General features: G+C 63.9%; 48 protein-coding genes and 8 pseudogenes (2 of these 56 only partly in view). 35 read left to right on the top strand and 21 right to left on the bottom strand.

Translation table 11 applies throughout. The features are described from left to right. From Q9235_RS26380 to Q9235_RS26370, 3 genes are all read right to left on the bottom strand, one after another. Positions 1-1223 carry the 5' portion of a thiolase family protein gene (locus Q9235_RS26380; protein WP_306224681.1) on the bottom strand. It extends 82 nt beyond the left edge of the window, so the window shows 1223 of its 1305 coding nt (coding positions 1-1223); the start codon lies at positions 1221-1223; its stop codon lies beyond the left edge, outside the window. 40 nt (positions 1224-1263) lie between these two features. Next, positions 1264-2292 (bottom strand): NAD-dependent epimerase, encoded by a 1029-nt coding sequence (locus Q9235_RS26375; RefSeq protein ID WP_306224680.1) that lies wholly within the window; start codon positions 2290-2292, stop codon positions 1264-1266. A gap of 104 nt (positions 2293-2396) precedes the next feature. Continuing rightward, positions 2397-3815, bottom strand: a complete 1419-nt coding sequence (locus Q9235_RS26370; RefSeq protein WP_306224679.1) for a phosphomannomutase — start codon at positions 3813-3815, stop codon at positions 2397-2399. Between the two features lie 202 nt (positions 3816-4017). On the opposite strand from Q9235_RS26370, the gene Q9235_RS26365 reads away from it, so the two are divergent. Beyond that, on the top strand, positions 4018-4665 hold the full coding sequence (locus Q9235_RS26365; protein WP_306224678.1) for a thermonuclease family protein: 648 nt from the start codon (positions 4018-4020) through the stop codon (positions 4663-4665). 79 nt (positions 4666-4744) lie between these two features. Here the strand turns inward: Q9235_RS26365 and Q9235_RS26360 are convergent. Further along, positions 4745-4954: pseudogene (locus Q9235_RS26360) on the bottom strand (UDP binding domain-containing protein); the annotation flags it as partial. A gap of 319 nt (positions 4955-5273) precedes the next feature. On the opposite strand from Q9235_RS26360, the gene Q9235_RS26355 reads away from it, so the two are divergent. Together Q9235_RS26355 and Q9235_RS26350 are read left to right on the top strand one after the other, a co-directional pair. Further along, on the top strand, positions 5274-6767 hold the full coding sequence (locus tag Q9235_RS26355) for an amidohydrolase family protein (RefSeq protein WP_306224677.1): 1494 nt from the start codon (positions 5274-5276) through the stop codon (positions 6765-6767). A 3-nt stretch (positions 6768-6770) separates the two neighbouring features. Further along, complete coding sequence (locus tag Q9235_RS26350) at positions 6771-7697, top strand: CobW family GTP-binding protein (RefSeq protein WP_306224676.1); 927 nt, start codon at positions 6771-6773, stop codon at positions 7695-7697. Positions 7698-7842: 145 nt separating this feature from the next. On the opposite strand, the gene mdtI is transcribed toward Q9235_RS26350, so the two are convergent. Then, positions 7843-8172: a multidrug/spermidine efflux SMR transporter subunit MdtI gene (gene mdtI, locus Q9235_RS26345; protein WP_306224675.1), complete on the bottom strand. Its 330-nt coding sequence runs from the start codon at positions 8170-8172 to the stop codon at positions 7843-7845. A gap of 2 nt (positions 8173-8174) precedes the next feature. Next, positions 8175-8513 carry a DMT family transporter gene (locus Q9235_RS26340; protein ID WP_306224674.1) on the bottom strand — a complete coding sequence of 113 codons (339 nt, stop codon included), beginning with the start codon at positions 8511-8513 and terminating at the stop codon, positions 8175-8177. 97 nt (positions 8514-8610) lie between these two features. Here Q9235_RS26340 and Q9235_RS26335 point away from each other — a divergent pair, with 97 nt between their 5' ends. The 10 genes and pseudogenes from Q9235_RS26335 (at position 8611) to Q9235_RS26290 (ending at position 18819) form a co-directional block, all read left to right on the top strand. Next, positions 8611-9498: a LysR family transcriptional regulator gene (locus Q9235_RS26335; RefSeq protein WP_306224673.1), complete on the top strand. Its 888-nt coding sequence runs from the start codon at positions 8611-8613 to the stop codon at positions 9496-9498. Further along, positions 9476-10516, top strand: coding sequence for a GntR family transcriptional regulator (locus Q9235_RS26330; protein ID WP_306224672.1), 1041 nt, complete (start codon positions 9476-9478; stop codon positions 10514-10516). The genes Q9235_RS26335 and Q9235_RS26330 overlap by 23 nt, the downstream gene beginning before the upstream one ends. Before the next feature lie 166 nt (positions 10517-10682). Beyond that, positions 10683-11963 (top strand): omega-aminotransferase AptA, encoded by a 1281-nt coding sequence (gene aptA, locus Q9235_RS26325; RefSeq protein ID WP_306228457.1) that lies wholly within the window; start codon positions 10683-10685, stop codon positions 11961-11963. Positions 11964-12031: 68 nt separating this feature from the next. Further along, positions 12032-12874 carry an alpha/beta hydrolase gene (locus Q9235_RS26320; RefSeq protein WP_306224671.1) on the top strand — a complete coding sequence of 281 codons (843 nt, stop codon included), beginning with the start codon at positions 12032-12034 and terminating at the stop codon, positions 12872-12874. Between the two features lie 141 nt (positions 12875-13015). Continuing rightward, positions 13016-14131, top strand: coding sequence for a C45 family autoproteolytic acyltransferase/hydolase (locus Q9235_RS26315; RefSeq protein ID WP_306224670.1), 1116 nt, complete (start codon positions 13016-13018; stop codon positions 14129-14131). 52 nt (positions 14132-14183) lie between these two features. Next, positions 14184-15833, top strand: coding sequence for an ABC transporter substrate-binding protein (locus Q9235_RS26310; protein ID WP_306224669.1), 1650 nt, complete (start codon positions 14184-14186; stop codon positions 15831-15833). Positions 15834-15967: 134 nt separating this feature from the next. Next, positions 15968-17035 (top strand): MFS transporter, encoded by a 1068-nt coding sequence (locus Q9235_RS26305; protein WP_306224668.1) that lies wholly within the window; start codon positions 15968-15970, stop codon positions 17033-17035. 115 nt (positions 17036-17150) lie between these two features. After that, positions 17151-17873 (top strand): annotated as a pseudogene (locus tag Q9235_RS26300) (ferritin family protein); the annotation flags it as partial. Between the two features lie 18 nt (positions 17874-17891). Next, positions 17892-18266 (top strand): annotated as a pseudogene (locus Q9235_RS26295) (VIT1/CCC1 transporter family protein); the annotation flags it as partial. 19 nt (positions 18267-18285) lie between these two features. Then, complete coding sequence (locus Q9235_RS26290) at positions 18286-18819, top strand: cytochrome b (protein WP_306224667.1); 534 nt, start codon at positions 18286-18288, stop codon at positions 18817-18819. 316 nt (positions 18820-19135) lie between these two features. On the opposite strand, the pseudogene Q9235_RS26285 reads toward Q9235_RS26290, so the two are convergent. The 5 genes and pseudogenes from Q9235_RS26285 to blh all read right to left on the bottom strand — a co-directional run bounded on the left by Q9235_RS26285 (position 19136) and on the right by blh (position 22344). Beyond that, a pseudogene (locus Q9235_RS26285) lies at positions 19136-19861 on the bottom strand (sulfite exporter TauE/SafE family protein). Further along, complete coding sequence (locus Q9235_RS26280; RefSeq protein WP_306224666.1) at positions 19858-20301, bottom strand: YeeE/YedE family protein; 444 nt, start codon at positions 20299-20301, stop codon at positions 19858-19860. The pseudogene Q9235_RS26285 and the gene Q9235_RS26280 overlap by 4 nt, the downstream one beginning before the upstream one ends. Continuing rightward, a complete protein-coding gene (locus Q9235_RS26275) occupies positions 20298-20705 on the bottom strand; it encodes a YeeE/YedE family protein (RefSeq protein WP_306224665.1) in 408 nt (135 codons plus the stop codon). Before Q9235_RS26275 ends, Q9235_RS26280 begins: the two co-directional genes overlap by 4 nt. Further along, positions 20702-21049, bottom strand: coding sequence for a sulfite-sensing transcriptional repressor BigR (gene bigR / locus Q9235_RS26270; RefSeq protein WP_306224664.1), 348 nt, complete (start codon positions 21047-21049; stop codon positions 20702-20704). Before bigR ends, Q9235_RS26275 begins: the two co-directional genes overlap by 4 nt. Beyond that, entirely contained in the window at positions 21049-22344 is a 1296-nt protein-coding gene (blh, locus tag Q9235_RS26265) for a bifunctional sulfur transferase/dioxygenase Blh (protein WP_306224663.1), read from the bottom strand. Before blh ends, bigR begins: the two co-directional genes overlap by 1 nt. 348 nt (positions 22345-22692) lie before the next feature. On the opposite strand from blh, the gene Q9235_RS26260 reads away from it, so the two are divergent. From Q9235_RS26260 to Q9235_RS26250, 3 genes are all read left to right on the top strand, one after another. Then, entirely contained in the window at positions 22693-24615 is a 1923-nt protein-coding gene (locus Q9235_RS26260; protein WP_306224662.1) for a heavy metal translocating P-type ATPase, read from the top strand. A gap of 436 nt (positions 24616-25051) precedes the next feature. Beyond that, positions 25052-25510, top strand: a complete 459-nt coding sequence (locus Q9235_RS26255; RefSeq protein ID WP_306224661.1) for a hypothetical protein — start codon at positions 25052-25054, stop codon at positions 25508-25510. A 12-nt stretch (positions 25511-25522) separates the two neighbouring features. Next, complete coding sequence (locus Q9235_RS26250; protein ID WP_306224660.1) at positions 25523-26929, top strand: exonuclease domain-containing protein; 1407 nt, start codon at positions 25523-25525, stop codon at positions 26927-26929. 834 nt (positions 26930-27763) lie between these two features. Here the strand turns inward: Q9235_RS26250 and Q9235_RS26245 are convergent. Next, a pseudogene (locus Q9235_RS26245) lies at positions 27764-28018 on the bottom strand (FecR domain-containing protein); the annotation flags it as partial. Between the two features lie 331 nt (positions 28019-28349). Between Q9235_RS26245 and Q9235_RS26240 the strand changes: the two are divergent. The 3 genes from Q9235_RS26240 to Q9235_RS26230 all read left to right on the top strand — a co-directional run bounded on the left by Q9235_RS26240 (position 28350) and on the right by Q9235_RS26230 (position 32247). Beyond that, on the top strand, positions 28350-30110 hold the full coding sequence (locus Q9235_RS26240) for a ShlB/FhaC/HecB family hemolysin secretion/activation protein (RefSeq protein WP_306224659.1): 1761 nt from the start codon (positions 28350-28352) through the stop codon (positions 30108-30110). A 524-nt stretch (positions 30111-30634) separates the two neighbouring features. Then, positions 30635-31408, top strand: a complete 774-nt coding sequence (locus tag Q9235_RS26235; protein WP_306224658.1) for a hypothetical protein — start codon at positions 30635-30637, stop codon at positions 31406-31408. Between the two features lie 59 nt (positions 31409-31467). Beyond that, positions 31468-32247, top strand: coding sequence for a hypothetical protein (locus Q9235_RS26230; protein WP_306224657.1), 780 nt, complete (start codon positions 31468-31470; stop codon positions 32245-32247). Between the two features lie 682 nt (positions 32248-32929). Here the strand turns inward: Q9235_RS26230 and Q9235_RS26225 are convergent. Beyond that, positions 32930-33958, bottom strand: a complete 1029-nt coding sequence (locus Q9235_RS26225) for a hypothetical protein (protein WP_306224656.1) — start codon at positions 33956-33958, stop codon at positions 32930-32932. After that, positions 33955-34311 carry a hypothetical protein gene (locus tag Q9235_RS26220; protein ID WP_306224655.1) on the bottom strand — a complete coding sequence of 119 codons (357 nt, stop codon included), beginning with the start codon at positions 34309-34311 and terminating at the stop codon, positions 33955-33957. The genes Q9235_RS26225 and Q9235_RS26220 overlap by 4 nt, the downstream gene beginning before the upstream one ends. A 39-nt stretch (positions 34312-34350) precedes the next feature. Here Q9235_RS26220 and Q9235_RS26215 point away from each other — a divergent pair, with 39 nt between their 5' ends. From Q9235_RS26215 to Q9235_RS26205, 3 genes are all read left to right on the top strand, one after another. Next, positions 34351-34590: a hypothetical protein gene (locus tag Q9235_RS26215; RefSeq protein ID WP_306224654.1), complete on the top strand. Its 240-nt coding sequence runs from the start codon at positions 34351-34353 to the stop codon at positions 34588-34590. A gap of 64 nt (positions 34591-34654) precedes the next feature. Next, positions 34655-34945, top strand: a complete 291-nt coding sequence (locus Q9235_RS26210) for a hypothetical protein (RefSeq protein WP_306224653.1) — start codon at positions 34655-34657, stop codon at positions 34943-34945. A gap of 349 nt (positions 34946-35294) precedes the next feature. Continuing rightward, on the top strand, positions 35295-35702 hold the full coding sequence (locus tag Q9235_RS26205; protein ID WP_306224652.1) for a hypothetical protein: 408 nt from the start codon (positions 35295-35297) through the stop codon (positions 35700-35702). Between the two features lie 471 nt (positions 35703-36173). Here the strand turns inward: Q9235_RS26205 and Q9235_RS26200 are convergent, their stop codons facing one another. Further along, on the bottom strand, positions 36174-36410 hold the full coding sequence (locus Q9235_RS26200; RefSeq protein WP_306224651.1) for a hypothetical protein: 237 nt from the start codon (positions 36408-36410) through the stop codon (positions 36174-36176). 241 nt (positions 36411-36651) lie between these two features. On the opposite strand from Q9235_RS26200, the gene Q9235_RS26195 reads away from it, so the two are divergent. The 7 genes and pseudogenes from Q9235_RS26195 (at position 36652) to Q9235_RS26160 (ending at position 43003) form a co-directional block, all read left to right on the top strand. After that, a complete protein-coding gene (locus tag Q9235_RS26195) occupies positions 36652-36906 on the top strand; it encodes a hypothetical protein (RefSeq protein WP_306224650.1) in 255 nt (84 codons plus the stop codon). A gap of 4 nt (positions 36907-36910) precedes the next feature. Beyond that, complete coding sequence (locus Q9235_RS26190) at positions 36911-37237, top strand: S24/S26 family peptidase (protein WP_306224649.1); 327 nt, start codon at positions 36911-36913, stop codon at positions 37235-37237. Beyond that, positions 37120-37419 (top strand): annotated as a pseudogene (locus tag Q9235_RS26185) (SDR family oxidoreductase); the annotation flags it as partial. The gene Q9235_RS26190 and the pseudogene Q9235_RS26185, both read left to right, overlap by 118 nt. A gap of 55 nt (positions 37420-37474) precedes the next feature. Next, positions 37475-37861 (top strand): GMC oxidoreductase, encoded by a 387-nt coding sequence (locus tag Q9235_RS26180; RefSeq protein WP_422678245.1) that lies wholly within the window; start codon positions 37475-37477, stop codon positions 37859-37861. A 361-nt stretch (positions 37862-38222) separates the two neighbouring features. Next, positions 38223-38930, top strand: a pseudogene (locus Q9235_RS26170) (DUF6504 family protein); the annotation flags it as partial. Further along, entirely contained in the window at positions 38927-42187 is a 3261-nt protein-coding gene (locus tag Q9235_RS26165; RefSeq protein WP_306224647.1) for an error-prone DNA polymerase, read from the top strand. The pseudogene Q9235_RS26170 and the gene Q9235_RS26165, both read left to right, overlap by 4 nt. A gap of 69 nt (positions 42188-42256) precedes the next feature. After that, entirely contained in the window at positions 42257-43003 is a 747-nt protein-coding gene (locus Q9235_RS26160; RefSeq protein ID WP_306224646.1) for an exonuclease domain-containing protein, read from the top strand. 55 nt (positions 43004-43058) lie between these two features. Here the strand turns inward: Q9235_RS26160 and Q9235_RS26155 are convergent, their stop codons facing one another. Beyond that, complete coding sequence (locus Q9235_RS26155) at positions 43059-43346, bottom strand: hypothetical protein (protein WP_306224645.1); 288 nt, start codon at positions 43344-43346, stop codon at positions 43059-43061. Between the two features lie 271 nt (positions 43347-43617). Next, the gene (locus Q9235_RS26150) at positions 43618-44373 is read right to left on the bottom strand and encodes a Crp/Fnr family transcriptional regulator (protein ID WP_306224644.1); all 756 of its coding nucleotides are present in this window, start codon (positions 44371-44373) and stop codon (positions 43618-43620) included. A gap of 1523 nt (positions 44374-45896) precedes the next feature. Between Q9235_RS26150 and Q9235_RS26145 the strand changes: the two genes are divergently transcribed. Next, entirely contained in the window at positions 45897-46394 is a 498-nt protein-coding gene (locus Q9235_RS26145) for a YciE/YciF ferroxidase family protein (RefSeq protein ID WP_306224643.1), read from the top strand. 66 nt (positions 46395-46460) lie between these two features. Continuing rightward, the gene (gene katE / locus Q9235_RS26140; RefSeq protein ID WP_306224642.1) at positions 46461-48647 is read left to right on the top strand and encodes a catalase; all 2187 of its coding nucleotides are present in this window, start codon (positions 46461-46463) and stop codon (positions 48645-48647) included. Positions 48648-48862: 215 nt separating this feature from the next. On the opposite strand, the gene Q9235_RS26135 is transcribed toward katE, so the two are convergent. Beyond that, positions 48863-49177, bottom strand: a complete 315-nt coding sequence (locus Q9235_RS26135; protein WP_306224641.1) for a hypothetical protein — start codon at positions 49175-49177, stop codon at positions 48863-48865. 482 nt (positions 49178-49659) lie between these two features. Here Q9235_RS26135 and ligD point away from each other — a divergent pair, with 482 nt between their 5' ends. Beyond that, positions 49660-52284 (top strand): DNA ligase D, encoded by a 2625-nt coding sequence (gene ligD, locus Q9235_RS26130; RefSeq protein WP_306224640.1) that lies wholly within the window; start codon positions 49660-49662, stop codon positions 52282-52284. Between the two features lie 15 nt (positions 52285-52299). Here the strand turns inward: ligD and ku (Q9235_RS26125) are convergent, their stop codons facing one another. The 3 genes from ku (Q9235_RS26125) to Q9235_RS26115 all read right to left on the bottom strand — a co-directional run bounded on the left by ku (Q9235_RS26125) (position 52300) and on the right by Q9235_RS26115 (position 54520). Next, positions 52300-53112 (bottom strand): non-homologous end joining protein Ku, encoded by an 813-nt coding sequence (ku, locus tag Q9235_RS26125; protein WP_306224639.1) that lies wholly within the window; start codon positions 53110-53112, stop codon positions 52300-52302. 11 nt (positions 53113-53123) lie between these two features. Further along, entirely contained in the window at positions 53124-54008 is an 885-nt protein-coding gene (ku, locus tag Q9235_RS26120; protein ID WP_306224638.1) for a non-homologous end joining protein Ku, read from the bottom strand. A 149-nt stretch (positions 54009-54157) separates the two neighbouring features. Continuing rightward, positions 54158-54520, bottom strand: a complete 363-nt coding sequence (locus tag Q9235_RS26115) for a hypothetical protein (protein WP_306224637.1) — start codon at positions 54518-54520, stop codon at positions 54158-54160. Between the two features lie 734 nt (positions 54521-55254). Here Q9235_RS26115 and Q9235_RS26110 point away from each other — a divergent pair. From Q9235_RS26110 to Q9235_RS26100, 3 genes and pseudogenes are all read left to right on the top strand, one after another. After that, positions 55255-56136: an alpha/beta fold hydrolase gene (locus tag Q9235_RS26110; RefSeq protein ID WP_306224636.1), complete on the top strand. Its 882-nt coding sequence runs from the start codon at positions 55255-55257 to the stop codon at positions 56134-56136. Positions 56137-56805: 669 nt separating this feature from the next. Continuing rightward, positions 56806-56889, top strand: a pseudogene (locus tag Q9235_RS26105) (EF-Tu C-terminal domain-related protein); the annotation flags it as partial. Positions 56890-57079: 190 nt separating this feature from the next. After that, a protein-coding gene (locus tag Q9235_RS26100) for a dihydrodipicolinate synthase family protein (RefSeq protein WP_306224635.1) crosses the window boundary here: on the top strand, positions 57080-57671 show its 5' portion. It continues 308 nt past the right edge of the window; the window shows 592 of its 900 coding nt (coding positions 1-592); its start codon is at positions 57080-57082; its stop codon lies beyond the right edge, outside the window.

Genomic DNA, 57671 nt, shown 5'->3' with positions numbered 1-57671 from the left:
GCGAGTTCGAGCGCCGCCGTGCCGGTGATGCGGGCGCCGGACATGCCGAGCGGATGGCCGAGCGCGATCGCGCCGCCATTCGGGTTAACATGCGCGCCGTCCTCGGCGATGCCAAGTTCGCGCAGCACGGCGATGCCCTGCGAGGCGAAGGCCTCGTTCAGCTCGACCACGTCGAAATCGGTGGGCTTGAGGCCGAGGCGCTCGCAGAGCTTGCGCGTCGCCGGGATCGGTCCGAGACCCATGACGCGCGGAGCGATGCCGCCGGTCGCGCCGCCGAGCACACGCGCGATCGGCGTCAGCCCGTATTTCGCAGCCGTCTTCTCGGAGGCGATGATCAGCGCCGCCGCGCCGTCATTCACACCCGAGGCGTTGCCGGCGGTGACGGTGCCGCCTTCCTTGCGGAACGGCGTGCCGAGCTTGGCGAGCTTCTCCAGCGTGGTGTCGCCGCGCGGATGCTCGTCGCTCTCGACGCGGATGGGATCGCCCTTCCGCTGCGGGATCAGGACGGGAACGATCTCCTTGCCGAGCCGGCCATTCTGCTGTGCGGCGACGGCCTTCAATTGCGAGCGCAGCGCGAAGGCGTCCTGGTCGGCGCGGCTGATCTTGCAGTCGGCGGCAACGTTCTCGCCGGTCTCCGGCATGGAATCGATGCCGTATTGCGCNCGCAGCGCGAAGGCGTCCTGGTCGGCGCGGCTGATCTTGCAGTCGGCGGCAACGTTCTCGCCGGTCTCCGGCATGGAATCGATGCCGTATTGCGCCTTCATCAGCGGATTGACGAAGCGCCAGCCGATCGTGGTGTCGTGGATCTCGGCATGGCGCGAGAAGGCGCTGTCGGCCTTGGGCAGGACGAAGGGCGCGCGCGACATGCTCTCGACGCCGCCGGCGATCATCAATTCGGCCTCGCCGGCCTTGATCGCGCGCGCCGCGGCGATGACGGCGTCCATGCCGGAACCGCAGAGCCGGTTGATGGTCGTGCCCGGCACCTCCTTGGGCAGACCGGCGAGCAGCAGCGACATGCGCGCGACATTGCGGTTGTCCTCGCCCGCCTGATTGGCGCAGCCGAAGATCACGTCGTCCACCGCGCCGAAATCCACGCCTGGATTGCGCTCGACCAGCGCCTTCAGCGGCACGGCGCCAAGGTCGTCCGCCCGGACGGAGGAGAGCGAGCCGCCGAAGCGCCCGATCGGCGTGCGGACATAGGCGCAGATGAAGGCTTCGGTCATGTCGTTGGGTCCTGCTGTCTCGAAGGCGGTGCTGATCGGCTCAGATACGATAGAATTCCCGATACCAGGCGACGAAGCGAGCGATTCCTGTCTCGATCGGCGTGTCCGGCCGGAAATCGACGCGCGCGGCCAGGTCCGCCACGTCGGCATAGGTGGCCTGGACGTCGCCGGGCTGAGCGGGCAGGTGTCGCTTGATCGCCTTGCGGCCACAGGCGGCCTCGATCGTCGCGATGAAATGATCGAGGCGCACGGGCGTATGGTTGCCGATATTGTAGAGGCGCCAGGGCGCGGCAGCCGTGGCCGGATCCGCCTCTGCCTTGGCAGCATCCGGATTCGCCCGCGGCGGCAGGCCCGCCAGCCGCACGATCGCTTCGCGGATATCATCGACATAGGTGAAGTCGCGGCTCATCGCGGCCTCGTCATAGACGTCGATGGGCCGGCCTTCGAGAATCGCCTTGGTGAACTTGAAATAGGCCATGTCCGGCCTGCCCCAGGGGCCGTAGACCGTGAAGAAGCGCAGGCCCGTCGTCGGGATGCCGTAGAGATGGGCATAGGAATGCGCCATCAGCTCGTTGGCGCGCTTGGTCGCCGCATAGAGCGAGATCGGGTGATCGGCACCGTCATGCTCGCTGAACGGCACCTTGGCATTGGCGCCGTAGACGGAGCTCGACGAGGCATAGACCAGATGGTCGACGGGGTTGTGCCGGCAGGCTTCGAGCACGGACAGGAAGCCGTCGAGATTGGAGGCGGCGTAGGCGCGCGGGTTCTCGAGCGAGTAGCGCACGCCGGCCTGCGCCGCGAGATGGATCACCACCTGCGGCCGGAAGGCGGCGAAGGCGGCGAGCACGGCGTCGTAATCGGCAATGTCGATCCGCTCGAAGGAGAAGCCGTTGCGCGCGAGGAGCCGGTCGAGCCGGGCCTGCTTGAGAGCGGGATCGTAATAGGGCGCGAGGTTGTCGATGCCGAGGACCTCGACACCCCGATCGAGCAGGGCCTCGGCGACATGGAAGCCGACAAAGCCGGCCGCACCGGTCAGCAACACGCGTTCGAACGAAGGGGCCTGGTCCAACTGGTCTTCCCGTAGAGCGGTTGCGGGCCTGTCGCGCCGCATCCCGTGCGATGGTTCTTTGCCGGCTGTTCTGCCCGGCATGCGATCCTGTCGTCCCGCGCAGCCTAACGTGTCTGTGCCGCAGCGAAGGCGAGGTTTTCGGCGAGCAGCGCTTCGGCCGCGTCCGGTGTCGGCGCCTCGACATAGACGCGCAGCTCAGGAGCGTTTCCGGAGGCCCGGAAATGCACCGTCGCGCCGTTGCCCAGCGTCAATCGCAGGCCGTCCCGGCGGTCACGCGCCGCGACCGCGCCATGGGCGGCGAAAGCCGCATCCCGAAAGCCGGCATCCTCCGTGTCCAGCCTGGCGATCAGGGCCGCCGTCCGGTCCTGTGGCACCTCCTGCAGCCGGTTCGACAGGGCGATGGCGAAGCGGGCCTGCGCCGCGATGGCGCTCAACGGCTGCTGCGCGGCGCGGGCCAGCGCCAGCGTCGCCACGATCGGCAGCAGGGCGTCGCGGGTCGGCAGGGCGGCGAGGCGGCGGCCGTCGCGCGCGACATCCGAACCCAGCAGGACCCCGCCATTGGCCTCGAACCCGACGATGATCCCGGCGCCTTCGGTTCGCGCTTGCTCCATGCCGGCGATGACATAGGGCGAACCGACGCGCGTGCGCAGGACCTTCGCGAAGGCCCCCGGGCGGTCGAGTGCCGAATTCGAGGTCACCGGCGTCACGATCGCATCCGCCCCGAGGAAGCGTGCGGTGAGGGCGCCGACGAGGTCGCCGCGCAGGAAGCGGCCGGTTTCATCGGCGACCAGCGGACGATCCGCATCCCCGTCGGTCGAGACGATCGCATCGAGTCTGCGCTCGCCGGCCCAGAGCCGCGCCAGGTCCTCGTCCTCGGGACGGAGCGCTTCGGTATCGACCGGGATGAAGCTCTCGCTGCGGCCCAGCGCGACCGGCGTCGCACCGAGTCCGGTCAGCGCGTCGCAGATGACGTCGCGGCCGACGGAGGAATGCTGATAGACGCCGACGACCAGCCCCTCGAGCGCACGCCCGAAGAAGTCGGCATAGCGGGCGCTGTATCGGGAGAGCACGTCGCGCGACGCGGGCGCGACCGAGATGGCCGGGACGGTGGTCAGTGCGAGCGCGCCATGCGCCGCAAGGATGCGCGCTTCGTCGGCTTTGTCGATCTCGCCGCCGGCACGGTAGAATTTCAGGCCGTTCCGATCGTCGGGGATATGGCTGCCCGTCACCATAACGGCCGGGCTGCCGGCGGTCATGGCGGCCAGCGCCAGAGCCGGTGTCGGCACGGCCCCGCAATCGACGGGCGCGAGCCCGGCATCGGCGATCGCTTGCGCGCATTGCATCGCGATGAGCGGGCTGGAGGAACGCAGGTCGCGCCCGATCAGCACCTCGCCGCGCGGTCCGGCGGCCCCGTCCTCCTGCAGCATGGCGCAGAAGGCACGGACATGGGCATAGGTCGGCAGGCCGACCAGCTCGGTCACGAGGCCGCGCAGGCCGGAGGTTCCGAATTTCAGGCTGGTCATGCCTCGAATGTTCCTCGACACGTCGCTCGGGCGCATACCTAGCCCGGCGAAGCCGCGCAAGTCACGCCATCCGGGTCAAAACCACCGCAGGTCACGCGATCCGGCCCGTCTCCATTGTCTTGGGAGGCGATTGCCTTAGATTGTCGCGGCAATCGGCCATGAATGATTCAGCGCCCGGTCGGACCGTATGACAGATCGCAGCTTGGCGACACGTTTGGCTCTGGTGCTCGTTGCTGCGGTTGCCGCTGCCGCCGTCGTTACGCAATTTGCGCCTGATGACGGCCAGGCCGAGGTCGCCGCTGTGAACTATGTGCCTGTGACGCCGGTCAAGGTCGCGCCACCCAAGCCGCCGCCGAAAGAACCCGACTCGGTGCTGACGCCCTCCCGCCGCGCTGCGCGCCTGGGGATGACGCTGGTGATCGACGGACAGATCGATCCGCTGGAGGCGACGGTGTTTCGCAACGCGCAGACCGTGATCCACCTGCGCCATCTCGCCGGGCTGGCGCGCGACGCAGTCTGCCATGGTCAGGATGGCTTGCCTTGGAATTGCGGCCTGCAGGCCAGGTCCGCGCTGATCACGGCCCTGCGCTCGGATCGCGTCCGCTGCCAGCCTGCCCTCGACGCGCCGGGCGAGAAGGACAGTTTCCAGTGCTGGGTCGGCGGGCAGGATCTGTCGCGATTGCTGATCCGCGGCGGCTGGGCGCGCCCCTTGCGATTGCACGCCGCGACCTATGCCGCCGAGCTCGATGCCGCCATGGCGGCGAAATCGGGCCTATGGCGGGGGACCTGGCCGCGCGGTGAGGGAGCGCCAACCCCGGTGGGGAGCGGTACTGCCAGCGCCGGTCCGTGAGCCGGCAATGGCATCGAATCAAAAAGTGGAATCCACTTTTCCGACAAATCTGATTCGATGATCCAGTAGGCTTCCCGGCTCAGGCGGCCGCGTCGATGCCGGCCTGTTCCACGGCCGACATGTCGCCCCTTCCGACATCGGCATATGAGAAGCCCTTGGCGCGGACCTGGTCGGCGCGGTAGACGTTGCGCAGATCGACGAGGACGGGGGCCGCCATGGCGGCCTTGACGCGGTCGAGATCGAGCGCGCGGAAGATGTTCCACTCGGTCACGATCACCGCGGCATCCGCAACGACGCGGGGCTTCGTCGTTCCCACGAAGCAATGGCCAATGGAACAAGCCGGGTCTCAAGCTGGGCTGAAGTCGGCCAGTGTTCCCCAGCGCGGCCCTGCGAGTTCATCGCGCTACGGCTCCGACGGGCCTGAAATCACCTCGACGCACCGATGCTGATGACAAGGTTGCACAGCCTGGGTGCATGCTTGGCCCGCATGATCGACCGAAGCGGTGCGCCGGACGGGGCCCTTGCCTCTGCAAATCCGGATCGGCGAACATCGGGTTCCTTTCGGCTCGCCATGGCGGGCCGGCCAAGAGAACGAGAGGCGAGGGCAGATGAGCGGATTCTTGATCGCGGGCGGCCGTGTCGTCGATCCGGAAAGCGGGCATGACGGCATCGCCGACGTCGCCATCGCCGACGGAAAGATCGTTGCGATCGGTTCCGGCCTCGGCACTGCCGAGCGCGTGATCGATGCGCGTGGGCTGATCGTCGCGCCCGGCTTCATCGACCTTCATGCCCATGGCCAGTCGATCCCGGCCGACCGGATGCAGGCTTTCGACGGCGTCACCACGACATTGGACCTCGAAGCCGGGGTGCTGCCGGTCGCCTCCTGGTATCGCCGGCAGGCGGAGCAGGGCCGTATCCTGAATTACGGCGCCGCCACGAACTGGGCCTTCGCCCGGATCGGCGCGATGATCGGGATCAACGAGGAATCCTCTCTGGAGGCGTTCGGGCGCGCCATGCGCGATCCGCGCTGGATGGACAATATCTCCTCGCCTTCCGAGCAGCAGAACATCCTCGACCGTATCGCGGCAGGACTCGACGAAGGCGGCATCGGCATCGGCATCCTGAACGCCTACGCGCCCGGCGCGGGCGTGCAGGAACTGACGGCGCTCTGCCAGCTCGCGGCCGAGCGCGGCGTGCCGACCTTCACCCATATCGCCTATATGGCGAACACCGATCCCAAGAGCGCCGCGGAGGCTTATGTGCGCCTGATCGGCTATGCCGGCGCGACCGGCGCGCATATGCACATCTGCCACTTCAACAGCTCCAGCAAGACCGATATCGAGCGCTGTGCGCGGTTGATCAGGAAAGCGCAGGAACAGGGGCTGCCGATTACGGTGGAAGCCTATCCCTATGGCACGGGCTCGACCGTGATCGCCGCCGCGTTCTTCAGCGACCCGGAGTTCGAAAGCCGCAACGACACGCGCTACCAGCAGATCCAGCTCGTCACGAGCGGGCGCCGGATCCAGGACCGCGAGGACCTGCTCTCGACCCAATCCGAGGATCCTTCGCAGCTTGTCCTCTGGCATGTGCTCGATACCGAGAACAACGCCCGCCATCGCGACATGCTCGATCTTTCGGTGCTGTATCCCGGCGGCGCGATCGCATCGGATGCCATGCCCTGGTCGATGCCGGACGGGTCGAGCTATACCGGCGATGCCTGGCCGCTGCCCGAGGAGGCGACCTCGCATCCGCGCTCGTCGGGCACCTTCACGCGCTTCCTGCGCCACTGGGTGCGCGAGCGGCAGGCGATCGGGCTCAGCGAGGGCATCGCGAAATGCACGCTGATCCCGGCCGAAATCCTGGCCGCGAGCACGCCTGCGATGCGGGAGAAGGGCCGGCTGAAGGCGGGAGCCGATGCCGATGTCGTCGTCTTCGACCTGGACAAGCTGACCGACCGCGCCGAGTTCTCAGCGATGAACCGCCCGGCCGAAGGCGTCCGGCACCTTGTCGTCAGCGGAGAGCCTGTCATCACGGACGGGCTGATGAATGTCGCTGCCAGGCCGGGCCAGCCGGTGCGCCGCCCCTTCGGCAGGGCAGCCTGAAGCATGTCGGTTCCGGTTCTGCTGGTCACGGGCTTTCTCGGGGCCGGCAAGACGACGCTGGTCAACCGTCTCCTGCAGCAGGCGGACGGCCGCCGGATCGCGGCCGTCGTCAATGATTTCGGCGCGATCAACATCGATGCCGAGCTGATCGCCGGCGCCGAGGACGGGGTCGTCAGCCTCGCCAATGGCTGCATCTGCTGCTCGCTGGAGGGCGACCTGCTTCGGACGCTCGCCAATCTGCTGCGGCGAAGCCCGCGTCCCGAGGCCATCGTGATCGAGACCAGCGGCGTTGCCGATCCCGAGGATATCATCCGTAATCTGATGGATCCGGTGATCTGGCGCGAAGCCCCGCTGGAGACGGTGCTGTGCGTTGCCGATGCGGCATCGCCGGAGGCGGATCTGAGCGACCCCTTGCTCCTGAGCCAGTTGCGAGCCGCCGATCTCGTCGCTCTCAGCAAGGGAGATCTCGTCGACAGGGCAGCTCTCGACGCGCGCCGCCTTGCATTGTCGCAGGTCAATCGCAGGGCCACCCTCGTCGAGGCGACGGGCGGTGATATTCCGCTCGATCTCGTCTTTCCCGAGGTCGGGACTGCGCGCGAGCGGACGACGCGCCCGAAACGACCTAGCATCGACCGTTTCGAGAGCTTTAGCTGGACGTCCAGTGAGCCGATTTCGCTGGCCGGTTTCCAGCAGGCGATCGGCCAGCTTGCGCCGCGGCTCGTCCGCGCGAAAGGGCTCTTCGAAACGGTGGAGCAGCCGGATCGCCGCTATCTCTTCCAGCTCGCGGGCGGGAAGGCCACGCTGGCGCCGCTCGATCGGGACGATCCGGGGCAGGGCGGCACGCGCATCGTCTTCATCGCGGAGATCGACAAGACCGCTCAAGCGGAGATCGACGAGGCGATGAGCCGGGCTGGGCGAAGGTCCGGATAAGCATCTCCGGAGGGCCCGGTCGGGCTGTCGGGTTCAGTGCTGCAATCTGCCGAGAGTGGCAGAGTGCGGTCTCGAAGCAGGTTCCAGCACGCGTCGGCCGACTGATCTTGATCGCAGGTGCAACGGATGACGGCAGGGAGGTGCGTCAGGCCAGCTTCAGCAGCCCAATACCTGCGACCACAAAGCCGACACCGATCCATCCCGCACTCGTCAGCCTCTGCCGGAAGAGCACGAACGCCGCCAGGGCCGTGAGGATGATGCCGGCTCCACCCCACAGCGCGTAGGCGATCGACAGGTCGATCCCGCGGATCGCCTGAGAGAGCGCCGTCACGGACAGCAGGATGCACGCGATTCCGAGGAGCCCGACAGTCAGCCGCCGGAAGCCGTCGGACAGCTTGATGAAGACGTTGGCCGCGACCTCCAGCCCGATGGCGCCGAGCATCCAGAGGATATGGGCAAGCTGGGTGTTCTGCATCGTCACGCTTCCTCTTCCGGCGCGCCGGCATTGACCAGCACGACACCGAGGACCAGCAATCCGATCCCTCCCAGCTTCGGCCAGCTCAAGGTCTCGCCGAAAAACCGGTAGCTGATGGCCGTAACCGCGATCAGGCCAACGGTTTCCCAGGTGGCGTAGGCGATGGCGATGGGAAGGACCTTCACGGCGAGGGACAGGAAGAAGAAGCTCGCTGCCATCGAGACATAGACAAGAGCGATCGCATAAGGCCCGCTCCCCTCTGCCATCACCTTCATCATCGTGACGCCGATCAGCTCGGTGCCGACCGCTGCAAAAAGGAATAGCCACGGACGCCAGCCCATCGAATTGCCCTACGAAATTGCACGCGGGGCGCTTGAAGCACCAATTCAGTCGATTGAAAAAGATGGAATGCATCTTGAATATCGATAGGTTGGCCGCATGGAATGGTCCCTGGATCAACTGCGGCAATTCGTGACGGCGGCGGAATGCGGCTCGTTCAGCGCTGCCGCGCGCAAGCTCGGCCGGGCGCAATCGGCAGTCAGCACCGCGATCGCGCTGTTCGAGATCGACCTGGGCGTGGAGCTGTTCGATCGGTCCCGGCGCAATGCCCTGCTGACCGGTGCCGGCCGGCTGCTGCTGCTCGAAGCGAAGGAGGTCCTGCGCCAGGCCGAGGAGCTGGGCCAGCGCGCCCATTTCCTGGCCCATGGCGATGATGCGAAAGTCGCCCTGGCGCTGGACGAGGCCTTGCCTCGCCCTGCCGTGAACAGGCTGATCCTGGAGCTGTCGACACGCTACCCGATGATGGAGCTGACGCTGCTCAACGGCACGCCGGCAGAGGTCACGGATTACGTCGACCAGGAGCGCGCCGAGCTTGCCATCCATTTCGACCGAGGGCCGTTGCGCGCCGGGTTCGACGGGCGTCATATCGGCACCGTCGCGCAGGGCGTTTTTGTCGCTGCCGGGCACGCGCTGCTCGGTCGGCAACCGGTCGCGCGCCGGGACCTGGCGCGCTATCGCCAGCTCCTGATCCATGCCGACGACGTCGAGCCGGTCGCGTACAGCCCCAGGGTGTGGCGCTCGGACAGCTTCTACAATATCGCCGAGATGGTGGCGGACGATCTGGGCTGGGCAATCCTGCCGACCAATATCGCGGCGGCAGCGAATGGCTCCAGGCCGCTTCGTTCGGTGCATTGCCCTTTCCTGGCCCTGCCGCCGCTCTCGGTGCGGATGCTCTGGCGCCAGGGACGGCCACTGCGTCCCTCGGAGACATGGGTGGAACAGCGCTTCAGCGAATTGCTTCGCGATGATGCGGAACGGTCGACGTGATCTGCGCGCCCGGCCTTGTCCCAAGCGCGCCGCCGCTCTGGAGCGCCATTGCAGCTTCGGGGCAAGTCGATGTACAGAAAAGCGTAATAGTACAAAAAACTCTACCATCGCGACAGGACCCTCGATGAGCCTCGGCGAACTCGGCAGGAAGCGCAGCAGTCTCCACCTTTCCCTGGCAAGACGGATCGTCGCCCTTGCCGCTGAGCAGGGGTGGCCGGCCGGATACCATCTGCGAGAGACGGAGATCGCGCGCGCTTTCGAGGTGTCCCGCACTCCGGCGCGGGCTGCCCTTCGCCTGCTGGCCGAGCAGGGCGTCGTCGAGGCGCGCGCCAATCAGGGCTTCTTTCTGGTCAGCGAGAATGCCGAGCTCGCCGCGGCCGAGCAGTCTCTTCCGGCGGCGCGCGAGGAGAACGTCATCCACGCCATCCTGCGCGATCGTGAGGCAGGTCGTCTTCCCGAGCATCTCATCGAGACGGAGCTTCAGGAGGCGTACCGGATCGGCCCGAGCGCCCTCAGGAAGGTTCTGCTCCAGCTCGCGGAAGACGGCCTGATCAAGCGCCGCAAGGGGCATGGCTGGAGCTTCGTGCCCTCGCTTTCGTCGAATCAGGCGCGCGAGGAAAGCTACCGCTTTCGCATGATCATCGAGTGCATGGGCCTGCTGGAGCCCAGCTTTCGGGTCGATCAGGTCCAATTCGACCGCTGCCGCGCCGCCCACGAGGCCTTCATCGCGGATATCGCCCGCCCCCCGGCTGCCGAGCGCTTCTTCGAGATCAATGCCGGCTTCCATGCCATGCTCGCGGCCTGCTCGGGCAATCGCTTCCTGCAGCAGGCCATGGAGAACCAGAACGCCCTGCGGCGCCTGACCGAATATGCCGATTACGGCGCGCTCGACGCGGATGCCCTGCTGAAGTCCTGCCAGGAGCACCTGGCGATCCTCGACGCTCTGGAGCATGGCGACCCAAATTGGGCGGCCATCCTGATGCGTCAGCACCTGACCCGCCCGATGCGCCCGCGATAGCGGGCGCGCCATCCGCCGCTCTCGGCGCTGCACGGCCGGTGCCCAGGTCGACACGGCCTCTTGACATTGTACTTTTAATGAAAATGATACATCTCAAGATTGGTCAATCCTGAGGTCCACCGTGTCCGCCATTGTCGCCCGCCCCAATGATCTCGACGCGCATTGGATGCCCTTCACCGCGAACCGCCGCTTCAAGAGCGCGCCGCGGCTCTTCGTCGGGGCGGAAGGCAATTACTATCTCTCTTCGGACGGGCGCCGCATCCTCGACGGCATGGCCGGACTGTGGTGCGTCAATGCCGGCCATGGCCACCCGCGCATCCGCGAGGCGATCAAGGCCCAGGCCGACGGGCTCGACTATGTCTCCTGTTTCCAGATGGGACATCCTGAGGCCTTCACGCTGGCGAACCGCATGGTCGGCATGCTGCCCGATGGGCTCGACCACGTGCTGTTCTCGAATTCCGGGTCGGAAGCCGTCGACACCGCGCTGAAAGTCGCGCTCGCCTATCATCGCCAGCGCGGCGAGGGCGGCCGCTACCGCCTGATCGGCCGCGCGCGCGGCTATCACGGCATGGGCTTCGGCGGCCTGTCGGTCGCCGGCATCAGCCGCCACCGCCGCGATTTCGGCCCGCTGTTGCCCGGTACCGCACATTTGCCGCATACGCTCGACCTCGCGCGCAATGCCTTCTCGCGCGGCGAGCCGGAGCATGGCGTCGAACTCGCCGACGATCTGGAGCGGCTCGTCCAGATCCACGACGCCTCGACCATCGCCGCCGTGATCGTCGAACCCGTCGCTGGCTCGACCGGCGTGTTGCCGCCGCCGAAAGGCTATCTCAAGCGCCTGCGCGAAATCTGCGACAAGCACGGCATCCTCTTGATCTTCGACGAAGTGATCTCCGGCTTCGGGCGGCTCGGTGCCTCCTGCGCGGCCGAGGCCTTTGGCGTGACGCCGGACATGATCACCTGCGCCAAGGGCCTGACCAACGGCGCCGTTCCGATGGGCGCGACCGTCGTCGGCAAGCATATCTACGACGCCTTCATGACCGGGCCGGAAGCCGCGATCGAACTGTTCCACGGCTATACCTATTCCGGCCATCCGCTGGCCTGCGCCGCCGGGCTGGCCACGCTGCAGGTCTATGAAGAGGAAGGCCTCTTCGAGCGGACCCGGAAGATTGCCGAACATTGGGAGCAGGCGGCACATGCGCTGAAGGGCGCACCGCATGTCGTCGACATCCGCAATATCGGCCTCGTCGCCGCGATCGAGTTCGCGCCCCGGCCCGGCAGTCCCGGCCAGCGCAGCGCCGAATGTGCCGAGGCCTGCTATCAGGACGGCGTGCTCGTCCGGGCCGGCGCCGATCTCATCGTGCTCTCGCCGCCGCTGACCATCGAGCCCGACGAGATCGATCGGATCTTCGCCAGCATCCGCAAGGCGCTCGACGCCATCGCCTGAATCCCCGGGCCGGACGGCGGCAATGCCGTCGTCTCCCAGGCCGACTGACACGCGAAGGAAAGCCGGACATGCGCAAGGGCCACGGAAAGAATATCTCTTATTACCTGCTCGGCCGCACGGCGCTTGCCGCCTGCCAGGTCGACCAGCGTTTCTCCTATTGCTGCTATCTGCCCGAGAGCTACGAGGAGACCGGCACGCGGCGCTATCCGCTCGCGGTGCTCGTCCATGGCAGCGGTCGCAATGCCGATATCCTGCGCGATCAGTTCATCGATTTCGCCGAGGCCAACCAGTGCGCGCTCCTGGCCCCGCTGTTTCCCTGCGGAATCGAGGAACCCGGCGACACCCATAACTACAAGCGCATCCTCTATCGTGGCATCCGCTACGACCAGATCCTGCTGTCGATGATCGAGGAAGTGGCCGGCATCTACCGGCTCGAGACCGATAAACTCCTGATGCACGGCTTCTCGGGCGGCGGCCAGTTCGCGCACCGCTTCTTCTACCTCTATCCCGAGCGGCTTTCCGCCGTGTCGATCGGTGCGCCGGGCGTGGTGACCTTGCCGGACCCGGACAAGCCGTGGTGGCGCGGCACCAGCGGCATGAAGGAGATTTTCGGGCGCGAGCCCGATCTCGCCGCCATGCGCAAGGTCGCGGTGCAGATGGTCGTCGGCGGCGACGATATCGAGACCTGGGACGTGACGGTGGCGCCAGGCTCCCCCAACTGGGTAGAGGGGATCAACGAAACCGGGCAGACGCGCGTCGAGCGCCTGCGCTCGCTCGAAAAGGCGTTCCAGAATCTGGAGATACCGGTGCGCTTCGATGTCGTGCCCGGCGTCGAGCATACCGGACATCTGGTTCATCCGCCGGTGAAGGACTTCTTCACCGAAGCATTGCGCAACCAGTCGCCGACATAAGCGGCCTCCGCCATCGCCGCCCGACCACAGGCCGGGCGGTTGCCTGAACGACGACAAGCATGACGCCCGGATGGCTCGCTGCCGCCGCCGTGCGCGCTTGTCCAAAGCCGACCGCTGCAACCCGGAACGAAGCCTGACGCGATGACCCACACTCCCTTTCCTCTCGTCTCGATCTCCGGCACGCCGCGCGAGCGCGGACGCCAATATGGCGAGATCGCCCGCGATCGCGTCAGGCGCAGCATCGCGCTCTATGGCGGCCAGCTCGGCGAATTCGGCTGCTCGGCTGCGGAGCAGGCCGATCTCATCATGCCTTTCGCCAATGAGATCGAGGCCTTCGGCGCCCATTACATCGAGGAGATGCGCGGCATCGCGGAAGGAGCAGGCGTCTCGCTGCAGGACGTCGTTCTCGTCAATGCGCGTACTGAAGTGATCGCCCGGGCAAGACTGGACAAGAACCGCCCGCGCCGCGAGCTCGACGAGGCGGATGATGGCTGTACCGGCCTGATCGTCATGCCCGAGCGCAGTGCGACGGGCGAGCTCGTCCATGCCCAGAACTGGGATTGGCGCGCCGATTGTGCCGAGACCGGCATCGTGCTCCGCGTGCAGCAGCCGGACGGCCCGGATTTCCTAACCTTCGTCGAGGCCGGCGGTCTGGCGCGCTCGGGTCTCAACGCGGCGGGCATCGCCATCACCGCCAATTATCTCGACAGCGAGCGCGACTACCGCCAGTTCGGCGTGCCGCTCAGCCTGATCCGCCGGAAGGTGCTCGAACAGAACCATCTCGCTTTCGCGATCAAGGCCGTCGCGGCGACGCCGAAAACCTGCTCGAACAACATGATGCTATCGGTTGCCACCGGCTTCGCGATCAATTTCGAGTGCGCGCCGGACGAGGCCTTCTCGCTTTACCCCGCGGACGGTTTGATCGTTCACGCGAACCATTGGGTCAGCCCGATCGCGCTGGCAAAGCTTCGGGAAACCGGACTCGCGAATGTCCCGGAGAGCGTCTACCGCGACTGGCGCGTCAAGAGACTGCTCGACCAGACAGGCAGCAGCCTGACGGTGGCGGACGTCAAATCGGCTCTCTTCGACGATTTCGGCACGCCCTACAGTGTCTGCCGTCCACCTCGCCCCGGCCTGCGCGACGCCAACCTGTCCGCCACGGTCGCGATGGTGGTGATGCAGCCGGCTGCGGGGATCATGGAAGTGGCTCCCCTGCCGGCGCTCAATCGGGAGTTCACACGCTACAGCCTGGCATAAGAGCCGAAAGAGCTTTCGCCTGGACGAGAAACACATCCTGGGAGGGAAACTGATGAACAAGCGAACCACCGCTCTTCTGCTGGCGCTCGCCGCCGGCTTTGCTGCGTCCGAGGCTGCGGCCGATACGCTCCGCAGCCGGCTCAACACCGATATCCGCAGCATCAATCCCGGCGTGAACCGGGACGATTCGACGGATGGCGTCGTCCTGCACATGGTGGAGGGGCTGGTGGCCAACTCCGCGAACGGCACGCCGAAGCCGCTTCTGGCGGAGACGATCGACACCTCGCCGGACGGTCTGACCTACACATTCAAGCTGCGAAAGGGCGTCAAGTTTCACGACGGCTCGACGTTGACCGCCGAGGACGTGGTCTGGAACTGGCGCCGCTATATGGACCCGAAGACCGGCTGGCTCTGCACTGGCGAATATAACGGCGCCAACGGTCTTAAGGCCGAAATCGCGGCGCCCGACGCGGACACGGTGGTCTTCACCCTGAACCAGCCGAGCTCCGTATTCCTGGCGGGGATCGCGCGCAGCCAATGCGGCCAGACCGCCATCATCGCGCGCTCCTCGGTCAATCCTGACGGCTCGTTCAAGACACCAGTCGGCACAGGGCCGTTCAAGTTCGGCGAATGGCGCCGCGGCGAGTATATCCGGCTCGATCGCTTCGCCGATTACACGGATCGCGGCGGCCCGGCCGACGGCTATGTCGGCGGGAAGAAGCCTCTGGTCGATGCGGTTCAGTTCGTGGTCGTTCCAGACGATGCGACGGCAAAGGCCGCGCTGATGAGCGGCAAGATCGACATCCTCGCATCGGTCAGTGCTCCCGATGTGCCCGAGCTGAAGGCCAAGCCCGATCTCGTGGTGACCACGGCTCCGACGATGATGTTCAGCACGATCCTGCTGCAGACGCGCGATCCGCTCCTGTCCAACGTCAAGATGCGCCAGGCGATCGCCGCCGCTCTCGATTTCCGCCAGATCGCGCAATCCGTGACGGACGGGCTCGTTCCCGCGAACGCCTCCATCGTTGCGACCGCATCGCGCTACTATTCGAGCACCCAGCAACGCGGCTTTGCCTACGATCCGGCCAAGGCCGCCCGCCTGCTCAAGGAAGCCGGCTATGCCGGCCAGCGCATCGTGCTGATGGCGAACAAGAACGAGCGCGACACCTACGAGACGGCCGTGATCGCCCAGTCGATGCTGCAGGCCGCAGGCCTGAATGTGGACCTCGAGATCGTCNTGCTGATGGCGAACAAGAACGAGCGCGACACCTACGAGACGGCCGTGATCGCCCAGTCGATGCTGCAGGCCGCAGGCCTGAATGTGGACCTCGAGATCGTCGAATGGGCGACGCAGCTCGACCGCTACAGCAAGGGCAACTACCAGATGCAGTCCTTCTCCTATTCGGCGCGCTACGACCCCGCTTTGGCCTACTCGGCCGTGATCGGCTCGAAGGATGTGCGCCCCAACCGCATCTGGGACGATGCCCAAGCGGAAGACCTGCTGCGCAAGATCGTCGCCACGACCAAGGAAGACGAGCGGCAGGCGCTGTTCGACAAGCTCCACGGACTCTTCCTCGAACAGGCGCCCTTCCTGATGCTGTTCAACGGCGTCGAGGTCTCCGCAGCCTCGAAGCGCGTCAGGGGCTTCGCCGCCTCGACCATGCCGAAGCCACGCCTCTGGGAAGTCAGCGTCTCCAGGTGAGGCGACCGACTGATCCCGGCTCCGCCTCTCCGTTGAGGCGGAGCCGGGTTTTGTCCTGAGGCTTGGGAGGGCCTTTGATGTTTCGATTTGCGCTGATTCTCGCGGCCCCCATCGCTGCCGATACGGGATGGCCGTTGCCCTGGATCGTCGGCGCGCTTTCGGTCGGCCTGCTAACGGCGGGCGCCGTTGCGCCCTATGTCGGCCGCGCCATCGGCGAGACGGGCGGGCGACCGGTTCTGGCGGCGGCGGCAATCCTCCTGGCCGCCGGGCAATTCACCCTGGGCATCGCCCCGAATCTGCCGGTATTCGTGTTCGGCTGGATCGTTCTCGGGGCGGGGATGGCCGCAGGTCTGTACGATGCGGCGTTCTCGACGCTTGGGCGTCTTTACGGCGGCGCTGCGCGGTCGGCGATCACGATGCTGACCCTATGGGGCGGATTCGCCAGCACCGTGTGCTGGCCGTTGTCGGCCTACCTCGTTGCGCATCTCGGATGGCGAGGAACCTGCTTCGTCTATGCAGCCATCCAGCTTCTGATCTCGCTTCCGCTCATGTTGACGATCCTGCCGCGCGTCCCGCCGGAGCTGCCAACGCTGACGACGGGGACTTCCGGGGCGGCATCGAACCTGCTCCCGGCGGAGCGTCGCGCTTTCCAACTTCTCTCCGGCATCGTCGTCATCGGTGGTGCGATCGGCGCCATCGTCGGCGTTCACCTGCTGACGTTGCTCCAAGGACAAGGAAATGGTCTCGCGGCGGCCGTGGCTCTGGGCGCACTTGTCGGTCCCGCGCAGGTCGGCGGACGGGTGATCGAGATGGCTGGCGGAGGCCGGCATCATCCGCTCTGGACCATGCGTGCCGCGCTTGGGCTGATTGCCCTCGGATTGGGACTGATGGCACTCGATGTCGGCCCGATCGGGCTTGCGATCATCCTCTGCGGGGCAGGCAACGGCGTTTTCTCGATTGCTAAGGGTACGCTCCCGCTGGCCCAGTTCGGCCCTCAGCGCTACGCGGCGGCGATCGGAAGGCTGGCGCGGCCGAGCCTCATCGCACAAGCGATCGCACCGACCGCAGGCGCCTTGCTGCTCGATCGCATAGGCTCGGGACCGATGTTCGGCGCGCTACTGTCCCTCGCGCTACTCAATGTCGAGCTCGTTGCCGGGCTCTGGCTCGACCGACGCAACTGGCCTCATGCGACCGGCCCATGACAACCTCCGTAAGCGCTCAGGCGGGTGGCGATGGCTGGCCGCAGTCGAAGGAAAGGGGCTGGATTATAATTTAGAGAGATTCTAAAGAGCTGGCGTTAAACTCGGTGCTAGCACAATGCCATCTCTTTTCCCGATATTCCGCTCCAGCCGCCGCCGGTTCGACGATCTGGACCCGCAGGAAATCCTGGCGCTCGCCATTCTGTCGGAAGAGGAGGATGGGCGGATCTATGCGGCCTACGCGGCGAACCTGCGCGAGGCCTATCCAACTTCGGCGGCGATGTTCGACACGATGGCTGCCGAGGAAGACGAGCATCGCCGCACCCTGCTTGATCTCTATGTGAGCAAGTTCGGACCAACGCTTGTTCCGATCAGGCGCGAGCATGTCGAAGGCTTCTATGCGCGGCGGCCTCTCTGGCTAGCGAAGACCTTGCCGCTGGAGCGCGCGCGCGCCGAGGCGGCGGACATGGAACGACAGGCCGAGACGTTCTATCGGCTCGCCGCCTCGCGCAGCACGGACGCAGCGACGCGCAAGCTTCTCGGAGACCTCGCGGTTGCCGAGGCGGCGCATGAGCGCCGCGCGGTTGCGCTTGAAGATGGATTGTCAACCGGCGACGAGGGCCGGCAGGAAGAAGAGACCGCGAAGCGCCAGTTCGTCCTGACCTGGGTCCAGCCGGGGCTGGCAGGCTTGATGGACGGCTCGGTTTCGACGCTGGCGCCCATTTTCGCGACGGCTTTCGCGACGCAGAACTCCTGGACGACGTTTCTGATCGGGCTGTCGGCGTCGATCGGCGCAGGCATATCGATGGGCTTCACCGAAGCGGCCCATGACGACGGCAAGCTGTCGGGACGCNCGACGGCTTTCGCGACGCAGAACTCCTGGACGACGTTTCTGATCGGGCTGTCGGCGTCGATCGGCGCAGGCATATCGATGGGCTTCACCGAAGCGGCCCATGACGACGGCAAGCTGTCGGGACGCGGGGCCCCGTGGAAACGAGGGCTAGCCTCAGGCGTCATGACGGCGCTCGGCGGGCTAGGGCACGCGCTGCCCTATCTCATCCCGCATTTCTGGACAGCGACGACCATCGCCCTCTGCGTCGTTTTCGTCGAACTCTGGGCGATCGTCTGGATCCAGAACCGCTACATGGAGACGCCCATCGGACGCGCCATGTTCCAGATCATTCTCGGCGGCCTTCTCGTCCTGGCCACGGGCATCCTGATCGGTGGCGCTTGAACTGCAGAAGGATAGAACGATGGCTTCCGTCCAAAACCCGGTCCGCTACGACAACATCAGCATCTGCTTTCACTGGTTGACCGCGGTCCTCATAACGCTGCTGTGGCTCATGGCTCAGAGTGAAGCGGTCCTGCCCAGGGAGTGGCGGCACGCTATGTGGTCCGTCCATATCGCGCTCGGAGGCCTGCTCATCGTCGTCTATGCTAGTCGGCTCCTTTGGCGCCTGACGAAAGGGTCCAGACCCGCATCGGTGAATTCCGGCATCTTGCGAGCTATAGAGCATGCCGTTCACGCCCTTCTTTATGCGCTTGTTGCGACGACCCTCATCCTGGGGCTTGCAAATGTCTGTGCGCGTGGCTGGGACCTGTTTGGCCTTGTCCAGATCCCCGCATTAGCCGCAGACGACCGCGCTTTGCGCCGCTCGATCAATGGCTGGCACGAGCTCGCGGCTAACTGCCTCGTGGCCTTGGCCCTCGCTCATGCCGGTGCGGCGCTGTTCCACCATTTTATATTCAAAGATGGAGCTCTGTCTCGCATGTCTCCATGGCGGTAACAATGGGTCGTCCCGGTATCATTCGGATCGCGACTGAGTCTTGATGACGACATACGCCAACTCCAGACATTAGGCGGTTGGCAGGAACTGCCTGGCAGCTATCGATGGCGGCACGATCAGGCCCAAACTTTCCTTCAGCGTTCTTTTCGAACGGCCTGTAGAGGGCGCACAATGTCATCATCAACCTGCTCGACGATGTCGGCTTTCAGCGGGAATATCTACTTGCAGCACTAGGCGCAGCCCCTCCAATATGGTCGTGTCGAAAGGGGAAATTGGAACCTTGGATTAGAGCGTGCCGTAGGGTCGGAATCCGTGGCTACATTTCGCCAATCACCGCCGGTAGGTTCTTCATGATCACAAAGGCCGCGACCGTCAGGATGAGCGCGGCGAAGACCCGGTTCAGCGTGGCCTTGCCCGCGGAGAGACGCGTCGCATGCAGCATGCCGAGAATGCCGCCCAGAACGCCGCCCGAGATGAACTGCGCTGCGACGACCCAGTCGACCCGGCCGCTGCGGGCGTAGTTCAGGGCCGTCGCCAACCCGAAAGTGCGACCGCGAGCAGCGACCAGCCGATGGCGAAGATCAGCGCCGGCACGATGAGGAATCCGCCACCGATGCCGAAGAAGCCGGAGGCCCCGCCCTTCGCCAGTGCCGTAGCGGCCGTGAGCGCACACATGCGCCGATCGACCGACCGCTCGCCGCCGCGGCCGATACCGCGCGGCCGCAGCATAATCAGCCCGACACGACCATCCGTGCGCCGAAGAGCAGCAGAAGGCGCGCTCCGTCGATGACGAGGCCAAGGCTGGAACCAAGAAGGGCGCCGAACGAACCGATAGCCGCGAAGACGGCCGCGCAGAGCCAGCGCAAATGACCCTTCCGGGCATGGGCGAGCAAGTTGGCATAGGCATTGATCGAAACCGCCAGCGCACCGGTGCCGATCGCGGCATGCGGGCTGGCGACGCCGAGCCGCCGCCGCCGACCAGGCCGAGGCTAAAGCCGACGAGGCCGCCGGAAGCGAGCGCGGGAACCAGGGTCGAGGTCATCGCGGCAGCATTCCCGAGATCACACGGTCATGCAGCATCATCCCTGCTGCCATCGCCGCGACGAACAGGAAGACCGGGACGAGCCCCATCAAGAGGCCTGAGACCGCGGGGCCCGGGCAGAAGCCGGCGAGCCCCCATCCGGCTCCGAATAACGCCGAGCCGGCCAGCAGCCGCCCATCGATCTCCGCCTTCTCCGGCAGGTGAAAGCTGTCGTCGAGCAAGGGGCGCCGCAGACGGCGTTGCAGCATGACGCCTGGCACCGCCACGAGCACCGCACCGCCGAGCACGAAGGACAGGCTCGGGTCCCAGTGCCCGCTGGCGAGGTTGAGGAAGCCGATCACGCGCGCCGGATCGAGCATTCCGGAGAGCGACAGGCCGAAGCCGAAGAGAGCGCCGGCCAAGAGCGCCACGACGATATGTAGGGATGCGAGACGGTTCACCGCAGGAACTCCATCAGCGTCGCCACCGCGACCCCTGCGAGGAGGAAAGTCACGGTCGCAGCGAAGGAACGTTTCGAAAAGCGGGCGAGGCCGAGGATGCCGTGGCCCGAAGTACAGCCCGAGCTCATGCGCGTGCCGATGCCGACGGCGAGCCCGGCCACGACGACCAGTGTGCCGGAGGTGGCGATGGTCACGGCCGGGAAGCTCCCGAAGGCCAGCATGTAGAGCGGCGGGCCGCTTAGGAGCCCGATGACGAAAGCCGCATTCAGCGGGATCTGCACACCGCCGAGTAAGCGGCCAACGATGCCGCTGATGCCGGCGATCCGCCCGTCGAGCAGCAGCAGCGCGACGGCCGAGAGGCCGAGCAACATGCCGCCGATCAGGGAAGGCCAATAGGCACTCATGGGTGCTGCTCCGGTTCGCAGAAGATGGCGTAAAGGGCTTCGATCAGACGCGCGGCCTTCTCTTCGCTCAGGCGGTAGAAGATCTGCTTGGCGTCGCGGCGCGTGGTGACGACGCCTGCATCTCGCAGAGCGCCGAGCTGTTGCGACAGCGTCGGCTGACGGATGCCCAGGCGCTCCTCAAGTTCGCCGACGGCGTATTCGCCCTCGGCAAGGGCGCAGGCAAGCCTCAGACGGGCCGGGTGCGACAACGTCTTGAGCAGGGCGGCGACCTCGCCAGCACGCGCCTCCATCTCGGCCGGAGGCATGGCGTGGACCGTCTTGGCGTGCGTCGTCTTGGCGTCCATCACCACGCAGCCCCCGCGAGCGCATCGAGCGGGAATTTGAGATAGCGCCTGCCGTTGGCTTCAGGCTCCGGCAGCCGACCTCCGCGGATGTTCACCTGGAGCGCATGCAGCATCAGCTTCGGCATCGGCAGAGTGCGGTCGCGCGCCTCCCGCAGTGCGACGAAACGCTCCTCCGTCATGCCGGCGATATGCGGGTTTGCGCGCTTCTGCTCTCCCACCGTGCTCTCCCATTTGGCGGCGCGGCCGCCGGGCTCGTAGTCGTGCCCTGTGAACAGGCGCGTATCGTCCGGCAGGGTCAGGATCGCCTGGATCGATGCCCAAAGAGCCTTTGCGCTGCCGCCCGGGAAATCCGCTCGCGCCGTGCCGGAATCCGGCATGAAGATCGTGTCGTGCACGAAGGCCGCATCGCCGATGACGTAAGTCACGGAGGCAAGGGTGTGGCCGGGCGAGGATATTGCGCGCCCGGTAAGCTCACCCACCTTGAAGCTGTCGCCCTCGGCGAAGAGCCGGTCCCATTGCGAGCCGTCGGTCGCCAGCTCCGGCCAATTGTAGAGGCCCTGCCAGAGCTTCTGGACATCCGTGACGCGCGCGCCGATGGCCGTCTGGGCGCCTGTCTTCTGCTTGAGATAGTGAGCGGCCGAGAAGTGATCGGCGTGGGGATGGGTGTCGAGGATCCACTCGACTGTGAACCCCTCGCGCGCCACATAGGCGAGAATCTCGTCGGCCTGATGCGTGGCGGTCGCTCCGGACTTCTCATCGAACTCATAGACCGGATCGATGATCGCGCATCGCATCGTCTTCGGATCGGCGACGACATACTGGACGCTGCCGGTCCGCGGCTCGTGGAAGCCCTTTACCAGCGGCGCCCGGGCCGCATTGCGGGCGAGCCACTGCACCGCGCCTGAGAGATCGAAGCCGTGGGCGCGGCCGAAGGCCTCGACGTCGCCGGGCTTCATCCGCCCCGCCAGCACCTCGCCGAGCACGTGAAGAGTCAGGGACCGCGTGCCGCTGCGGCAATGGGCGTAGACCGGCCCTTTCGCCCCGGAGACCGCCTCCTGAAATGAGCGGATATCGGCTTCGGTGATCGTCGCCCCCGTCACGGGGATGAAGTGATAGGCAAGGCCCGGCCGCTCCAGGACTGCCTTCTCGGCAGCGTTGCCGGGTTGCCCGGGCTCTTCACCGTCGGGGCGGTTGTTGATGATTGTGGCGAAGCCAGCGGCCGCCAGCGCGGCAAGCGCCTCCTGGTGCGGCTGGCTGGCAACCGTCAGCCGGTCGTCGATCTTCACGCTGGCCATCGCAGGCATCCTCTCAGAACCATACATTATATATATTCATATAATGTATAGCGATCGGATGCAATCGCGTTTTGCAGTTGGCCAAAGGCTCCGGCTCGGCTGGTCATCCCGAAGGTGCCGCTGCCTGTATGCGGCAGGCTCGCAATGCCCCCGCGCGAAATGGCAAGAGGCCGGCTTCGGCGTCCGGGCTCCGGTTCGGCTGGCCAGCTTGATTTCGGCATTCGCCCGCGCCGGGGGCGATAAACTGTCCCGTCGGTTGCGCAACGGGAGTCACCTCATATATTAGAATTATTCTAAAAAATGCCATGCACGACGCCGACTGGCACTGATCGCGCACTGGAGGGGTAGTTGCAGCGTTTCCTATCGAATCTGTCGGTTGCGTTGACCGCGGCAACGGTGACTGGCCTTGCCTTGGCGGTCGCAGGCAAATGGCTTCTCGCTGACCAGATCGGCTCGCTGGCCTTCCTTGCCGGCACAACCCTCGCCTACCTGGCCGGGGGCATGCCGGCCGGCTGGCGCGCCCTGGGCGAACTGTGGCGCGACAACATCCTCGACATCGACCTTCTGATGATCGTCGCAGCCCTCGCGGCGGCAGCCGTCGGCGCCTCGCTTGAAGGCGCGGTCCTGCTGACGCTGTTCAGCCTGTCGACGACGCTCGAAGAGAGAGCGATGGGTCGTGCCCGGCGCGCCATCGAGGCTTTGATGGCCCTGCGGCCGGAAACGGCGTTCCGCAAGACAGCCGATGGCGAGGTCGAGGAAGTGCCCGCGGCCGATCTTCATGTCGACGACATCGTGATCCTTCGCCCCGGGTCACGGGTTCCTGCGGACGGCGTGGTCCTCTCCGGCAGGGGCTCGCTCGACGAATCCACGATCACCGGCGAGTCGATGCCGGTCGGCAAGGAGCCGGGCCAGTCGCTTTTCGAGGCGACGGTCAATCTCGACGGCGTTCTGGAGGTGCGTGTCACGAAAACGCTTGAGCAGAGCACGGTCGCCCGGATGATCGCGCTCGTCACGGACGCGCAGGCGGCGAAGGCACCCTCGGAACGATTCAGCGCATGGTTCGGACAACGATACACGGTCGCGGTGCTCGTCGGATCCGTCGCGGCGCTCGGCGTCTTTCTCTGGCTCGGAAACAGCTGGGAGATTGCTTTGTATCGTGCTGCGACCATGCTCGTGGCAGCCAGTCCTTGCGCGATCGTCATCTCCGTGCCGGCCGCCATCCTTTCGGCTCTCTCGGCGGCGGCCCGCGGCGGCGTCCTCTTCAAGGGCGGCGCGGCGATCGAGACCTTGGCCGGCGTCAAGACATTCGCATTCGACAAGACCGGAACGTTGACGGCTGGGAGAGCCACCGTCACCGATGTCGTCACCCTCGACGGCAACGAGAGCGATTTCCTGTCGACGCTGGCCAGCCTCGAAGCCCAATCCGAACATCACATCGCGAATGCCCTGCGGCGCGAAGTCATGCAGCGTGGATTGCCCATCCGCGAGGTGCGGAATGTCAAAGCGCTTCCCAGCTTGGGAATCGCGGGGGAAGACGATGCCGGTCCGCTCTGGGCGGGGAACCGCCGCATGACCGAAGCCATGGGCGCATCCGTCGACCACGAGGCCCTGAAGGCAATTCAAAGCGCGGCGGAGACCGTGGTCTATCTCGGCCGTGGCAACCGCGTCCTCGGCGCTGTCAGCGTCGCGGACATGCCGCGGGAAACCTCCGCCGCTGCGCTCGAGGCGTTGCGGCGGAGCGGCGTCGAAACGATCCTCATGATGACGGGTGACAGGCGCCCGGTGGCGTTGCGGATCGGCGCGGAATTGGGTCTCCGCGATGAAGAAATCCACTCAGAGATGCTGCCTGAGGACAAGGTCAGACTGGTCGCCGAAGCAGCGAAGCGAGACAAGATCGCGTTCGTCGGCGACGGCGTGAACGATGCCGCGGCCTTGGCGCGTGCCGATGTCGGCATCGCCATGGGGGCGGCCGGGTCCGAGGTGGCGCTCCAGGCGGCCGACGTAGCGCTGCTTTCGGAGGATATGGGGCGGCTTGCGGCGGCGCACAGGCTCTCGCGGCGCACCGCTTGGATCATCCGCCAGAACCTAACGTTCGCGATCGGGGCCATGCTGATTCTCGTGACCAGCGCTGTCTTTTTTGATCTTCCCCTCCCGCTCGCAGTCTTCGGCCATGAGGGTGGGACGGTTCTTGTCGTCCTCAATGGCTTGCGGCTTCTGGGCGACCCTATTCGCGACGTGTCGCGGTCAGGCTCGCATCCGATCGGCGGCTAACCGGACCCGGCGGCACCCGGTATTCGTACCACTACGATAACGAATGGATATCGAGAGTCGGCGGCCGCGACCGTGTTCGATCAGCATGATCTGCTTGAGCAGCGACTGATGGCGATTTGGTGGCTCTCGCTGTTCAGCTTTCAAATCGGGCAAAAGCCAACGTGGGCTGCACACTCTTGCCGAATTAAACGGGCCTGAAGCTGACCTTGCCAACGGCCGGAATGGGCCCGCCCATGCTGCGCGCCATTTGCCAAAGTGAATCGTCCGGAAGCAGACATCCTAGATGTCCGGAAAGGGCCACAGTTGCGCGTTGGGCATATCGAGTGGTCGGAGAGATTCAGGAAGAACGGGAGGGTAGGAACCCGCTACCGGGAACCCCCGCGAAGCTGAGCCGACAGAGCCGTTCCGGGTCATGAGAGCCCGGATGGATATTGGAATGACGAGGAACAACGAGCGCGATGGCACCGCGCAGGATGATGCGCGCCCGGATGAGGAGCACCTGTCGCGCTATCGGCGCAGCTACCGGATGACGACGGACCGGCCGGAGCGGTTCTACTGGCTCTGGCAGGAGGCGATGGCGCATGCTCTGCTGCTGGAGCAGCAGCCGGAGCGCAGCTATCCGCAGCACGGCGACCTGACAGGTCTGCAATTGGCGGAAGGGGCAAGGGCGACCGCGCGGTTCTTCGCCTTCATGCTGGCGGAGGCGCCGGCGCGGGAGACCGAGCACTTCGAGGCCAAGATCATGGTCTACGAGGCGATGGTCTTCGACGAGGATGAGTTCCGCCGCTCGCACACGCCCTGGATGGTCGAGGCCGCGATGCAGCAGGATGCGCACGAACTCGGTATCAACCTGACCAAGGTGCCGATGACGCCCGGTACCCAGAGCCGGCACTGAGGACCTGAACCCATGTCCTTCGTGATCTACGATCTCGAGACGACCGGTCTTGAACCGCAATGGAACGTGCCGCTCCAGGTTGCCTTCCTCCACACCGATGAAAACCTCTCCTGTTTGGGAGAACTCTCTCTGCGCTGCCGCTTGCCGGCTCATATCGTGCCGTCACCCGGCGCGCTGATGACCACCGGCATCCGCCCCCAGCAGCTCGAGCAGGCGCCGCTCTCCCCGACCGAGATGCTCTGCGTCATCGCCAAGGCCCTGGAGTCCTGGGCGCCGGCGACCCTCATCGGCTACAACACGATCAGGTATGACGAGGAAATCCTCCGGCACGCCTTCTTCACCCATCTGCTGCCGCCTTACGGCACACAGCTGAACGGCCACCGCCGCGCCGATCTCCTCACCATGGTCAGGGCGGTGGCGATGCTCGAGCCGAAAGCGATCTGCGTACCGCTGAACACCATGGGCAAGCCGAGCTTCAAACTCGGTGAGGTCTGCCGGGCCAACGTCATCGCCCTGTCCGAGGACGCAGCCCATGATGCCCTCGCCGACGCGAAAGCGACGCTCACCCTGTTCCGGCATCTGCGCGAGGTCGCTCCTACGACGATCACGGCCATGCAGAGCCTCGCCGACAAGGGGGTCGCGAACCGCAGGCTCGCCGGCGGCGAGGTGCTCGTTCTCGGCGTCTCATCGCGATTGGCGCCGGTCGTCGGCGTTACGCCGAACCCGACCGTCGCAACGTCCTGGGCGGCGGCCGACCTCACCATCGATCCGGGGAGCTATCTCGATCTCCCAGCGGACGAGATCGGCAAGCTCGTCTCGGGCCCAGGCCCTCGTCCGATCCGAATGGTCAAGACCAATGCCCAACCGATCCTGCTGGCATACGAGCAAGGCTGTTACGCCCTGCCGCCCCAGCATCGCGATAGCCCGCTCTACCACGAGCGCGCGGCCCGTATCCGGGATCACGCCGGATTCCGGGCGAACCTCGCGGCCGCCTTGGCGAACCGCTTCGCCGATCGCGCGCCGTCGCCGCACCATGAGGCGACGCTCTATTCCGGCGGGTTCATCTCGAACGACGATGCCCGTGCCTGTGCCCGCTGGCATGGCTCGTCCTGGACGGACCGCCCCGCGATCGCGGCCGGGTTCAGCGACGAACGGCTCAAGGCCTTTGCCAACCGGCTGACCCTCCTGGAGGCGCCGCAATCGCTCTCGCCGGCAGCGTGGCGGAAAGGCCAGTCCTGGCTGCGCGATCGGCTGACGACCGAGGCCGATGTCCCCTGGCTGACGCTGCCGAAGGCGCTCGGCGAGGTAGCCGCCTTGCGTCAGATGCTTCCACCCGAAGACATCGGCGGCCACGCGCATCTCGATGGGATCGCGCGCTGGCTGTCCGCGCGCAGTGAGTTCTTCAGGCTCGCAGCCTGAGGCGACGAGACAGCGGCGATAACGACGAAGGCGCCGGAGACGGCGCCTTCGTCGTTTCAGGGACTTGCCGTTGTTGCCGCCGTTTCCGTTGCCGTTCCCGTTGTTTCCGTTCCCGTTGCCGCTATTGCCGCCGTTTCCGTTGCCGTTATTGCCGTTGCCCTGGGCCGTCAGCGTTCCACGGTTGCCGGGGTTGGCAGCAAAGCCGCCATTCCCCCGACCAGCGCCGTCGAAGTTGACAGCCGCGCTCGCGCCCGAAGCGACTTCCGCAGCGCCCGATGGCGAGCCGTTGTTTACCACGGCGTTCTTGCTGGATGGGGTGCCGGGGTTGAGTTCGCCGGTGCTCCAGACCGTCGGCTGGCGCCCGCTCTGGCCCGGAATAGCGGTCTCGCTGCGCGCGATGCCGCGGGTGACCTTGGAAATGTCGAGCTTCACGTCGCCGATCGGTGCCGAAATCCGGATCGCGCCCTTTGGTCCACCGACCACGCCCGGCGCGATGATACGTTGCGTCACGCTAACCTTGCTTGGGGACGTTCCTGGCGTCGCTGAGCGCAGGGCCTCGTCGGAACGCGGCAGCTTGACCGCACCGGGAAGTGCGCCGAGACCGCGGGTCGGAACGGCCAGCGGTGCCACGCGTGGCGACTGAACCGGGCCGGACTGGACCGGCGCGAGCGTTCCGGTGCCGGACAGGTTGAGCCCGACATTCGAGCCGAAGGAAGCGCGCGCGCTCTGCCCAGGTGAAACCAGCGCGAACTGACCCGAGCGGAAATCCGAGACCTGCACCTGGCCACGGACGACATCGACCTTTGCCCTGCCGCCCTGCAGCGAGACACGGAACTGCGTGCCCTTCACCACGGCTGCGAGATAGGGAGTTTCGACTTCGAAATGCGGCACGTTACGCTTTTCGACATCGAGCAGGATCGCGCCCGCCTGCTGGATGATCGTAGTTTGGCCAGTTCGACCAGCCTCGGGCAGGCTGATCGAGGAGTTGGCGGAGACGAGAATGCTCTCGGTGCCGCGCACCAGAAGCACGCGGCCGTTGCGACCCGTGCGAACGGTCTGACCAGGGCGAAGGATCGGGTTATCGGACATTGACGCAGGCTGGACGCCGCTGCCGCCGATCCAGGCTTCGCCCGAAACCTTGACAACGCGCCAGGTGGCGTCCTGGGCCAAGCTCATCGAGCTTGTCGCAAAGGCGATGAGCAGAGCGGCAGTGCGCGCCACCTGGTGGAGCTTGAAAGAGAACATTGGTCGACGCCTTGCCCGATCGCCTGCCGAATTCCGGTGGCGTGGCAAACTAAAACAGACCTGTGAACAGAGGCTTAGGAGATATCTCTAGAGGCCTTCCAATAAAGCAAAGTTCGTTAACCATGCGTGTTTAACTCTCGTTCAGCATAATTCCGCCTGAGCGAAGAGGACGACCGTGGAGCGCCATAACCGACACGCATCATCGTGGCGCAATGGCATGGCAGTTTCATGCGTCGCCATCGCTCTGGCAGCCTCAGCCCTGCCTGTCCGGTCTGAGGAAATCTCGCTGCGCCCCGCTGTCGGTCGAGAAAGCCCTGCGCCCTCGCAGAACGACCGGAAGGCACTGGATGAACGACAGGGTGGGCCGTCGCTCCCACCCAGTGACAAGCCTGCCGCGTCATCGGCATCTGCCAGCACTCAGCCCCTTTTCGCGCTCAAGCGCGTCGAGATTACCGGAGCGACCGCTCTGCCGGCCGAACGGCTTGAGGACACCTATCGCCGCCATGTCGGCCAAAAGGTTTCGCTCGCGGATCTGCAAACGGTCACGGAGGCATTGAGCCAGGCTTATCGGGAGAAGGGGTTTCACCTCACTCGCGCGATCATCCCGCCCCAGGAATTGGCGGCCGGTGTCCTGCGCATCTCCGTCATCGAGGGTGTGATCGCTGACATCGTCGTGAGAGGCGATCCCTATGGCACCTTCGGCGTCGCATCGGTGCTGTCGCCGATCACGCAGGAGACCCCATCACGTCGCCCGACGCTGGAAAGGCAGCTCCTGCTCGTCAACGACCGGCCCGGCATCCAGGTCAGCGACACGACGCTGGACGAGATTACCCCATCGAGCGGGCGCTTCCGGCTGACCGTCACGGTGCAAACCTGGCGGGGCTATACCGCCGCGGGCACCGACAATCTGGGATCGGCAGCGATAGGTCCGTGGCAGGCCTCGTTCAATGTCGCGCTGAATTCGCTCATCCTGACCGGCGACACACTCGCCATTTCCGGATCCACTGTGCCCAATGCGACCCGTGAGATGCGGTTCGGGCGCGTCAGCTACGACGCTCCAATCGGCTTCGACAGCTTTCGCCTGGGCATGTCCGCGTCAACCAGCCATGTCTGGCCGGGCGATCAGCGACGTTGGAACCGCACAGCTTCGCAGGCAGACACTTATGAGGTCCGGGCCGCCTATGCGCCCCTGCTGACCCAGAACCATTCGCTCTGGCTGACCGGCGCGCTCAGCTTCGTCGATGCCACCGAACAGAATGGCTTCGGGCTCGTCTACAAGGACCGGATCAGGCTCGCCAGCATCAGCGCCGACTACAAGGCCCACGTCACCGATGGCAGCTGGAGCTATCTCAGCGCCACCTACAAGCAGGCGCTCGGCTACGATGGGTCGTCGACAGACAACGACGACTGGATTTCCCGTCGCGGAGCCTCCGGGCATTTTTCCGTGTTGAGCGGCGCCTTCACCCACTATCAGAACCTGGTGGACCGCTGGTCGCTCAAGCTGGCCGCAGCCGGTCAGGTCGCTTCCGGACCCCTGCTCATCTCGCAGCAATACTATCTCGGCGGCAACTGGTTCGGACGCGGTCTGCCGGGCGGCTGGATTTCCGGAGACAACGCGATCGCGGGGTCCGCCGAGGTGCGGTTCGACGGTGTGCTGAACAGCAGCTTCGCCAAAGGCTATCAACTTTATGCCTTTGTCGAGGGTGGTGCGACGGAGACAAAGCTCCAGCCGCGCGAACTTATTCAGAGCATCGCTTCGGTCGGAGCGGGCGTGCGCGTGTTCGTCAACGACGAATTGCAACTTGGTGTCGGCGTCTCGAAGCCGATCGTCTATCGCTCGCCGACCGATCACGATCGGGGGGTGACGTTCCTGTTCTCCCTTTCACATGCTCTTCGGCTGTGCCCGACGAGCGAAGGGATACGCTGCAAGAGCTAGGCTCGGCCGTATCGCCATGTGCCACAGGCGCGCGTTGGGCATATGACGAGGAAGACGAGCGCGATGGCACCCCGCAGAATGACGCACGCCCGGATGAGGTGCCCCTGTCGCGCTATCAGCGCAGCTACCGGATAGCGACGGACGGCCGGAGCGGTTTTCCGAGCGGCGCGGTCTCAGGTCTGCGGCTGGGCCAGGGAGACGGGCGAGGGAGCTGATCCTGTAGGACGCCCTCTCTAATCGGCCGGGTAAGACGCTGAACGATATTGCGGCACGTGCGACGTGGTGGCATTCCCAGTGCACCAACGACTTCGATGTCGGTAACGAAACCCATGACCAGCTGCACGAACGGATCTTGGCGGACATCGCCGAGCTCTCGGCAGCTCCCCCTGCCGCGCATATCGCTACGGGGTTCCTGACCCGCTGGTTGAAGAAGACGGGGAGCTGAGCGATGCGGGGAGCCCGACATGACGTTCCGGGGGCGATGGTCTCGGCAGAGTTTGCCCTAAAGAACAGGGAGGAGACTGGTGGTTCGTGAGCCTGATCGACCGCTGATTTTCGATCGCCTCGATTTTCGGCCTCTGGGCGGTGAACTCTGTGTCACCTCAAAGGAACTCGCCCGCCAAATCGATTTCCGCGACGCGCTCAGCGATCTCATCGATCGCGCGCCTACCGGCGCAATCGCGCGCAAACTCTACGTTCGCAACTTCGGCGCCAAGGCGAATGCCGGCCGCTACCTCGGCCGGGCCTGGCGCCGGCTCGGGGCGCTCTCAGATGCGCTTGAAGCGCGCCGCGGCGGCCCGATGAGCCACGAATTCGCAGAGGCCACAAAGGGAGCGACGCTTCTCATCGGCGCAGATCTCGTCGCGGCGACGCTGGTCGACCAGTCCAAGGAAACCAGGGACAAGGTCATCTCGCTGATCGCCATCACCTTCCCCGAGATGGGGGCGGCCGACCTCTACCGCGACTTCGACTGCGCCGTAACCGGCAGTCGCCAGGATGCCGAGGCGATCGTCGCCATCACCGGCAAGGCCTTCGAGCGGGAATTCCCGGCTATCGGCCGCTGGTACCAGCGCACCATCGCAACCCCGGTCGCCCGGGTCACGGATCCGAAGGGTCTGCTCGACGATGCCGCAATCGCGCGCTACCAGCTCCTCGCGCCCATCCAAGGCCAGCAGCTCCTCGACTTCTCCGACACGTTCTCGATCCGCGCGCTGAATGCAGGCCTGATCGCGATGCTCGTCGGCGTTCAGATGACGCAACGCCAATTCACGCCCCATCGCGCACCGCACGCGGCCTGAAAGCGACCCGCCGGCGGGCAGGGCGCCCGCCGGCCCCTCAGCCATAGAAAGATCGGACGATGACAACGATGTCGGCCTCGCATGGGCGCGCGCCTACCAAAAGCAAAGCGGAGAAAGCGCCTAAGCTGCACGGCTTCCGCGTGACGCTCTACGGAGATCACAACAGGCAGCTCTTCCAGTGGGCCGGGAAAGCAACTTCCGCTGCCCTTGCGGAACAACTCGGTTTCGAAACCTACTCACTCGCGGTGCGGGCGCTTTGCCAGGCTCAAGGGGTATCCGCGTCGCTCGGAGCACTTGGCCTAACCATCACAGCCTCAGATGTGCAAAAATCCTCGGCGCCGGAGGGCTGGCGCATTCGGTTCGATGTGCCCGAGCGGATCAAGAACCAGCGAGGCGCAAACCTCGTACCGATCCAGCACAATGAGCTGCGGGCCCTTCTGGCGAGCGGCGCGCTGATGGATCCGGTCTGTCGGGAGGCCGCCCGCGCTCTCCACCGGATGCGGATCGGCTTCTGGTTCTGCCACGCGGGTGGGAAGGGGCTCAATGATGTCGGGGCATGCCTCCTAATCAACCGGGACGGCAGGGAAATCCGGCATCAGTTCGAGAATGCCGCGCTCCGCGACGCACTGCGACTTCTCAGCCTGCGCACCCGCATACCGTTCGCAGGTGGGACGGCGCTGCCGGAATTTCACCCATTCGCAGGCCCCAGCTGCGAAGTCGTGCTGCCCAGCAGCGCGGTCGTCCGGACGATCTTCCTGACGGACCCGCCCCAGCCACCCGAGCTGTTGATCCAGTGGCTGACCCAGGAAGGCTACACGTCCGTCGCTCATCGGCTCTGAGCGGTCTCCGTGGTGGTCGGCGGCTCACGCCGGCGAGCCCAAGCGAGACCGGGTCAGCCACTGGATCTTGGACGCCTCATTTCGTCGGAGTCCGAGATCCAGCAGCTGCTCGGGCATGCACCCCTGACGATCCCGGGGCCGGGAGACGCACGATGCTCGACGTTCAGCTACGATGCCGTCCTCCTGCGGAATGCCGACGGCGTCCTGCCCATGGGCAAGGCCAACTTCCAGGGCCTCTGCCTACACGTGCGCAACCGCGCCAACGTCATCGCCTCGGTACAAGCTCGAGACGGCCCCAGGGCAGGCCTCGGCCGCCACTGGCCGGAGGACGAGAACCTGCATGGCCGTCCAGGCGGGCGAACGCCGTTCGCCCGAGCAATCCGGCCGGGAGCCGTCTTGCCCTCGCGCCCCTCCCCATAGGGAGACCGTCCCAAGAAGACAGCGACGACTTTTTCGCGTCAGACGAAGCGGAGGAGCTCCGCCCCCGGCTCGCCCACCTCGCAGGGCTCGGAACGCAGAGGGCTCGCCGGAGGGCGCCGTCCAAGGGGGCCGGCCCATGACGCCGACCTCCCATGAACGAAGATGGCGGCCACGGGGGACCGGCACCAGGGAGGCGTCATCATGATGGAGTCCGTCCAAGGGGACGATCCATCCCGGGCGCCGCATGGCGCCCCTCGGCGGCTCAAGCCGAGGCGAACGCTGGGACCCAGTCGAAGCCCTGCTCGACGACGAGATCCCCAGGATCGGCGCGATCCCGGTTCTCCAGGACCCTCATGCCGAACGTGACGCCGATGGTCCGCTCTGGCCGCTCCCTAACGGGACGATCCGACCAGACCGCCCCGGGGCCGGCCTTCAGGCGCCGGTAGAGCTCGGCGAACCCCGGCCCCAGGGCGCGCTTGTCGGGATCGGGCTCTCCCGGATCATCCCGGGACACCACGTCGACCAGCCGTAGGTTGATCCCGCCATAGAGGCCGGACTGGACCGACCAGGGCTCGGCGCCGGACGCACCGGCCGCGGCCGCCGCGAGGCAGAGGTCTCGGGCGGCGGCCAGGCGCACGGCGAGCATTGTCGCATCGAGACCGCGCCAGCACAGCGCCGCGACGTCGTAGCCCGACATCACGTCGTCCCAGAAGCCGTGGACCAAGCCCTCGCACGCGAAGGGCGCAATCCCGGCGAGGCGCCGGCGCTGCCACATCTGATAGCCGGCGATGCGCAGCTCGCGCGGCACGAGGTCGAACCGGAAGTAGGGCGCGACCGTCGCGAGCGCCGCACGCCCCGCCGGACCGAGGGCCGAGAGCTCGTCGCCCGCCGCCTCGGCGTCCGACATCTGCAGGCGCTCCGCGTCGGGATACCAGCCCTTCGGGACCTCGGCGTACGTCTTCGCGACGTAGGTCGCGATCGCCCTGTCGGATTTGATGCGCGCGGCCCAGGCCTTGGGGAAGTCCTTCGTCAAACGCTCGGCCGTGCCGTCGGGATGGGCCCGGACGATCGGCATGCCGAGGCGGCCGAGCGCGATGTCGACGGGAAGCATCCGGGGGATGCCGCGCTCGCCGTCGCCGAGGAGGGCGATGACCTCCTCGCGGGCGAAGTCGAAGTCCATCTCGAGCGACATGTCCCCGGCGAACGCGACGTCGTCCTCCGCCAGCTCGAGGCCGAGCCGGCGCTTCAGCACGATGTGCTTCAGCCGATCGTAGGGATCGTCCCAGTTCACGGCAGATCCTTCTCATTCGAAAGGCCGAGCTTCACCAAAGCCTCATCGAGGCAGAAGGGCCATCCGGAACATTCGGGATCAGCCATGACCTGCGCCACGTCCCATGCCGTGAAAACCGCAACGCGGGGCATCGGCCCGAGGAAGGCCTCATCCTCAGGTGTCAAACCAAGTCCAAGCATGTTCTTCAAGGCAAGGACACGCAAACGGCCGAACCAGCTGCCCGGTTGGTGCCTGATCTGCAGCCTCGGTATCGACGGCTTCGGTTTCCTCGCCATGCCTGCGAGATACCAGATCGCGCTGATTCGCGCGAACCCGCGTTCCCGTTCCGTGCTCGCCACAAGGCGGCACGACATGATAGCGTAATCGGAAGACCCCCCGAGAAAGGCGCGCCGATGGCCGCTGAGGCAGGAGCCGAGCATCCAATCACCGATGCGGACGACGCCGATATCCGGCGAATCGCAAGGCTCCACCAAGCGCAGGCGTTCGACAACGTCGACTTAGATCGGCTGCTGGCAGAGCGGCCCCTGACCTACGGGCGGGCCCGCTGGATCGGGCGCCACCTCATGCTCGCCAGCAAGGGGATCCACGCCTACCGAGACGGGCAGCGCATCCTGTCAATGCTGGAGCGCTGAGTTCGTCGGGGTGGGGCCACGAGATGGGCGAAGGACGATGCGGGAACCCCGCAGGAGGAAGAGCGTGACCAAAAAGGCGATCGACGTGCCGCAGAGCCCAGAGCAGGCCCGCCAACTGATCGAGGCGTACCTGGCGGGACACGACGACCGGATCCTGTCCGAGGCCATCGCCGCCCTGAAGACCCAGGACGACGAAGGCGACTTCGCCGTCATGTCCGGCTCCGGCAACGAGGTCAGCGCCTTCGTGAAGGCGCTGCACCTGCTCAAGAGGGCCGGGCTTATCACGCCGGAGGAGTCGATCGCCTTCATCAGGCGGTCCACAAGTCCAACTTCAAAGGCCTCGGCCTACGGGTGAACGACAGGGCGAACATCATCGTCTCGCAAGAGCTCGAGACGGGGCTGGATCAGGTCGCCCCTGCCACTGCGTCCCGGAAGAAGACCTTCGGCATCGAAGACTAGGCGAACGAACGCCGTTCGCGCGTCCAGTCCGTCCAAGCGCCACCCCTTCCTCGCGCCCCCCCCCTCGGGGGAGCCCGACATCAGGGAACAGCGACGACTGTTCCGACGTCAGGTCGGAACGGAGGAGCTCCCGGCCCTATCGGGCCTCCACGCGGGATCCCATAAAACCGGTTCAGATCGGGTCATGACAGAGTGCGGGCTGACCCACGGGACCCGCGCCGTCAAAGGAAAAGGGGAGGGCAACGATGCTCGCGAGGATCAAGGCGGCCATCCGGAGGATGACCGCATCCCGTCCCGGGCCGAGAGACCGCATCGCGGAAGCGCCGGCGGAGGTTCCGGCGGCGCAGCCGGTCCAAGTCGAGGTCCCTAACCCAGACGACTGGACCGACGCGCAGCTCGAGGCCCTCGTCGCCGGCAAGGCGCCGCCGCGCAGGATCTACGAGGACGGCGACAAGATCGCCTACTACCAGGCGACGGACGCCGAGCGCCTGGCGTGGAACGCCTACGTCGGGAAGGCGGTCGAGACGTTCAACTCGAATCCGCGCCTCGACAGCTACGACAGCGTTGACGTCTATCCGGGCTTCACCCGGGCCGGCCGCCAGACGCCGTGGATCCCGCCGGTCCGGTTCCCGGAGTGGCTCCTGGCGACGTAGTCGCTGTTGCTGGCCTCCCTCATGTCAGCGACGCTAAACGGAGAGGATCATGTTGAACGAGCGGTGGAGACGACGCCCAACAACACGGCTGCTCGGCAAAGCCGTGACGTTATAGTCGATCTGAAATTCCGAAATCACGGCCGCCTCCAGCTTACCTCGCCAGAGGCGAGGTTGAGCTCGCCAATGGCGAGGGTCTCAACCTCATCGGATCGAATAAGTAGGCCCTCCAGGCCCACAGACGACGCTACGTCTGCTTCGATCAATCACGGGTGACTGATTCGAGATTTAAAAGCCAGTGGCGCCGACGTGGCGTGCCCTGAAAAGCCGCCGATAAAGCCGGATTCCGACCACGCGCCTGAAGCACTGCGGCCGTCTTCTCAGCAAGGACAACGAAACAGATCCCGCACCGTGTTGCTGGTCTTCCGCTTGATAAGGCGGAAACAGACCTGCTCACTGGCGGCTGTCCCCCCATCAGGACGCCCGCCGAAGCTGCGACGCGCCACTATGGGACTCGGCCACCATCTGATCGGCCCAGGCCAAATCCTCGGCTGTGAAACCTGGGATCGGGTCGTCAAGAATTGCTGTCAGCGCGGCACGATCAAGCTGCCCACTGCGGATGACGAAGGCCAGAGCCTCGCGCGTTTCCTGTTCAGCCCGCAGTTGCGCGGCCAGCGCCGCGATCAGTCGATCCTTGGCAGCGATGGGCATGCGCGACTCCCGTTTTCGGTTGCCGATGAACTGACGGCGCGATGGATTCCGTCAGGCTGGGCCAGAGAGGTATGTGAGCCGGTCGTCCAAGAAATCCCAGCGGGCTCTGCACCGCGTACTTTAGCTTAGATGCCAGCGGCGAAACGGCCCAGAATGCGGACACCGCAAACGGCCCCACATTCGGCATTGACTCCTAGCGAACAGATGTTCTTCCTATGTTCTCATCAGGGGAGCGTGAACCATGTCGGCATTGCCAGCGGATCAGCAGGTCGAGTACGACCCGCTTGATGCCGAAATCACGGCGCTCGTCGCGGACCTGATCGAGGAACACGAAGGCTTCGAGCGGGCGGCGTTGCGGGCTCTGGCAGGAAGCTACCTGATGCTGCTGTCCGAGAGCGACAGGCTGAAGGCAGACGCCAATCGATCGACCTCGCGCGGCTTCCTGCGCGGGCTGTTCTCGGAAGGCGCGCGGCCTGCCATCGACGACGAAGTGTGACGCGATGATGCACACCCAGCTCGCGCTCATCGGCCCGCCGGTCTTCATCTCGGCGTACCGCAAGGCGGTGCGCACAGGCTTTCCGTCTCCGGCTGACGACTATCTGGATGCGCCGATCGACCTGTCCCGCACGCTGATTCAGAATGCGCCGGCCATCTTCATCATGACGGTCGCAGGCGATAGCGCGATCGACGCCGGCATATTCGACGGTAGAGCCTGTCGAAGCTGGTCTCCCCGAAAGGTGTGCGGGTCGTCCGTGTCTCGCCGGGCTGGATTGCGACGGAAGGGTCGATCAACTTCGCGGAGCGACTCGCCGAACAACATGGCGTGAGCGTCGCGGCGAGTACGAAGATGATCATGGATTCCCTCGGGGGCATTCCGATCGGCCGCCCGGCCAGCACCGACGAAGTCGCAAGCCTGATCGCCTTTATCGCCTCGGACCGAGCCGGAAGCATCACCGGAACCGAATACGTCATCGACGGCGGGACCGTGCCGACGGTCTATGCCAGCTAAGGCTCTCGCGGTTAGTCGGGGCCGGATAAGCCTGAAATCTGCCGACCCGAGCGAGATGCCTGTCGTCGACGCCAACATGTTGTCGGATCCACGCGACTTCGAAACGGCTCGGGCTTGTGTGAAGCTTTGCCGCGAGATCGGCAGCAGCGACCGATTCAAGCCTTTCGTCAGCGCCGAACGTATCCCTGGAACTGGTCGTCAGGTCGACGATGCCTTCATCCGCGATGCTGCGGTGACCTACTGGCATCAGTGCGGCACCGCGAAAATGGGCTCGGATGACATGTCGGTGGTCGATGCCAAGCTCGCGGTGCATGGGATAGCCGGCCTGCGGGTCGCCGATGGCTCGGTGCTGCCGCGTGTCACGATCGGCAACACCCAGGCTCCTTGCGCCATCGTTGGCGAGCGTGCTGCCGATCTGCTGCGACGGCAGTACCAGCTGTAAGCCAAGCCTTCTAACCCAAACATGCTGAAGCGCGCTGACCGCGCTTCAGCAATCCCAGCATTGCGGTGAGGCGCATATCCATTCCCAGTCCGTTCCGCTCGATGCACCCGCTGCCCTGCGCCCGGAAGCGCCGAGCCGAGGTCCGGGCGGAACGCGCCACAAGCGGACATTCATCGGCCTCCAGGAAGCGGACATCCGGAGTTCCATTATTAGCTTCGCAGCTCTCAGCGAACCGATCTCAGCTTGCGCGACTGAAATTATGTCGATATATCTCGACATATGGAGTCTGATCAGGTCATCCTCGCCCTTGCCGCGCTCGCGCAAGGCACTCGTCTCGAAGTCTACCGCATTCTTGTGAGCGCCGAGCCGGAGGGATTGGCGGCAGTCCCGGCTCCTCTGCGAGAAGATCGAGGCGATCGAGCCTGGGTTCGGCATCGAGATCATGACGCTGGCGGCGACCCTGGCTGAGCCCCTCGAACGAAAGCAGACGGTTAGCTCCCTCGTTGACGAAACCAGCACGGACGTGTCCGGCTTGATCGACATCCTCGCCAATCGTGTCGGTGAGCGGGCGGTCTATCGCATGGCTCCGGTTGCCAGCGATGTACCCGAGCGTTCTGTTCGCCGTGTCGCGGCGCTGACTGAGGAGACTGGAGCGGTCTGGCCAGGCCACTGGCCGCGCCCGGCGAGGCTGCTACCCAGACCGGAACCGGTCGAGACCATGGCGNTCGCGGCGCTGACTGAGGAGACTGGAGCGGTCTGGCCAGGCCACTGGCCGCGCCCGGCGAGGCTGCTACCCAGACCGGAACCGGTCGAGACCATGGCGCTGCTGCCGGACCATCCACCGGCCTGGTTCAGCTGGCGCGGGATCCGCCGCCGGGTCCGGCGCGCAGATGGCCCAGAGCGTGTGTTCGGTGAGTGGTGGAAGCGCGAGGCGGAGATGGTCGCCGTGCGCGACTACTTCCGGGTGGAGGATGATGCCGGAGAGCGCTACTGGCTCTATCGCGCAGGCGATGGCGAAGACGTCGCCACGGGTTCGCATCGCTGGTTCCTGCACGGTGTGTTCGGATGAGCGCCCGGTATGCGGAGCTACAGGTCACCAGCCATTTCAGCTTCCTGCGCGGCGCGTCCTCAGCCGATGAGCTGTTCGCACAGGCGGCGCTGCTCGGCATCGAGGCGCTCGCGGTCGTAGATCGTAATTCGCTGGCCGGGATCGTCCGGGCGCACGAGGCGGCGAAGACGACCGGCGTCAGGCTCATCGTCGGCTGCCGTCTCGATCTCGCGGACGGCATGTCACTGCTGGTCTATCCAACGGACAGACTGGCTTATTCCCGCCTATGCCGTCTGCTTTCCATCGGCAAGAAACGGGGCGGAAAGGCGCGATGTCATCTCGAATGGTCGGACGTCGCTGCGCATTGCGATGGCCTGGTCGCGGTACTCGTCCCGGACTTGGCCGACGAGGATTGCGCCTTTCGCCTACGGCGGCTCCGCGAGAGCTTTGCTGACCGCGCCTATCTGGCACTGTCGCTGCGGCGCCGACCGAACGATCACCTTCGGCTCCATGAGCTATCGAACCTTGCGACGCGGATGCGCGTGCCCACGGTCGTGACCAACGACGTGCTCTTCCACGAGCCGGCCCGCCGGATCCTGCAGGACGTCGTCACCTGCATCCGTCACAACGTCACGATCGACGCCCTCGGCGACCGGCGCGAGCGCCATGCCGACCGCTATCTGAAGCCTCCCGAGGAAATGCACCGCCTCTTCGCGCGCTACCCTGAAGCCTTGGCGCGGACGCTGCAGATCGCCGATAGATGCCGGTTCTCGCTCGACGAGCTCGCCTATCAGTACCCCGAGGAGCGCGACGATCCCTCACTTACGCCGCAAGAGACGCTGGCGAAGTTGACCTGGGAAGGCGCTGCTCAGCGGTACCCCGAAGGTCTCTCCGAAAGCGTTCGGGCAAGCCTGAACCACGAGCTGACGCTGATCGAAAGGCTCGGCTACGCGCCATACTTCCTGACGGTGAACGCGATCGTTCGCTTCGCTCGCTCGCGCGACATCATCTGCCAAGGTCGGGGCTCGGCGGCAAACTCGGCAGTCTGCTTCGTGCTCGGCATTACCTCGATCGATCCCAGCATCAACGATCTGCTGTTCGAGCGCTTCGTCTCCGAGGAGCGCCGGGAACCACCCGACATCGATGTCGACTTCGAGCATGAGCGGCGTGAGATCGTCATGCAGTGGGTGTTCGACACCTATGGCCGAGATCACGCGGCCCTGTGCTCGACCGTCATTCGCTACCGGACCAAGGGAGCCTTGCGCGATGTTGGCAAGGCATTGGGGCTGCCCGAGGATTTGATCGGCACATTATCGTCGCAGGTCTGGGCCTGGTCGGAGGAGGGCGTCGAGAAGCGGCACGTCGAGGAGCTGAACCTCAACCTGGCCGACCGCCGTCTGCGCCTAGCGCTCGATCTCGCCCGCCAGCTTCATGGCACCCCGCGCCATCTGTCGCAGCATCCCGGCGGCTTCGTCCTCACCCATGACCGCCTCGACGACCTGGTCCCGATTGAGCCGGCAGCGATGGCCGATCGTCAGGTCATCGAATGGGACAAGGATGATATCGACGCGCTGAAGTTCATGAAGGTCGATGTCCTCGCCCTGGGCATGCTGACCTGTATGAAGCGAGGCCTGGACATGCTCGCGGACCATAAGGGTATCGCGCTCGACCTGGCTTCGATCCCGCCGGAAGATCCTCGGACCTATGCGATGATCCGCAAGGCCGACACGCTCGGCACATTCCAGATTGAGAGCCGCGCGCAGATGTCGATGCTGCCCCGGCTCAAGCCCCGCACCTACTATGACCTCGTCGTGCAGGTCGCGATTGTGCGGCCCGGCCCGATCCAGGGCGACATGGTCCATCCCTATCTCCGCCGGCGTGAGGGCCGCGAGCCTGTCCACTACCCCAAGCCCGAGCTGGAGAAGGTTCTGGGCAAGACGTTGGGCGTGCCGCTCTTCCAGGAGCAGGCGATGCGCGTCGCGATCGAATGCGCCGGCTTCACGCCCGGCGAAGCCGATATGCTGCGGAAGAGCATGGCGACCTTCAAGTTCACCAGCGGCGTGTCGAAGTTCAAGGAAAAGCTCATCGCCGGCATGGTGGCCAACGGTTACGAGGCCGAGTTCGCCGAGCAGACCTTCCGACAGCTCGAAGGTTTCGGCTCCTATGGCTTTCCAGAAAGCCATGCAGCTTCCTTCGCGCTGATCGCCTACGCCTCCGCTTGGCTAAAATGCTGGCATCCAGACGTGTTTTGCGCCGCGCTCTTGAACAGCCAACCCATGGGCTTTTATGCGCCGGCGCAGATCGTGCGGGATGCCCGCGATCATGGCGTCGATGTGCGGCCGGTCTGCGCCAACGCGTCGCGATGGGACTGCACGCTGGAGCCGACTGGCGACGAGGCTCGGTTTGCCGTTCGCCTCGGGCTGCGGATGGTTAAGGGGCTCTCCAATGCCCATGCGGCGGCAATAGTCACGACGCGAGCCCGCCTGCCGTTCGAAACGATCGAGGATCTCTGGCGTCGGGCTCGCGTACCAGTCGCGGCGCTGGCCCGGATTGCCGAGGCCGATGGCTTCCGGCCGAGCCTTGGTCTGGCACGGCGGGAGGCGATATGGGCGATCCGCCTCCTACGCGACGAGCCGTTGCCGCTATTCGCCGCAGCAACGGATCGGCAAGCCGACGAGACCCCAGAACCTGCAGTTGCGCTCCGACCGATGGCCGCCGGCGGAGATGTGGTCGAGGACTATCGTAATGTCGGGCTATCACTCCGGGATCATCCCATCTCGTTCCTGCGGCAGGACCTCAGCCGCAAGGGCATCGTCAGCTGTCAGGCCGCAATGGACGCGCGCGATGGACGCTGGCTCGAAGCCGCCGGCATCGTGCTGGTGAGGCAGCGGCCGGGCTCGGCGAAAGGCGTGATGTTCATCACCCTCGAAGACGAGAGCGGTATCGCGAACCTCGTGGTCTGGCCGAAGGTGTTCGAGCGCTTCCGCCGAACGATACTGTCGGCCGGGATGATCGCAGTGCGCGGGCGCATCCAGCGCGAGGGCGAAGTCGTCCACCTCGTGGCGCAGAGGCTCACCGACCTATCTGCCGACCTTGCCGGTGTTGGGAAGCGCGGGCAGCCTTTCCCGCTGCCTCATGGACGAGGTGACGAGTTTCATCATGGCTCTGCAACGCCTGATCCGCGCGATCTTCCGCCCAAGGGACTACGAGCCCGGGACATTTATATCCCCGATCTGCATATCGACGCGATCAAGGTGAAGACGCGAGATTTTCGGTGACCCGGCTGCCGGCGAGGATCGAAATGCTCCTGCCTTATATCGACCAGCGGGAATGCTGATCTCCCATCCATGTCCCATCAACGCGTGCGAGTGATCGATCTGGAGACCGCTGGCGACGGCCCCCACGATGTCTGCGAGATTGGATGGCAGGACGTCTCGTTAGGAGCCAATGGGCGGTGGGAGGTCATAGAGGAGCGCGGCGCGCTTCTCGTCAATCCCGGACGGCCTGTCTCCACCGATACTATGGCTGTGCATCATATTCGGGATGAGGACGTTGCTGGTGCTCCGTACTGGAAGGACATTGCACCGTCCGTCTTGAAGCCAGATGGCGGAGTTCTAGCGTTAGCGGCCCACCGCGCGTCGTTCGAGCAGCGATATTGCCGACCGCGGCTGAGCGCAGGTGCTCAATGGATCTGCACCTGGAAATGCGCCTTGCGCCTTTGGCCGGATCTGCCGCGGTTCTCGAACCAGATGCTTCGATATCAGCGCAAGCCTGCGGGGCTAGTTCATGAGATTGGGCTGCCGGCTCATCGTGCGATGCCCGACGCTTATGTTACGGCACACCACCTTCGGGACATGCTGAACGAGGCTTCGCTCGATCAGCTGATTGCCTGGAGTGCGGAGCCAGGCTTGTTGCCCCGCGTACCGAATGGTCCTGATCGCGGTAAAAGCTGGGATCAGCTGAGTGTGGCAGCACTGACCGAGTTCGCCGCGAGTCGCGATGCCGATCTTCGATTCAGTGCACAAACTGAGATGAGATGCAGGCAGTTGGCATCTACAAGCGAACTTGAGCCTGCTCAAAAGACCCTGCTTTAGGACGAGGTGTCACCGTTTCCGAGCCGTGCTTTGAACATTGACGGCGGGAAATATCTCAAACTTTCGGCGGTAAGCTCGATCTATCAAACACCGGAATAGACTCCGTTGAGCCTTCTAGCCTTTGTCCCAGTGGCACGTCCTCGGCTGCTTGCCGCACAGCTTCTTCAATTTCGGTAAGACCGTCACTCGTGTCGTTTGCGTCGCTGCCTTCGTCATGGATGTTTGTCTGATCGCTCACGCGGCGACCTGTTGAAATGGGGTCGGCCGCGAGCGGACTCTCGCTCGGCGCAATCTGCTCGCGCTCTTCTTCCAAAATTGCCGGATTCTCGCGGGATTTTTGCATGGCTGTCTCCTTAGAAAGGGAAGTGAAATCGCCTTCTTTTGTTCCGTAGAGCAAGACGTGCTCGATTGACCGATCGGAGTACGCTGGAGCTATGCCGGACTCAGCGCCCATATCGCTCGGACTTTCACCGGTGCGTTTCTCTGTCCGAGCAAGTCAGCTTACGCCCCATGTCGCCCAAACCTCGCGTCGCGGGACCTACCGGCTTCGATATCGATGGGGTAGTCCAGACCTCATCAACGGCACCTTGTAGCCGCGTCGGCGCCATCAGAATCTAAGCGCGGCATGTCCCATCTCCCCCGGACGTCGCCAATCGTTGCAGGTTCAAGTAACTGGGTTCGAAACCGCACAATTCGGCTAGGCGGGGGAAACTGATCGTGACGGTGTTCCCTTCCCATTTGAGGAGACCGGTACGACGCAACGTCTGAATGCTTCGGTTCATATGCACGGCGGAAAGGCCAATCACATCCCCTAATAGCGCCTGCGAAAGCGGCAGATCGAAGCTATCAGCAGATACGAGCCCTTGCGCGCGCATCCTAATATATTGTTCGCACAGGAAGTGTGCCAACCTATCCGACGCCTTACGCCTGGCCATGGATGCCAGCCAGTAGCGCTGAATTGCAGCATCGACGGCTATGAAACGCCATAGGAGTCGGTTGATCGTCTGGCTAGCTATCAGGCGCCCGATGTCAGTGTGCGAAACAAAAGCCATCACCACCTGGGTGAGCGCAACCACATCATGATCCAGCGAATCGAGAAGGAAGGCGTGGAGGTCTACGAAGTCCCCACGGATGTACATTCCAACAAAAGCTCGCGCGCCGCGCGGCATTATAATTTCACGGCTGGCTAGACCGGAAATCACGAAGCAGCTTTCGTGAGGCGATGTATGCGCGCGTGCAATCGCGCTTCCGCGGGCATAACGATGAAGCCTGAAAGAAGTATCACGGAGCGCGGTTTCGTCACCGCCACTGAGGCTGCCGTGGAGGCTAAGCGCCGATATCAGTAACTCGGCTGCGTCTTGCGACTGCATAGGATGTTGCCTTTATTTGTCGGAACGCAACGCCTGCGTTCACTGAAATGTTCATCGCAGGTGTGCACGCTCTCGTTTCGGGTTGGTTGAATGGCTACTAGTCGGCTGAAGTGTCCATGGTCGCCTTGCAGGCGCTATCCGGCTCGCCGCCTTCGCAAACCGCGAGATGCGAGCCCCACCGAGAGCAATGTCGGGACGACTAACGCACTCGCTTTCTTGTCTTCATTTGGAAGCCAGGCCTGTCGACAGTGACCACTCGCTCCAAGACGAGACGCCGGTGCCTCATCACGATGCGTGCTATTTGACAGCGACGCCACGATTAAGTTTGAAATGGCGGGGGATGCAGACGTGCTGACGATCCTCCCCGTGGCGGCCTTGTTCGAGCTTGAAGCGATGCTCGCGAACGCAAATCAGGAGCAGGCGAAATATCATCATATCCTAAGTTAGTGATACCCGCCGCCAGGGTGCCATTTTACCCAACCAGCATTTGGGTCGGCGCGATGAAAACTACCTTAGAGAGAGCATTCGAACTCGCCAGGTCGGGGAGGTTCGAGAAGGTCAGGGATCTGCAGCGTGCGCTCTCAGCAGAGGGCTTCACGGTGCAGCAGGTCAGTGGACCGACGCTGTTTGATCAGCTCCGAAAGCTAATGAAGGAAGCTAAAGTCCGCGAGGTTGAGTGACTTGGGTTAGGTAATTCGCCCGGCCAAGGCCTTAAGACTGCTCGCTGGGCCGACCTCAACGCACTCTTGTGCCTGCGGGCTACCTCGCGGCCGAGACACAAGGGTGCTTTTAGTCCGGCCGACGTATAGTCGTGGCTGGGCTCATTTCGCTTAAGCAAGCGATCGAGAACCGATGGCCTTCCGAAAACCATTGAGCCCGCTCATGCGCTTCCCTCTAAGGAACTCGTGCATCGTGGCGGCGTTGGATGCGCACGCGATGGTGCCATGAGATCGCGTATCGAAGGAGGCCGATATCTCCCCCTTGTGTCGGCCTCCTTCTTTCTCCTAGACGACAAATGCCGCCATAAATTAACCGGCTAATCTACTTCTGGTGGGGCAACTCAGACGTCTAATGTTGGACCTCCGGTTTATTTTTGCGTTCCGGCGGTCGCGGCTTCGTCTCGACGCCCTGGAGCAATATCCCAAGGCAACTGGCGCTCCTGCCCGGATATGCCCGGACCGTGGCGGGCAAATTACTGCTGAGCAGCTGAGACAATCTCCGACATCGAGCTGAGCTCGCGCCGGACGCAGCGCGGACGGGCCGCGATCTTTTTCTGCTTAACAAACCGCCCGCGGCGAGACGGTAGGCATCAGTGACAAATACAGAGCAGCGGCCGTCCCCTACCCGCTAGACGAAATAGCCAGAACAGGGAGACAGGTCGCCCGGCGCCAGCCGAGAAACTGATTGGAATAGCATCGTCCAGCCCGCAGGAAACGGGGCCGGCCAGTAGCTAGTTTAGGGTCTGGAACATAGTGCGTGCTGTCACGTTCCAGCGCCGCATCGCCCAAACGAGGAGAGCGGGGATGGCGGAGAAGACACTCAACGATCTGTTCGTCGACACGCTCAAGGACATATATTTCGCCGAAAAGCAGATCCTGAAAGCGCTTCCTAAAATGGCGCGCGCAGCGCAGTCCGAAGAGGGCGCTGCGGGCTTCCTGCTTCATCGGGATGAGACGCTGGCGCAAATCAAGCGCCTCGAACAGGTGTTTGAATTGATTGCCAAGCCAGCTCGCGGCAAAACTTGCGAAGCTATCCAGGGTATCATCGCCGAAGGCGAAGAGATAATGGAAGATTATAAGGGATCGACCGCCCTCGATGCTGGGCTAATTTCGTCGGCCCAGGCCGTGGAACACTATGAGATAGCTCGATATGGAACCTTGATATCCTGGGCAGAGCACATTGGCCTCGAGGATGCGGTTCCGCTGCTTGAGGCCAATCTGGCCGAAGAAGTGGCCACCGACGCGAAACTGACAAAACTGGCAGAAGCCGCCGCAAATCCTAAGGGCGCGGTGTCTGCTTAACGATCCGTCCTCCCCAAAAGGTCGCGTTACGCGGCCTCTTTTGCTTTCAAACCTTAAGGAACGAGCATGGCCAAGAAGCCCTCCCCTCCCAAAACACGAGCCACCAAGGGACCTGCACCGCGAGCGGGGCGTCCAGAATCAAAGTCCGGCGATATCGCCACGATTCATGATCAGAAGCTTCATCGCGGCCAAGGTGGTGAATTGCATCAGTTCGCCGAAGATGGGCACGATGTATTGACAACCGCCCAGGGAGCCCCGGTCGCCGATGATCAGAACACGCTGCGCGCTGGGGCGCGCGGTCCCGCGCTTATCGACGACTTCCACTTCCGAGAGAAGATCTTTCATTTCGATCACGAGCGCATCCCGGAACGCGTGGTGCATGCCCGCGGCTATGGCGCGCATGGTTTTTTCGAGACCTATGACTCGTTGGCCGCATATACGCGTGCCGACATCTTCCAGCGGGCAGGCGAGAAGACGCCGGTGTTCGTTCGATTTTCCACGGTTGCCGGCAACAAGGGCTCCGCAGATCTGGCCCGTGATGTTCGCGGGTTCGCGGTCAAAATGTACACGCAAGAGGGCAACTGGGATCTCGTCGGTAACAACATCCCAGTTTTTTTCATTCAGGACGCGATAAAATTTCCCGATGTCGTCCATGCGGCCAAACAAGAGCCCGATCGCGCTTTTCCGCAGGCTCAGACAGCTCACGATAATTTCTGGGACTTCATCAGTCTGACGCCCGAAAGCATGCACATGATCATGTGGATCATGTCCGATCGGACCATACCTCGCTCGTTCCGTTTCATGGAGGGGTTTGGAGTCCATACCTTTCGGTTCGTTAACGCGAAGGACGAATCGACTTTCGTCAAGTTCCACTGGAAGCCGAAGCTCGGGCTGCAGTCCGTCGCCTGGAACGAAGCGGTGAAAATCAACGGCGCCGACCCCGATTTCCACCGGCGTGACCTCTGGCAGGCGATCCAGTCTGGGGACTTTCCGGAATGGGAGCTTTGCGTTCAGCTCTTCGATCAGGAATTTGCCGATAACTTCGATTTCGACGTCCTCGACCCAACCAAGATTATCCCGGAAGAGGTCCTGCCGGTAATGCCGATTGGGCGCCTCGTCCTGGACCGCATGCCCGATAATTTCTTCGCTGAGACCGAACAAGTCGCGTTCATGACGCAAAATGTGCCGCCGGGTATCGATTTCAGCAACGACCCACTGCTGCAGGGACGCAATTTTTCTTACCTCGATACGCAACTCAAACGACTTGGCGGCCCCAACTTCACGCACCTGCCAGTCAATGCCCCTAAGTGCCCGATGCACAACTTTCAGCAGGATGGGCACATGACAATGCGCAATCCGGTAGGGCGCACCAATTATCAGCCAAACTCTCGTGGAGAAGGACCCCGGGCTTCGCCCATTCAGGGTTATCGACATTTTCCGTCCGAGGAACAGGGCGAGAAGGTCCGCCTTCGACCGGAAAGCTTCGCCGATCACTACAGTCAGGCACGGCAGTTTTACATTAGCCAGACCGGGCCTGAGCAGCGCCATATCGCGATGGCTTTGACCTTTGAACTGAGCAAGGTGGAAGCTCCAATCATCCGTGAGCGGATGGTTTCGCATCTGCTGAATATCGACGAGACGCTGGCGACCACTGTGGCCCAGAAACTTGGCATGTCGATGCCCGCTCCCGCGGATGCGGCGATGCCGACGCGTCAAGATCTGGAGCCATCTCCCGCACTCAGCATCATCCAACGGGGGCCAAAGCGCTTCGAAGGACGCAAGCTCGGCGTTCTCATTACAGACGGTGTTGATCCGAAGCTACTGAAGGGCCTGACTGAAGCCGTAATCAAGGCAAAGGCCGTCTTCGAGCTCATTGCACCGAAAGTCGGTGGTGTCACAGCGGCGGACGGAAGTTGGGTCGTGGCCCATCATATGATCGACGGTGGCCCCTCCGTGCTTTTCGATGCGGTCGCTCTTCTGACATCCAACCAAGCCATCGAAGATCTCCTAAAGGAAGCGACCGCTCGCGACTTCGTCGCAGACGCTTTCCAGCACTGCAAATTCATCGGCTACGATCCGTCAGCCATGCCCCTTCTCGCGAAGGCCGGTATCGCCGACGACCTCGACGAAGGCACAATTGCCCTACCTGGCGAGGGGGGATTGACAGCTTTCGTTGAAGAGCTTGGAAAGTTGCGCGTCTGGGGACGTGAACCTTCAGTCAAGCTCGGAAAAGCGTCTACGCCAATAAAGTAGAATGTCAGGGCGCGCGCCTTTTACCTGGGCGCGCGCTTCGCCGGCAGCCACGCGGCAAATTTGCCTGCTGTCGAGGTTTAGACGAGGTAAGCATGCAGCTACCTGGCAACCCTCTGGTTCCGTCACTCGCCGAGCCGCCTGTCATTTTCGCGGCCGACATTAGCATCGGATCTGGATGATTGATCTTGCTTTTCAACCGTCCATGGAGGTCACGCTCAAAATGCGGGCTGCCGTTTGGACGACGCTGCAGCGACCGATCCCCCGACCGAAACCGGGGTCTGTGACGAAGGATCGAGAAGACGGCCCGTAATCGCCAGATAATGGTCGCTGGAATGCATTACGGCGACGACGAGACATGGTCCGTTATCGCATTCCACGGTCAAGCGGTCGAAAAGTGCAGTTGCATCGATCTTGGACGTGTCGCACAGGAGATAACCCGCGCGGCTCTCTCCGAAATCCGAACCGAACTGATATGTAATCGGGATTCGGCGCCCGTCACGCAACAGCAAGTTTCCCTTCCCCGCCACCATCGCATCCTCCACTGATCACGTTACGTTCTACACAACCGTCTCCGGTCCGATGCTCCAGGAACATTCAACGAAAGCCCCGCCGATCCGGAAATATCATTTGTTAAGACCTTGCGATCGAGCTGCGCGTTAAATACTGCGGCCCGCGCTCGGGCTAGCGTCTTAGGTTTTGGAGTGCTCGTGAGGCGAAGATTGACCCTCCTCCAACACCGCATCCACTGAGTTCCACTCACTATCTACTGGTTGGCGTCGATGCGGCTGAGAGGGTGAGCTGGTCATTCGGTTTGCGATATCCTCTTATTGCGACGTCAACACCAGCTGGGCTCGAATGGGGTAAGAGGAACCCCAGGTTGCTAGGCGGGTTGAATCCTGCGGCGAAGCCATCCTCCCACACGTAGGGATTGATGCTCCTAGATTCGAAGGAGCTTGACCTGATGTGAGTGGATGGCCGACGCCTTACGGCGCTTCATTTTTAGGCGACAGCCATGGCGACAGAAAAACTTTCGCGCTACCGCTCGAAGCGGAATTTCAAGAATACCGCTGAGCCGACCGGCGAGAACCCCACCCACATTTCCAATAGGCTTCGCTTCGTCATCCAGAAACATGACGCCTCCCGATTGCATTACGACCTGCGGCTTGAACTCGACGGCGTGTTCAAATCCTGGGCCGTTACGAAAGGCCCGTCGTTGGATCCTCACGACAAGCGGCTTGCTGTCGAGGTTGAGGATCACCCGCTCGACTACGGCGACTTCGAGGGGACAATCCCGAAAGGCGAATACGGCGGCGGCACTGTGATGCTCTGGGATCGTGGATACTGGGAGCCCGAGGGCTCCCGGCCCCCAGAGGAGGCGCTGGAAAAGGGCGACTTCAAGTTTGAGCTGCATGGCCGGCGCCTTAAGGGCAGCTTCGTGCTCGTCCGCATGCGTAGCGATCGCGATGGTGGAAAGAGGACCAACTGGCTGCTGATCAAGCACCACGATGACTATTCAGTCGACGCCAATGGGGCAGCGGTTCTCGAAGAGAACATGACCTCGGTGGCGTCCTCACGGACGATGGAGCAGATCGCCAGCGGCAAAGGGCGAAAGCCCACGCCATTTATGGCGCGTGATGCTGATGTTGAAAGGGATGCAGTCTGGGACGGCAAGCGCGGTCTCGCCGCCAAATCGGATAAGCCACCGTCCGAAAGCGGGGGCAAGAGGGCCAAGCTTCCAGACTTCATCGCGCCGCAGCTCTGCGAAACCTTGACCCGACCGCCGACGGGCGCGAAATGGCTGCATGAGATCAAGTTCGACGGCTATCGCATCCAGATGCGTGTCGCCGGCGGCGAGGTGTATCTAAAAACACGAAAGGGCTTGGACTGGTCCGCCAAATACCCTGAAATCGTCGTAGCCGGATCGGAGCTTCCGGACTGCATACTCGACGGAGAGATTTGCGCGCTGGATGAAAATGGCGCTCCCGATTTCGCTGCGCTGCAGGCTGCACTATCCGAGCGCACCACGGGCAATCTCGTCTTCTTCGCGTTCGATATGCTGTTTGAAGGCGACGAGGATCTGCGCGACCTTCCTCTAATCGACCGCAAGAAGCGGCTTCACACGCTGCTCTCGGATGCGTCCAACGATCCTCGCCTGCGCTTCGTCGAGCATTTCGAGACGGGAGGCGATGCCGTACTGCGGTCGGCTTGCAAACTTTCCCTCGAGGGCATCGTCTCGAAGCAAGCCGACGCTCCCTATCAATCCGGTCGGAGCGACACCTGGGCGAAATCAAAGTGTCGGGCTGGGCATGAGGTCGTCATCGGTGGCTATGCCAAAACCAACGGCAAATTCCGCTCGCTGCTGGTGGGCGTGCACCGTGGGGATCAATTTGTCTATGTCGGGCGCGTCGGCACCGGGTTCGGGGCGGCAAAGGTCGAGAAGCTCCTTCCCAAATTGAAGGAAGCAGAGACCGGCTCATCACCGTTCACCGGCGTCGGCGCTCCCAAGCGGGAAAAGGAAGTCACCTGGCTGAGGCCGGAACTCGTCGCCGAAATCGAGTTCGCCGGCTGGACCGCCGACGGACTTGTGCGGCAAGGCGCGTTCAAGGGACTTCGAGAGGATAAGCCGGCCGCGGAGGTCGAGGCTGAGAAGCCCGCACCACCGTCCCGCACCGAAACCCCCGTTCCTGCCCCCACGGCGAAGTCGCCCCGCCGCAAAGGAGCGAAGGCGGAGGTGATGGGTGTTTTGATCTCCAATCCGGACAAGCCGCTCTGGCCCGACGCGGGAGACGACAAGCCGGTAACCAAAGAGGACCTGGCGCGATATCATGAATCGGTCGGCCAGTGGCTGATCGATCACGTAAAAGGTCGTCCTTGCTCCATTATACGCGCGCCCGATGGGATAGGGGGCGAGCAGTTCTTTCAGCGTCATGCGATGCCAGGCACCTCGAACCTGCTCGAACTGGTGAAGGTGTTCGGCGACAAGAAGCCTTACCTGCAGGTCGACCGTGTCGAGGGATTGGTGGCAATCGCGCAAATCGGCGGTGTGGAACTACACCCATGGAACTGCGAGCCGGGAAAGCCCGAGGTTCCCGGGAGACTGGTTTTCGATCTCGATCCCGGTCCGGATGTCGCCTTCTCGGCGGTGGTGGAAGCTGCTCGCGACATGCGCGATCGCCTTGACGAGCTGGGTCTGGTCAGCTTTTGCAAGACCACGGGCGGCAAGGGACTCCATGTCGTCACGCCGCTCGCCGTGTCCTCTCGAAAGCCGTTGTCATGGGATCAAGCGAAGGCCTTCGCTCACGATGTCTGCCAGGAGATGGCCCGCCAAGACCCGGGTCGCTACCTGATCAAGATGACGAAGAGTCTGCGCGGCGGCAGGATTTTCCTCGACTATTTGCGCAACGATCGCATGGCCACCGCCGTGGCTCCGCTTTCACCACGAGCGCGTCCGGGCGCGACCGTCTCGATGCCCCTGACCTGGACCCAGGTCAAAGCGGACCTCGACCCTAAGCGATTTACGGTGCGCACGGTTCCGTCGCTGCTCAGCAAGAGTTCCGCCTGGAAGGATTATTGCGACGGCCAACGTTCCTTGGAAACAGCGATCAAGCGTCTGGCTAAGACGAAGCGCGGGGCGTGAATGCGGCAGCTCCGCTCAGGAAGCCTTCTTGCTCTTGCCGCCAACCGCTAGGCTCGCGCGCAGAGCTTCCATGATGTCGATGACGTTGCTGCCGGACGAGACGTCCGAGTCCTTGTTTTTGCCCTTCCGCGACGGCTTCATCGCCTTCTTTTTCTCAGCGATGATGTCGAGGAGAGCGTCTTGCACCGGATCCGAGACCATGTCGGCCGACCACGCTTTGGTATGCTGCTTGATGAAGCTTTGCACAAGAGGGATGAGATCCGGATCCGATTTCGCCGAGATATCCTCGAAATAGGACCCTTCGGGCCGTACCTCATCACCGAAGCGGAGCGTCCACACGACGATTCCTTCTCCGCGAGGCTCCAGCACAATGGCGCGCTCGCGCCGGCCAATCACGAGCCGGGAGATGCCAAGGACCTTGTCCGCCGCCATGGCGTCCCGGATGACGGCAAACGCCTCGTGGCCAACCGGATCGTCGGGCATCAGGTAATGCGGCTTTTCGAGATAGATCCATTGGATGCTGTCACGCGGGACGAACTTCTCGATATCGATGGTTTTGACGGTGTCGAGCGCGACAGCGTCGAGCTCATCATCCGTCAGCATGACGTAGTCGTTCTCTCCGCGCGCGTAGCCCTTGATCTCGTTGTCGTCCTTGACCGGCTTGCGGGTAACCGAATCGACATATTGGGAGACGACGCGATTGCCGGTGGCCTTGTTCAGGGTATGGAAGCGAACCTTCTCGCTTTCCGACGTCGCGGGCGACATCGCCACCGGGCACGTGACCAGCGATAGCTTAAGGTAGCCTTTCCAATAGGGGCGCAGAGCCATATCGACTCTCCTCAGCTCGCCTTGCGCTGTTGAGCGCGTGAGGCTTGGCTCGGGGAGCGCCTGGCAGCGCGCGTCCCGCGATTGGCATTAGCCGCCTGGCCACGATACGAGCCTCCCGCCATCATCTTGGCGCTCTCACGCAGGGCGGCAAGGAGGTCGTCCGGGTTCGAGACCTTCACCTTCTTGCGTTTCGGCAACGCCTTGCCTTCGATCTTGGCCTTGACCAGCTCGGCAAGTGCCGCCTCGTAACGGTCATCGAACTCGGCGGGGTCGAACTCCCCCTTCTTCGTCGCGATGATGTGCTTCGCCAGATCGAGCATTTCGCCTTTGATTCGGAGCTTCGGCATTTCCTCGAAAGCCTTCTCCGAGGAGCGCACCTCGTAATCATACTGCAACGTGGTCGCGATCAGCCCCTTGCCGTGCGCACGGATCAGAACTGTCCGCATGCGGCGGAAGAGAACGGTCTGAGCGATGGCAGCAACCTTGGATTTGGTCATGGCGTCACGCAGCGCCGTGAACGCGTCTGACGACACCCTGTCTGTAGGAACCAGGTAGTACGGCTTGTCGAAGTACACGTCGTCGACATCAGAGCACGGGATAAAGGTCTCGATGGCGAGCGTCTTGTCGCTCTCGGGGACGGTGGCCGCCACCTCCTCCGGATCGATCATGACGTATTCGCCGTTCTCGATCTCGAAGCCCTTGGTCTGGTCTTCGCGATCGACCGGTTTGCCCGTCTCGCTATCAACGAAAATGCGGTTGACGCGGTTGCCGGTGGCTTTGTTCAGGGTGTGGAACGCTATGCGGTCTGAGGTGCTCGCGGCAGTGTATAAACCTACACCGCAGCTCACTTGGCCGAACTTGATGAAGCCCTTCCACTGGGCGCGATGACCCGCCATGACAAACTCCCCACGCAACTCACTCCAGCGACTCAATTGCCCCGCGGCGAGGTTGTTCCACCGCGCGCTACCGGAAAGCGAAGTATGAACGCCCAGCGACAGCCATCATTTTCACGCGAGTGCCGCCGGTCGGGCCGCCGGCTATTGCGTCAGCCAGCCGATGTTTTCGCACGCAGGAATTTCCGCAACCGGGCGATATTCGTCTCCACCAGCTTGGTTCTCAATGCTTTGAGACGCCCGCCTCGAACGCGTTCAACGATGAACCGCCGCGTGATTGTCACTCGACCGGGCGCCATCGTTTCGGACGCGGCGACGATCGCTTCGTCGAATGACCGGTGAGCTGCTCCGAGGTCGGGATATTGACCAATGAGGGTATTGGAAGGCAAACGCTCCAACTGTCCCGCGAAATCGATAACGGCGCTCCAGCCCTTTTCTGATGCCGCTTGCAGGAAACGGTCCTGCGGTTCACCCGGCGAAAGCTCGATATCGAATGTAGCGATGAAATTTTTCACGTGTTGCTCATGGGATGCGTGCTAACCGACTTCCCCTCGGATCCTGCCCCGGTAACCTCGTCTGCCGGTTAGAGTTCCCCGTCCGCACGCCTTCCAAACTTACAGAAAGACTTGCCCCACCGCGAACTTCGCGGCCGCCAGAATTTCCCCGCTTAGTCTTTGATAGGGCGTCGTCCTAGACATAACGCTTATGATGCGCTCAGCGCATTCGGTCGCATTGGCGTGCGCTACATGGAGCGTTCCATCGTGCCTTTGGTACGGAGCACCGGGCTTACAGCTGGGAAAGTCACCTTCGGCAAAGCGGCAACCAAAATGCGCGGGAGTCCACGGTCTTGAACAGGTTCGTCAATGAGACAGCCGCTGACGCGTAGGCTTGCAGGGCCGCATTTAATCCGAGCCCGCTCCGTTAGCGCGGAAGCGGATCTGCAGTGGGCCCTTTGCCACAACGTGTCACTAGCTCCGCGATCTTTACCCGATAGTTGGACCATGTCGCCAGTGGACGCATGCAACCGCTACAGCGCACTTGGCTATTCGGCATGAGATCACGCGGAATTTGAACGCTCGCCGATCCGCACGCTTCGCACTCAAATCCTTCCTGACGCATCTTCCAGTCCTCAATCCTCGGCGGCCCCGCAGGCATTTGCCGCGATCGGAATCCGGAACGATCGATTGAAGGATCGGTTCCCGTAAGAACCGTCCACGACGGATAGGCCGCAAGCGATGGAGGCGTTCGGATGTTTGAGGGGTTCAGGCTTGATGCGGCTGAGGTGGCTGGGGGATCGATCCGGTTTCGCCTGGGCGGCAGCGGCCCGCCGCTCTTGCTGTTGCACGGCCATCCGCGCACCCATACGACTTGGCATAAGGTCGCCGAGCACCTGCGGGAGCGCTACACGCTGGTTTGCCCCGATCTGCCGGGCTTTGGCAGTTCGTTCAAACCTGCCGACCGGCCCGACCACGCAAACTCATCGAAACGGGCAAAGGCGCTCGCTCTCGTCGAGCTGATGCAGGGACTTGGCCACGACACATTCAGCGTCGCCGGCCATGACAGAGGTTCGTACGTCGCCTTTCGAATGGCGATGGACCATCCCAGCCGCATTCGGAAGCTGGCCGTCCTGGATGGCGTTCCGATCCTGGAGGCTTTGGAGCGTTGTCGGGAGGAGTTTGCCCGCCGCTGGTGGCATTGGTTCTTCTACGCCCAGCCGGAGAAGCCCGAGCGTGCGATCGGAGCCGATCCACTGAGATGGTACGGAGGCTGCCCTGCAATGATGGGCGAAGAGAACTTTGCGGACTTCGCTCGCGCCGTTTCGAACCCCGGCACCATTCACACGATGCTTGAGGATTACCGGGCAGGCTTAACCGTCGACGTCGCACATGACCGCAAGGATCTTGGCGAGGGCCGCAAGCTTCAGTGTCCGCTCCTGGTTCTCTGGTCGGAGCGAGACGACCTGCCGGACCTTTATGGCGATGTCCTCGCGGTTTGGAAGCGATGGGCCGACGACATTCGCGGCGCATCGATCCCAAGCGGCCACCATATGGCGGAGGAGGCCCCCGAGGAGCTCGCTCATGCTCTCAATGAGTTTTTCCGCGCCTCCGAGCAGTTTCCAGGTCGGGTGTGACTACCGCAGAAATTGCCGGACGATCTCCCGCAGAAATCTCGGCAGCTCCTCGAAGGCATAGGGCGCGTAAACGCGTTCCAGCCTTTGATGAAATTCGCGCCCCCACGGTCCGATGTTGACGACGGGAAAAACAAGCGCATCCGCACCCGCCCGGTCGACGAGGGACGCTATCGGGGTATGGGCTGCGATGAGATCACGATCGGCTTCCGGCGGCCGGTGACCGAGGAAGCTCATATCCGAGATGCCGGTGAAGTACTCGCGGTACCTGATCGGCGGACTCCCCGTCTCCTCCTGAACCCGGCGCGCGGCTTCGATCGCCGCGGCAAAACCGGCCGGGTCGTCCGCTCTCGCCAGATGGGTGGCGGGGTAGACTAGACTGCTGAGCCCGTAGATGATGGCGGGGCCGACCAAGCCGGCTTCCGTGACCATCGCGCTGACGACCGCGCGCGTCTGCGCCAAGGGATCGTCTGAATCCAGCCAGGTAGTCTCGATAGCGCGAACCCGGGCCAAGGCGTCGAGACCGCCCACACGCTCGACACGTTCCAGCAGATCTGCCGCCGAAATGAGTGCGGCGCTGGGGGCCGCTGGCTCCCGGGTCGGGAGCATCGTCGCGTAGCTTCGCGCACGTCGGTTGAAATTCTCAATGGCCTCGATTGCTGCGGCGCGGACGCGATGGAAGAGAAGCTGCGCTTCGCCATCCGCGAAGGCGGCCGTACCGTCGGCGCCGGCGTCGTCGCCTCGATCATCGCCTGATCGATCGCACGCAGATTGAGTTGGGAAAGGGCGGTGGCGACACCGCCCTTTTTCCTTTGCTGAAAGGCCTTTCAGAGCCATGCCGTGAATGCAGAGGCGGCCACAGCCTGCCGGGCTGCTCCGACCGCGCATTCCATGCTCTCAATCGGAAAGAGAGCGGATCAGCCGCTCCGTTGCGGAGGAGCCGACCATGCCGTTCAAGCCGCCGTTTCCGGGGATCCATTCGATCGTCTTCGCCCTGTTCGACGCGCATGAGCGGCTCGACCGGGCGGCGATGCGCAAGCAGACGCAGATCAGCCTCGATCTCGATGTGCAGGGGATGGCCGCGCTCGGGCTCGCGACCGAGGTCTCGAAGCTCAGCTTCACCGAGCGCTGCACCGTTATGGAGTGGATGGCGGAGGATGTGGCGGGCCGGAAGCCGCTCGCCTTCACGATCTTCGGCTCCTCCGTCGCGGAGCAGGCCGCCTTGGTGAAGGTCGCCGAAAAGAACGGCGCCGACTGGGTGATTCTCCAGCCGCCGATGGTCGGTAGCTTTGGCGCCGCCGAATATATCAGTTTCTTCGGGCGCATCGCCGAGACCACGGCGCTGCCGGTCGCGATCCAGAATGCGCCCGCCTATATGGGCCGTGGCCTTTCGGCGGAGGACATCCGCGAGCTGACCCGGCGCTATCCGAATATCAGCCTGATCAAGGGCGAGGGCTCGGTGGTCGAGATCGAGCGCCTGATCGCGCTCACCGAAGGTCGGCTGCCGATTCTCAACGGACGCGGCGGGCTCGAACTCA

This window comes from Bosea beijingensis (genome assembly GCF_030758975.1).
Taxonomy (GTDB): Bacteria; Pseudomonadota; Alphaproteobacteria; order Rhizobiales; family Beijerinckiaceae; genus Allobosea; species Allobosea beijingensis.
This window is presented reverse-complemented; position numbering and strand designations above follow the sequence as displayed.

What these genes read in the sequence shown, in the direction of transcription:
- Q9235_RS26145 (WP_306224643.1), top strand. Translation starts at nt 45,897, where the DNA reads ATGGCGGAGAAGACACTCAACGATCTGTTCGTCGACACGCTCAAGGAC.
- Q9235_RS26335 (WP_306224673.1), top strand. Translation starts at nt 8,611, where the DNA reads ATGGAATGGTCCCTGGATCAACTGCGGCAATTCGTGACGGCGGCGGAA.
- Q9235_RS26220 (WP_306224655.1), bottom strand. Translation starts at nt 34,311, where the DNA reads ATGTCGTGCCGCCTTGTGGCGAGCACGGAACGGGAACGCGGGTTCGCG.
- bigR (WP_306224664.1), bottom strand. Translation starts at nt 21,049, where the DNA reads ATGGACGCCAAGACGACGCACGCCAAGACGGTCCACGCCATGCCTCCG.
- Q9235_RS26320 (WP_306224671.1), top strand. Translation starts at nt 12,032, where the DNA reads ATGCGCAAGGGCCACGGAAAGAATATCTCTTATTACCTGCTCGGCCGC.
- ligD (WP_306224640.1), top strand. Translation starts at nt 49,660, where the DNA reads ATGGCGACAGAAAAACTTTCGCGCTACCGCTCGAAGCGGAATTTCAAG.
- Q9235_RS26255 (WP_306224661.1), top strand. Translation starts at nt 25,052, where the DNA reads ATGACGAGGAACAACGAGCGCGATGGCACCGCGCAGGATGATGCGCGC.
- Q9235_RS26350 (WP_306224676.1), top strand. Translation starts at nt 6,771, where the DNA reads ATGTCGGTTCCGGTTCTGCTGGTCACGGGCTTTCTCGGGGCCGGCAAG.
- Q9235_RS26355 (WP_306224677.1), top strand. Translation starts at nt 5,274, where the DNA reads ATGAGCGGATTCTTGATCGCGGGCGGCCGTGTCGTCGATCCGGAAAGC.
- Q9235_RS26200 (WP_306224651.1), bottom strand. Translation starts at nt 36,410, where the DNA reads ATGCCCATCGCTGCCAAGGATCGACTGATCGCGGCGCTGGCCGCGCAA.
- Q9235_RS26330 (WP_306224672.1), top strand. Translation starts at nt 9,476, where the DNA reads ATGATGCGGAACGGTCGACGTGATCTGCGCGCCCGGCCTTGTCCCAAG.
- mdtI (WP_306224675.1), bottom strand. Translation starts at nt 8,172, where the DNA reads ATGCAGAACACCCAGCTTGCCCATATCCTCTGGATGCTCGGCGCCATC.
- Q9235_RS26250 (WP_306224660.1), top strand. Translation starts at nt 25,523, where the DNA reads ATGTCCTTCGTGATCTACGATCTCGAGACGACCGGTCTTGAACCGCAA.
- Q9235_RS26180 (WP_422678245.1), top strand. Translation starts at nt 37,475, where the DNA reads ATGCCTGTCGTCGACGCCAACATGTTGTCGGATCCACGCGACTTCGAA.
- katE (WP_306224642.1), top strand. Translation starts at nt 46,461, where the DNA reads ATGGCCAAGAAGCCCTCCCCTCCCAAAACACGAGCCACCAAGGGACCT.
- Q9235_RS26195 (WP_306224650.1), top strand. Translation starts at nt 36,652, where the DNA reads ATGTCGGCATTGCCAGCGGATCAGCAGGTCGAGTACGACCCGCTTGAT.
- Q9235_RS26230 (WP_306224657.1), top strand. Translation starts at nt 31,468, where the DNA reads ATGACAACGATGTCGGCCTCGCATGGGCGCGCGCCTACCAAAAGCAAA.
- Q9235_RS26370 (WP_306224679.1), bottom strand. Translation starts at nt 3,815, where the DNA reads ATGACCAGCCTGAAATTCGGAACCTCCGGCCTGCGCGGCCTCGTGACC.
- Q9235_RS26165 (WP_306224647.1), top strand. Translation starts at nt 38,927, where the DNA reads ATGAGCGCCCGGTATGCGGAGCTACAGGTCACCAGCCATTTCAGCTTC.
- Q9235_RS26110 (WP_306224636.1), top strand. Translation starts at nt 55,255, where the DNA reads ATGTTTGAGGGGTTCAGGCTTGATGCGGCTGAGGTGGCTGGGGGATCG.
- aptA (WP_306228457.1), top strand. Translation starts at nt 10,683, where the DNA reads ATGCCCTTCACCGCGAACCGCCGCTTCAAGAGCGCGCCGCGGCTCTTC.
- Q9235_RS26290 (WP_306224667.1), top strand. Translation starts at nt 18,286, where the DNA reads ATGGCTTCCGTCCAAAACCCGGTCCGCTACGACAACATCAGCATCTGC.
- Q9235_RS26150 (WP_306224644.1), bottom strand. Translation starts at nt 44,373, where the DNA reads ATGCAGTCGCAAGACGCAGCCGAGTTACTGATATCGGCGCTTAGCCTC.
- Q9235_RS26215 (WP_306224654.1), top strand. Translation starts at nt 34,351, where the DNA reads ATGGCCGCTGAGGCAGGAGCCGAGCATCCAATCACCGATGCGGACGAC.
- Q9235_RS26160 (WP_306224646.1), top strand. Translation starts at nt 42,257, where the DNA reads ATGTCCCATCAACGCGTGCGAGTGATCGATCTGGAGACCGCTGGCGAC.
- Q9235_RS26275 (WP_306224665.1), bottom strand. Translation starts at nt 20,705, where the DNA reads ATGAGTGCCTATTGGCCTTCCCTGATCGGCGGCATGTTGCTCGGCCTC.
- Q9235_RS26315 (WP_306224670.1), top strand. Translation starts at nt 13,016, where the DNA reads ATGACCCACACTCCCTTTCCTCTCGTCTCGATCTCCGGCACGCCGCGC.
- ku (WP_306224639.1), bottom strand. Translation starts at nt 53,112, where the DNA reads ATGGCTCTGCGCCCCTATTGGAAAGGCTACCTTAAGCTATCGCTGGTC.
- blh (WP_306224663.1), bottom strand. Translation starts at nt 22,344, where the DNA reads ATGGCCAGCGTGAAGATCGACGACCGGCTGACGGTTGCCAGCCAGCCG.
- Q9235_RS26340 (WP_306224674.1), bottom strand. Translation starts at nt 8,513, where the DNA reads ATGGGCTGGCGTCCGTGGCTATTCCTTTTTGCAGCGGTCGGCACCGAG.
- Q9235_RS26205 (WP_306224652.1), top strand. Translation starts at nt 35,295, where the DNA reads ATGCTCGCGAGGATCAAGGCGGCCATCCGGAGGATGACCGCATCCCGT.
- Q9235_RS26135 (WP_306224641.1), bottom strand. Translation starts at nt 49,177, where the DNA reads ATGGTGGCGGGGAAGGGAAACTTGCTGTTGCGTGACGGGCGCCGAATC.
- Q9235_RS26155 (WP_306224645.1), bottom strand. Translation starts at nt 43,346, where the DNA reads ATGCAAAAATCCCGCGAGAATCCGGCAATTTTGGAAGAAGAGCGCGAG.
- Q9235_RS26190 (WP_306224649.1), top strand. Translation starts at nt 36,911, where the DNA reads ATGATGCACACCCAGCTCGCGCTCATCGGCCCGCCGGTCTTCATCTCG.
- ku (WP_306224638.1), bottom strand. Translation starts at nt 54,008, where the DNA reads ATGGCGGGTCATCGCGCCCAGTGGAAGGGCTTCATCAAGTTCGGCCAA.